This window comes from Spirulina sp. CCNP1310, from assembly GCF_034932185.1.
Classification (GTDB): domain Bacteria; phylum Cyanobacteriota; class Cyanobacteriia; order Cyanobacteriales; family Spirulinaceae; genus Spirulina.
In genome coordinates, this window is the sequence record NZ_JAYGHW010000093.1 from 1 (window position 1) to 57,310 (window position 57,310).

At 53.4% G+C, this 57,310-nt stretch carries 50 protein-coding genes, 2 tRNA genes, 1 pseudogene and 1 riboswitch; of the genes and pseudogenes, 21 read left to right on the forward strand and 32 right to left on the reverse strand.

The features are described 5' to 3' along the window. Positions 1-736 (reverse strand): hypothetical protein (locus VB712_RS16935; RefSeq protein WP_323256857.1); only part of this gene is annotated, 736 nt, incomplete at its 3' end. 249 nt (positions 737-985) lie between these two features. Between VB712_RS16935 and VB712_RS16940 the strand changes: the two genes are divergently transcribed. Then, entirely contained in the window at positions 986-1,993 is a 1,008-nt protein-coding gene (locus tag VB712_RS16940; RefSeq protein WP_323256859.1) for a hypothetical protein, read from the forward strand. 71 nt (positions 1,994-2,064) lie between these two features. Here VB712_RS16940 and VB712_RS16945 read toward each other — a convergent pair whose 3' ends face one another. Beyond that, positions 2,065-2,874 (reverse strand): response regulator, encoded by an 810-nt coding sequence (locus tag VB712_RS16945; RefSeq protein WP_323256861.1) that lies wholly within the window; start codon positions 2,872-2,874, stop codon positions 2,065-2,067. Continuing rightward, complete coding sequence (locus VB712_RS16950; RefSeq protein ID WP_323256864.1) at positions 2,832-3,407, reverse strand: DUF4388 domain-containing protein; 576 nt, start codon at positions 3,405-3,407, stop codon at positions 2,832-2,834. Before VB712_RS16950 ends, VB712_RS16945 begins: the two co-directional genes overlap by 43 nt. A 730-nt stretch (positions 3,408-4,137) precedes the next feature. Here VB712_RS16950 and bchI point away from each other — a divergent pair. The 3 genes from bchI (at position 4,138) to VB712_RS16965 (ending at position 7,442) form a co-directional block, all read left to right on the forward strand. Beyond that, entirely contained in the window at positions 4,138-5,223 is a 1,086-nt protein-coding gene (bchI, locus tag VB712_RS16955; protein WP_323256866.1) for a magnesium chelatase ATPase subunit I, read from the forward strand. Positions 5,224-5,237: 14 nt separating this feature from the next. Continuing rightward, positions 5,238-6,023 carry an ABC transporter ATP-binding protein gene (locus VB712_RS16960; protein WP_323256868.1) on the forward strand — a complete coding sequence of 262 codons (786 nt, stop codon included), beginning with the start codon at positions 5,238-5,240 and terminating at the stop codon, positions 6,021-6,023. An 84-nt stretch (positions 6,024-6,107) separates the two neighbouring features. Further along, entirely contained in the window at positions 6,108-7,442 is a 1,335-nt protein-coding gene (locus VB712_RS16965) for an MlaD family protein (RefSeq protein ID WP_323256870.1), read from the forward strand. Here VB712_RS16965 and VB712_RS16970 read toward each other — a convergent pair. From VB712_RS16970 to VB712_RS16985, 4 genes are all read right to left on the reverse strand, one after another. After that, positions 7,439-8,341, reverse strand: a complete 903-nt coding sequence (locus VB712_RS16970; protein WP_323256872.1) for a D-alanyl-D-alanine carboxypeptidase — start codon at positions 8,339-8,341, stop codon at positions 7,439-7,441. The genes VB712_RS16965 and VB712_RS16970 overlap by 4 nt on opposite strands. A gap of 168 nt (positions 8,342-8,509) precedes the next feature. Beyond that, positions 8,510-9,661 carry a citrate synthase gene (locus VB712_RS16975; RefSeq protein WP_323256874.1) on the reverse strand — a complete coding sequence of 384 codons (1,152 nt, stop codon included), beginning with the start codon at positions 9,659-9,661 and terminating at the stop codon, positions 8,510-8,512. A 207-nt stretch (positions 9,662-9,868) separates the two neighbouring features. Further along, positions 9,869-9,953: transfer RNA gene (locus VB712_RS16980), tRNA-Ser, on the reverse strand. Positions 9,954-10,048: 95 nt separating this feature from the next. Next, complete coding sequence (locus VB712_RS16985) at positions 10,049-10,960, reverse strand: TIGR04168 family protein (RefSeq protein WP_323256876.1); 912 nt, start codon at positions 10,958-10,960, stop codon at positions 10,049-10,051. 209 nt (positions 10,961-11,169) lie between these two features. On the opposite strand from VB712_RS16985, the gene VB712_RS16990 reads away from it, so the two are divergent. Continuing rightward, positions 11,170-12,132: a protochlorophyllide reductase gene (locus VB712_RS16990; protein WP_323256878.1), complete on the forward strand. Its 963-nt coding sequence runs from the start codon at positions 11,170-11,172 to the stop codon at positions 12,130-12,132. A 154-nt stretch (positions 12,133-12,286) separates the two neighbouring features. Here the strand turns inward: VB712_RS16990 and queA are convergent, their stop codons facing one another. After that, a complete protein-coding gene (gene queA / locus VB712_RS16995) occupies positions 12,287-13,384 on the reverse strand; it encodes a tRNA preQ1(34) S-adenosylmethionine ribosyltransferase-isomerase QueA (protein WP_323256880.1) in 1,098 nt (365 codons plus the stop codon). 259 nt (positions 13,385-13,643) lie between these two features. Here queA and VB712_RS17000 point away from each other — a divergent pair, with 259 nt between their 5' ends. Further along, positions 13,644-14,033, forward strand: coding sequence for a hypothetical protein (locus VB712_RS17000; RefSeq protein WP_323256882.1), 390 nt, complete (start codon positions 13,644-13,646; stop codon positions 14,031-14,033). Between the two features lie 158 nt (positions 14,034-14,191). Here the strand turns inward: VB712_RS17000 and VB712_RS17005 are convergent, their stop codons facing one another. From VB712_RS17005 to VB712_RS17025, 5 genes and pseudogenes are all read right to left on the reverse strand, one after another. Then, positions 14,192-14,458 carry a TM2 domain-containing protein gene (locus tag VB712_RS17005; RefSeq protein ID WP_323256884.1) on the reverse strand — a complete coding sequence of 89 codons (267 nt, stop codon included), beginning with the start codon at positions 14,456-14,458 and terminating at the stop codon, positions 14,192-14,194. An 89-nt stretch (positions 14,459-14,547) separates the two neighbouring features. Continuing rightward, the gene (locus VB712_RS17010) at positions 14,548-14,772 is read right to left on the reverse strand and encodes a hypothetical protein (protein ID WP_323256886.1); all 225 of its coding nucleotides are present in this window, start codon (positions 14,770-14,772) and stop codon (positions 14,548-14,550) included. A gap of 6 nt (positions 14,773-14,778) precedes the next feature. Continuing rightward, on the reverse strand, positions 14,779-15,279 hold the full coding sequence (locus VB712_RS17015) for a DUF2752 domain-containing protein (protein ID WP_323256888.1): 501 nt from the start codon (positions 15,277-15,279) through the stop codon (positions 14,779-14,781). 69 nt (positions 15,280-15,348) lie between these two features. After that, positions 15,349-15,540 (reverse strand): annotated as a pseudogene (locus VB712_RS17020) (TM2 domain-containing protein); the annotation flags it as partial. Positions 15,541-15,722: 182 nt separating this feature from the next. Then, positions 15,723-15,809: transfer RNA gene (locus VB712_RS17025), tRNA-Ser, on the reverse strand. A gap of 170 nt (positions 15,810-15,979) precedes the next feature. On the opposite strand from VB712_RS17025, the gene VB712_RS17030 reads away from it, so the two are divergent. The 3 genes from VB712_RS17030 to VB712_RS17040 all read left to right on the forward strand — a co-directional run bounded on the left by VB712_RS17030 (position 15,980) and on the right by VB712_RS17040 (position 20,376). Beyond that, positions 15,980-19,300, forward strand: coding sequence for a PAS domain S-box protein (locus VB712_RS17030; RefSeq protein ID WP_323256890.1), 3,321 nt, complete (start codon positions 15,980-15,982; stop codon positions 19,298-19,300). A 141-nt stretch (positions 19,301-19,441) separates the two neighbouring features. Then, positions 19,442-19,618, forward strand: coding sequence for a hypothetical protein (locus VB712_RS17035; RefSeq protein WP_323256892.1), 177 nt, complete (start codon positions 19,442-19,444; stop codon positions 19,616-19,618). Positions 19,619-19,668: 50 nt separating this feature from the next. Continuing rightward, positions 19,669-20,376, forward strand: a complete 708-nt coding sequence (locus VB712_RS17040) for an ABC transporter ATP-binding protein (RefSeq protein WP_323256894.1) — start codon at positions 19,669-19,671, stop codon at positions 20,374-20,376. Here VB712_RS17040 and VB712_RS17045 read toward each other — a convergent pair. Then, positions 20,373-21,575 carry an oligosaccharide flippase family protein gene (locus VB712_RS17045; protein ID WP_323256896.1) on the reverse strand — a complete coding sequence of 401 codons (1,203 nt, stop codon included), beginning with the start codon at positions 21,573-21,575 and terminating at the stop codon, positions 20,373-20,375. The genes VB712_RS17040 and VB712_RS17045 overlap by 4 nt on opposite strands. After that, entirely contained in the window at positions 21,562-22,827 is a 1,266-nt protein-coding gene (locus tag VB712_RS17050; RefSeq protein ID WP_323256898.1) for an O-antigen ligase family protein, read from the reverse strand. Before VB712_RS17050 ends, VB712_RS17045 begins: the two co-directional genes overlap by 14 nt. On the opposite strand from VB712_RS17050, the gene VB712_RS17055 reads away from it, so the two are divergent. Then, positions 22,826-23,887: a glycosyltransferase family 1 protein gene (locus VB712_RS17055; protein ID WP_323256900.1), complete on the forward strand. Its 1,062-nt coding sequence runs from the start codon at positions 22,826-22,828 to the stop codon at positions 23,885-23,887. The two genes, VB712_RS17050 and VB712_RS17055, sit on opposite strands and share 2 nt — an antisense overlap. 232 nt (positions 23,888-24,119) lie before the next feature. On the opposite strand, the gene VB712_RS17060 is transcribed toward VB712_RS17055, so the two are convergent. Then, entirely contained in the window at positions 24,120-25,382 is a 1,263-nt protein-coding gene (locus VB712_RS17060; RefSeq protein WP_323256902.1) for an S-layer homology domain-containing protein, read from the reverse strand. 605 nt (positions 25,383-25,987) lie between these two features. Here VB712_RS17060 and rpiA point away from each other — a divergent pair. Continuing rightward, positions 25,988-26,692 (forward strand): ribose-5-phosphate isomerase RpiA, encoded by a 705-nt coding sequence (gene rpiA, locus VB712_RS17065; RefSeq protein ID WP_323256904.1) that lies wholly within the window; start codon positions 25,988-25,990, stop codon positions 26,690-26,692. 128 nt (positions 26,693-26,820) lie between these two features. Here the strand turns inward: rpiA and VB712_RS17070 are convergent, their stop codons facing one another. Then, the gene (locus tag VB712_RS17070; RefSeq protein WP_323256906.1) at positions 26,821-27,648 is read right to left on the reverse strand and encodes an ABC transporter permease; all 828 of its coding nucleotides are present in this window, start codon (positions 27,646-27,648) and stop codon (positions 26,821-26,823) included. A 30-nt stretch (positions 27,649-27,678) separates the two neighbouring features. Then, a complete protein-coding gene (locus tag VB712_RS17075) occupies positions 27,679-28,548 on the reverse strand; it encodes a metal ABC transporter permease (protein ID WP_323256908.1) in 870 nt (289 codons plus the stop codon). A gap of 125 nt (positions 28,549-28,673) precedes the next feature. Here VB712_RS17075 and VB712_RS17080 point away from each other — a divergent pair, with 125 nt between their 5' ends. From VB712_RS17080 to VB712_RS17095, 4 genes are all read left to right on the forward strand, one after another. Next, complete coding sequence (locus tag VB712_RS17080; RefSeq protein ID WP_416236384.1) at positions 28,674-29,111, forward strand: heavy metal-responsive transcriptional regulator; 438 nt, start codon at positions 28,674-28,676, stop codon at positions 29,109-29,111. A 59-nt stretch (positions 29,112-29,170) separates the two neighbouring features. Continuing rightward, positions 29,171-29,407, forward strand: a complete 237-nt coding sequence (locus tag VB712_RS17085) for a thioredoxin family protein (protein ID WP_323256911.1) — start codon at positions 29,171-29,173, stop codon at positions 29,405-29,407. A gap of 7 nt (positions 29,408-29,414) precedes the next feature. After that, positions 29,415-30,413 (forward strand): permease, encoded by a 999-nt coding sequence (locus VB712_RS17090; RefSeq protein ID WP_323256913.1) that lies wholly within the window; start codon positions 29,415-29,417, stop codon positions 30,411-30,413. A gap of 77 nt (positions 30,414-30,490) precedes the next feature. Continuing rightward, positions 30,491-30,814 (forward strand): DUF5132 domain-containing protein, encoded by a 324-nt coding sequence (locus VB712_RS17095; protein ID WP_323256915.1) that lies wholly within the window; start codon positions 30,491-30,493, stop codon positions 30,812-30,814. 43 nt (positions 30,815-30,857) lie between these two features. Here the strand turns inward: VB712_RS17095 and VB712_RS17100 are convergent, their stop codons facing one another. The 4 genes from VB712_RS17100 to VB712_RS17115 all read right to left on the reverse strand — a co-directional run bounded on the left by VB712_RS17100 (position 30,858) and on the right by VB712_RS17115 (position 34,790). Then, a complete protein-coding gene (locus VB712_RS17100; protein ID WP_323256917.1) occupies positions 30,858-31,133 on the reverse strand; it encodes a hypothetical protein in 276 nt (91 codons plus the stop codon). A 100-nt stretch (positions 31,134-31,233) separates the two neighbouring features. Then, positions 31,234-33,327, reverse strand: a complete 2,094-nt coding sequence (locus tag VB712_RS17105; protein WP_323256918.1) for a heavy metal translocating P-type ATPase — start codon at positions 33,325-33,327, stop codon at positions 31,234-31,236. Further along, entirely contained in the window at positions 33,324-33,863 is a 540-nt protein-coding gene (locus tag VB712_RS17110; RefSeq protein WP_323256919.1) for a metal ABC transporter ATPase, read from the reverse strand. Before VB712_RS17110 ends, VB712_RS17105 begins: the two co-directional genes overlap by 4 nt. 144 nt (positions 33,864-34,007) lie before the next feature. Further along, entirely contained in the window at positions 34,008-34,790 is a 783-nt protein-coding gene (locus VB712_RS17115; protein ID WP_323256920.1) for a DUF3153 domain-containing protein, read from the reverse strand. A 122-nt stretch (positions 34,791-34,912) separates the two neighbouring features. Here VB712_RS17115 and VB712_RS17120 point away from each other — a divergent pair, with 122 nt between their 5' ends. Beyond that, complete coding sequence (locus tag VB712_RS17120; protein ID WP_323256922.1) at positions 34,913-35,353, forward strand: hypothetical protein; 441 nt, start codon at positions 34,913-34,915, stop codon at positions 35,351-35,353. Here VB712_RS17120 and bioD read toward each other — a convergent pair. The 3 genes from bioD to VB712_RS17135 form a co-directional block, all read right to left on the reverse strand. Continuing rightward, positions 35,350-36,033 (reverse strand): dethiobiotin synthase, encoded by a 684-nt coding sequence (gene bioD / locus VB712_RS17125; RefSeq protein ID WP_323256924.1) that lies wholly within the window; start codon positions 36,031-36,033, stop codon positions 35,350-35,352. The genes VB712_RS17120 and bioD overlap by 4 nt on opposite strands. Before the next feature lie 150 nt (positions 36,034-36,183). Beyond that, positions 36,184-37,842 (reverse strand): AarF/ABC1/UbiB kinase family protein, encoded by a 1,659-nt coding sequence (locus VB712_RS17130; RefSeq protein ID WP_323256926.1) that lies wholly within the window; start codon positions 37,840-37,842, stop codon positions 36,184-36,186. Between the two features lie 96 nt (positions 37,843-37,938). After that, positions 37,939-39,789 (reverse strand): serine/threonine-protein kinase, encoded by a 1,851-nt coding sequence (locus VB712_RS17135; RefSeq protein ID WP_323256928.1) that lies wholly within the window; start codon positions 39,787-39,789, stop codon positions 37,939-37,941. 181 nt (positions 39,790-39,970) lie between these two features. Between VB712_RS17135 and VB712_RS17140 the strand changes: the two genes are divergently transcribed. Next, positions 39,971-40,570: a peroxiredoxin gene (locus VB712_RS17140; RefSeq protein ID WP_416236385.1), complete on the forward strand. Its 600-nt coding sequence runs from the start codon at positions 39,971-39,973 to the stop codon at positions 40,568-40,570. 163 nt (positions 40,571-40,733) lie between these two features. Here VB712_RS17140 and VB712_RS17145 read toward each other — a convergent pair whose 3' ends face one another. Continuing rightward, positions 40,734-43,919, reverse strand: coding sequence for a DEAD/DEAH box helicase (locus VB712_RS17145; RefSeq protein WP_323256932.1), 3,186 nt, complete (start codon positions 43,917-43,919; stop codon positions 40,734-40,736). Positions 43,920-44,054: 135 nt separating this feature from the next. Between VB712_RS17145 and VB712_RS17150 the strand changes: the two genes are divergently transcribed. Next, positions 44,055-46,202 carry a polyribonucleotide nucleotidyltransferase gene (locus tag VB712_RS17150; protein WP_323256934.1) on the forward strand — a complete coding sequence of 716 codons (2,148 nt, stop codon included), beginning with the start codon at positions 44,055-44,057 and terminating at the stop codon, positions 46,200-46,202. Positions 46,203-46,318: 116 nt separating this feature from the next. Here VB712_RS17150 and VB712_RS17155 read toward each other — a convergent pair whose 3' ends face one another. Then, complete coding sequence (locus VB712_RS17155; RefSeq protein WP_323256936.1) at positions 46,319-46,495, reverse strand: hypothetical protein; 177 nt, start codon at positions 46,493-46,495, stop codon at positions 46,319-46,321. Between the two features lie 616 nt (positions 46,496-47,111). On the opposite strand from VB712_RS17155, the gene proB reads away from it, so the two are divergent. Further along, positions 47,112-48,230 carry a glutamate 5-kinase gene (proB, locus tag VB712_RS17160; RefSeq protein WP_323256938.1) on the forward strand — a complete coding sequence of 373 codons (1,119 nt, stop codon included), beginning with the start codon at positions 47,112-47,114 and terminating at the stop codon, positions 48,228-48,230. Between the two features lie 60 nt (positions 48,231-48,290). On the opposite strand, the gene VB712_RS17165 is transcribed toward proB, so the two are convergent. Next, positions 48,291-49,121: a helix-hairpin-helix domain-containing protein gene (locus tag VB712_RS17165; protein ID WP_323256940.1), complete on the reverse strand. Its 831-nt coding sequence runs from the start codon at positions 49,119-49,121 to the stop codon at positions 48,291-48,293. Positions 49,122-49,404: 283 nt separating this feature from the next. Beyond that, entirely contained in the window at positions 49,405-50,856 is a 1,452-nt protein-coding gene (locus VB712_RS17170) for an AAA family ATPase (protein ID WP_323256942.1), read from the reverse strand. Between the two features lie 136 nt (positions 50,857-50,992). Between VB712_RS17170 and VB712_RS17175 the strand changes: the two genes are divergently transcribed. Next, positions 50,993-51,643 carry a hypothetical protein gene (locus VB712_RS17175; protein ID WP_323256944.1) on the forward strand — a complete coding sequence of 217 codons (651 nt, stop codon included), beginning with the start codon at positions 50,993-50,995 and terminating at the stop codon, positions 51,641-51,643. Here the strand turns inward: VB712_RS17175 and VB712_RS17180 are convergent. The 3 genes from VB712_RS17180 to VB712_RS17190 all read right to left on the reverse strand — a co-directional run bounded on the left by VB712_RS17180 (position 51,591) and on the right by VB712_RS17190 (position 55,173). Beyond that, on the reverse strand, positions 51,591-52,646 hold the full coding sequence (locus VB712_RS17180; protein ID WP_323256946.1) for a tetratricopeptide repeat protein: 1,056 nt from the start codon (positions 52,644-52,646) through the stop codon (positions 51,591-51,593). The genes VB712_RS17175 and VB712_RS17180 overlap by 53 nt on opposite strands. A 157-nt stretch (positions 52,647-52,803) precedes the next feature. Next, positions 52,804-54,168: a UDP-glucose/GDP-mannose dehydrogenase family protein gene (locus VB712_RS17185; RefSeq protein WP_323256948.1), complete on the reverse strand. Its 1,365-nt coding sequence runs from the start codon at positions 54,166-54,168 to the stop codon at positions 52,804-52,806. Positions 54,169-54,234: 66 nt separating this feature from the next. Further along, positions 54,235-55,173 (reverse strand): UDP-glucuronic acid decarboxylase family protein, encoded by a 939-nt coding sequence (locus tag VB712_RS17190; RefSeq protein ID WP_323256950.1) that lies wholly within the window; start codon positions 55,171-55,173, stop codon positions 54,235-54,237. A 183-nt stretch (positions 55,174-55,356) separates the two neighbouring features. Next, a riboswitch (cyclic di-AMP (ydaO/yuaA leader) is annotated at positions 55,357-55,519 on the forward strand. Positions 55,520-55,917: 398 nt separating this feature from the next. Here VB712_RS17190 and VB712_RS17195 point away from each other — a divergent pair. Further along, positions 55,918-57,258, forward strand: coding sequence for an SLC13 family permease (locus VB712_RS17195; protein ID WP_323256953.1), 1,341 nt, complete (start codon positions 55,918-55,920; stop codon positions 57,256-57,258). Positions 57,259-57,310 lie beyond the last annotated feature (52 nt).

A 57,310-nucleotide genomic window follows, 5' to 3' on the forward strand; every position in this document is an offset into this window, starting at 1 on the left:
GGGTTTCCGGGGGGGTGGGTTGGCTGGTAATTTCTGGTGGGGTTTCCGGGGGGGTGGTGGGTAGGGGCGCAAGGGTGAGGGTGGTGGGAATGCGATCGCTCAAAGGCCCGGCATAGCTGACAATGCAGTTTTGTAGCACCTCTTCCCCACCGCTACGGCAGGCAATGCCTGCACTGCGATAGCCCACATCAAAGAGGGCTTGACGACGGGAGCGATCGCGGTTGCCATCGTCAATGATCAATTTCGCCACCAGCATTAAGGGGCTGCGAAAACCGCTGGCACTTTGGGCAAAAATCCCTTGCTCCTGGGCTAATACCACCCCGTTGGCGGCTTGGTTGACCAAACCTTGGGCGGATTGGGACAGATTGGGGGAAACTTCTAAGGGGAGGGCGGGCCGCAGGGTACGGAGAACGGCGATCGCCTCATCTAACGCCGCTAAACCCTCTTGAGTCATCACCGGATTTTCACCGGGCAAGCTCATCTCAGTAGCACTGTAGTATCCCCGCAACCCTTCAAGCCAAAGGGCATAACGGCGGGGATTGGTTCGTGCTCGGTTTAACTCTTGGAGCACTTTATATTCCAAAACAGACAGAGTGGAATTGGGGTCAAAACTTCCTGGGGCTTGGGCTAGGGTATCCGCCTCAGACTGGGCAAAGGCCGGTGCTCCGAGGGTCAGGAACCCCCAAGCAATCAAACCACTAGTAAGGGTAAAGGTACAACGACGAAGAAACAACATAGGAATTGTCAGGAATTTTCCAGTAAACAGTAACAATAACCGGAACGCCTCAAGAAACGTTCATCAACAACGTACCCAATCTTAGCGAGATCAGTGGAGGGGCGTGGGAAAACCCGAGGGTAATTCAGGTAAAATTCTGCCCCGATTCCCCCAGGGTAATCCCGCAACGGAGTTCCTCCGGCATGGGGTAAGATTGGGGGGAATTTCTCCACGTGGGCCATTGCGGCAATCCCCATAGCACTCATGTTAATGGTTGAAGAATCCAATCTCTTTTGGTTTGGCTTAGTTCTCTGGTTGGGAGGGACAGCGTTTTTCCTGAGTTTATTGGGGGGAAATAAAAACACCCCATCCTCAGCAGCAACATCGTCTGCCGCTCCACCGGATTCATCCCCCTTACCGCCGCTGGCCTTGGACTGTACCTATCGCTTTGATGAAATTTTGAGCGATCGCCTCAAACAAGCCAAGATCTTCACCTGGAACCAGTTTCAACGCAAAGGCGGTCTCACGCCCCTCCATCTTAAGCAACTGCGTCAAGGCCATTTAGACAAGCTCAGTTTTGGCGAACTGAAGCGGGTGGCCACCCTCCTCAATTGGAGTTTAGAGGAACTCTTCCAAACCTATGGGATCACATTCCCCTCCCTCGGTCAAGCCTTCCAAGAGGTGGCCAAACTCCATGAACAGGGCCAACAACTCTACAACGAAAAAGTCACGCTGGAGATGGATTTAAGCACGGCCCAAACCAGTTTGGCGATCGTCCGTCAGGATTTGGCCACCAGCCAAGAACGGGTCGAACTCCTTGAAACGGAGTTAGAGCGCCGGGAGCAGCATTGGCAAACCACCGTTGAAGATGCCAACAACCAAGTGATCCAGCTTCAGCAGCAATGCCGCCGCCTCCGGGCCGAGGTGCAACAGCAGCGGGATCAACTCACCCTCGAATTCCAACAGGAAACCTTCGCCCTACTTCAAACCCTCTTAATGAATTTCCCCACCGCCACAGTAATGGCAGAAGTGAAGCCCAATCTCCCCGCCCGCAATGTCGTCGCCTTATTTGGCCCCCTCAAATCCCTCCTAGAGCAGTGGGACTATCAACCCATTGGCGAAGCCTGGGGACAGGTGTTCTTTGACCCCCAACTACACCAAGCCGATAGCCCCGATATCCGTGAGGGGGAATTGGTCTATGTGCGGTTTGTCGGCTATCGGGATGGGGAGCAGATCCTCTGTCCCGCTAAGGTGAGCCGCAGTCTGCCCCGCGCTTAATGATGGCTTAATCCTTCAGTCGTTCCAGCATGGATGGGCGTAGGGGCGAAAAATTTTTCGCCCCTACTCGACTATGCCTTTACCCAATGTTTTTGCAGTGCTGCCAGCAGTTTCGGGGCCTGGATTGGCTTACCCATAAAATCTGTGGCCCCCACCATTTTCGCCCGCACCCGATCCACTAACCCATCATTGCTGGTGAGGATCACCACCGGCAGATTTTTAAACTGGGCAACGCGGCGAATTTGGCTACAAATTTCATAGCCATTGGCAATGGGCATCATCAGGTCTAAAAAGACAAAATCCGGTTTGTGTTGGAGGAGGGTGGGCAGGGCTTGGACGGCTTCTTGCACCCAAATCACCCGATAGCCCGCTTCCCCGAGAATTTCCTCCAAGGTGCGGCCAATTTGGGGGCTGTCATCAATGCAGATCACTACGCCCTTGGTGTCGCCGGCAGGGGAGACTGGGCATACTGGGGGGGCTGGGGCGGTGGGAGGAGCGCCGAGATCGGGGACTTCACTTAAGCCCATGGCCTGCTGCCGAACGTAGGGCAGGAGCGATCGCGTCAACGCCAGTAAATCTTTTTTGAGCAACACCGCCAAATCCCGGAGCGTCCGCTTGCCGTTAATTAACTCCGCTAACTGTTGGTAGCTCTTGGGGGGGAGGGTGGCTTGCAGTTGGTTGTGGTTTTTAACGATTGGGGCCAAGTTGGGGGAACAGAGGGCTAGGCCCGCTTGGGCCCATTGGCTCCAGAGGTTTTGGGTTTGGGTGAGCGCTCCGTCAATTTCCAGGGTCCAATTGCGGGGCAAAATGCCGGTGTCAGCGGTGGAGGGGCGCACCCCTAAGCGGGGCGCACCCCTAAGCGGGGCGTGATCCGCAGCCACTCCGTTGGGACTTCGGGATGGGGGGGGGATTGCTCAATGGCGGCCCCTAGGGCGGTGAGTTGGATCGCTTGGAGAATTTCAAATAGAACTTCTGTGACAACCCCTTCAATCATGGCCATGACGGTTTCATTGTCCGCCAGTTGCCGTTTGGCCAAGAGGGTAAGGATTTGGTAATCCCAGCATTCAAAGTGATCACCTTGGCGAATTTTTACCTCCGCCGCTGTGTTGCTGAGTTGGTTCGAGAGCAGTTGTCGTCGCCACCGCCGCAGGGGATGGCGGCCACCCGTGGCCCAAGCCAAGCGTCCGAGGGCGAGGTAAATGCTCCAGGTTTGTTTGGGGGCAATGGTGATATCGAGGCGGCCGGTGAACTGATGCTGCTCAAAGTTGATCAGCTGCGATCGCAGGCTAGCCCCAACAATCACAGCGCTGTGGGTGGTTTGGTGATTGTCCACAGATGCGGATAATGGCAGAGAACCAGGCTGCTCCATGGCAACGGATCGATGCAAGTAGGTGGTGCGGAGAGTTGTATTCACGAATCATTCTCGGTCAGATGCAATGATACTTTGAAGCCCCATGTTAATAATCCTAACGCTAAAGTTCGTAAACTTGTCAAAAAGAAAGTAACGATATGTAAACAGATTGTAATATTTTTGGGATTAAGAAGGGTTAATCCCATTGATGGGAATGGCCGCCATTTAAGGCCCCAGAGTTAGGGAAGGCAGATCCAGAATCGGGGTTAGATTTTTGGCGGACTTGGCCCATCGAGATTTGCTGCCATCGGGGATCAACCGGAGGAACAGGTTCAGCGAAATTAGCGCATTGAGAGGGTCTACCCCCTGATGAGCTTAGGTTTAACCGGGATCTTGATCCATGGGTTTCTAGGATCTGGGAGCCATTTGGTGGCTTGGATTGGGGTCAAAAATGAGCGAAAAGTTGCTGATTTTGAGAGGAGCCACTGGGCCAATTTTCACGGCATCGCTTCCCCTAAATACCGGCCATTCAGACTTAAACAATCCGTAAAATTGAGGATTGATTGCTGTAAATTAAATGGGACAAGATCCGCAAATTTTCTGATGGGAGATGGTTTTAAAAGTGAAAGTTTAAAGGATAGGTAAAGTTGAAGGTTTTTTAAGGCAAGAATTCAGTTGATTTTACCAAAGCTTTACAATTTTCCCCCTAGAGCCACTCAGGGAGGGCGACGGGGCGATCGCAATATGCCACAATGGGAGACGCTGAAAATTTGTTGAAAACCGCCCTACCCCGATGACCGTTACTCCCCAAGCCCCCCCCAAACCAGCCACCCGCCGCCTTGTTTTTCCCTTCACGGCGATTGTCGGCCAGGAAGAAATGAAGTTGGCCCTGCTGTTAAATGTCATTGACCCCAAAATTGGCGGGGTGATGATCATGGGCGATCGCGGCACCGGGAAATCCACCACGATCCGCGCCCTAGCGGATTTATTGCCAGAAATTCCCGTCGTTGAGCATGATCCCTTTAATAGCGATCCCCAAAACCCTGAATTAATGGGGGATGAAGCCCGCCACCATTACGAACAGGGGGAACCTCTCCCGACAACGACGATGAAAGTCCCCATGGTGGATCTGCCCTTGGGGGCCACGGAAGATCGCGTCTGCGGCACGATTGACATTGAAAAAGCCCTCTCCGAAGGGGTCAAGGCCTTTGAGCCGGGGCTGCTGGCTAAGGCCAATCGCGGCATCCTTTATGTGGATGAGGTGAACTTGCTCGATGATCATTTAGTGGATGTGCTCCTGGATTCCGCCGCCAGTGGTTGGAATACCGTGGAGCGAGAGGGGATTTCGATCCGCCATCCGGCTCGGTTTGTGTTGGTGGGTTCCGGGAACCCGGAGGAAGGGGAATTGCGCCCCCAACTCTTGGATCGCTTCGGGATGCACGCCGAGATTCGCACCGTTAAACAGCCGGCCCTCAGGGTGGAAATTGTCGAACAACGCTCCGCCTTTGACCAAGATCCCGCCGGTTTCTATCAACACCACATCACTGAGCAGGAGGCCCTGCAAGCAAAAATTGTCCAAGCCCAGGAGCGTTTGCCCCAGGTGAACCTGGATTATGATCTGCGGGTGGGGATTTCTGAGGTTTGTTCTGAGTTGGATGTGGATGGGCTGCGGGGGGATATTGTCACGAACCGGGCCGCAAAGGCGATCGCCGCCCTCGAAGGTCGCACCACTGTCACCCTTGATGATATTCGCCGGGTTGTCACCCTCTGCCTGCGCCATCGTCTCCGCAAAGACCCCCTGGAATCCATTGATTCCGGTTATAAAGTGGAGAAAGCCTTTAACCGTGTGTTCGGCGTAGAGGCAGAGGCAAACGGCTAAGGAGGCGATCGCCCATGGCTCCAGAGCCAATTATTCAACTGCGCAACGTCACCAAACGGTTTGGGAACAGCGTGATTCTCAATGGGGTAGATTTAGACATCTACCCCGGCGAGGCTCTGGCGATCATTGGCCCCTCCGGCACGGGGAAATCGACGATTTTACGCATTATTGCCGGACTGCTCGAACCCGATAGCGGCGAAATTTACATTAAGGGCCAGCGGCGCAAAGGATTAATCGAAGACCACCCCGACCCGATTACGATCAGCATGGTGTTTCAGCAGGCGGCCCTGTTTGACTCCCTGACGGTGGCGGAAAATGTTGGGTTTAGCCTGTTTCAACATTCACGGCTACCGGCAGCCACCATTGAGCAGTTGGTGCGGGAGCGGTTGGCGTTGGTGGGGTTGGGGGATATTGGCGATCGCTTCCCTGCCCAGCTTTCCGGGGGGATGAAAAAACGGGTCAGTTTTGCCCGCGCCATTATGATCAACCCGGAAAACCCGGCCCATAACCCAGAGGTGATCCTCTACGATGAACCCACCGCCGGCCTCGACCCCATCGCCTCAACGGTGATTGAAGACCTGGTGCGCCATCTCCAGCGGGATACCGGGAACTGTGACACCTATGTGATGGTCACGCACCAAGACAGTACGATCCGACGCACCGCTGACCGGGTGATTTTTTTATTTGGCGGCCAGGTGCAATGGGATGGGCCGGTGACGGAGATTGATCACACACCGAACCCTTTAGTGCGGCAGTTTTTCAGCGCTAGCATTGAAGGGCCGATCCCAATTATTGCTTAGGATCAAAAACCTGAAAAAATCCCTAGGGCTGATGCCATCCCTTGAAATTGGCTTAGGATTGATCTGTTGTGAGGAGATGCCCCGATGCGATCGCGAACCCTTCGAGAAGGCTCCATTGGCCTGTTTATCCTAATGGGCGTGGCCCTGTTTGGTCTATTGATCCTGTGGTTGCGCGGTGTCCGATTTAGCCGGGATAGTTACACGATCTACATCGAATTGAGCGACAGTAACGGTATGATCGTCGGCGGCGCGGTGCGCTACCGGGGCGTGAAGGTGGGGACGATTGAGGAACTCACCCCAACAACCAACGGCATTGAAGCCAGGGTGTTAATTTCCCCCGCTGATTTGCTGATGTCGAAAAATGCCCAGGTGGAGGCGAACCAATCGGGGCTGATTAGCGAAACCACCATTGATATCACCCCCTTAAGCCAGGTTCCCAACCCGGATCAACTGCCCTCCCCCTTGAGCCGCCGCTGTAACCGGGAAATGGTGATCTGTAATGGCGATCGCCTCCAAGGGGTGACAGGCATTAGCTTCAACGCCGCCATCCGCAGCACGATCCGCCTCAGTGAACGGCTCACCGACCCCGAATTTTTCGACAATATTACCGACCTCACCAGCAATGCCAGCCTTGCCGCCGCCCAAGTCGCAGCTTTGGGCGCAGAGTTAACGCGGCTCTCCCAATCGGTACGGGGGGAATTAGGGGTAGTTTCCACCACAGCCAACAGTTTTTCCACCACGGCCCAAGATCTCTCCATCGCCGCCCGCGACATTACCACCATCGCCGCCACCTCCGCTCGTCAGATCAACAGCACCGTCGCCGCCTACGAAGGCACAGCCGAAGAACTCAATGCCCTCGCGGGTAATATCAATGGGCTGATTGCGGAAAATCAAGCCAATATTGGTACAACCCTCAATAGTATTAGCTCCACCAGCAATGAATTAACGGTTTTAATTCGCAACTTCAACACCACATTAGAATCCGCAGATACCCGCGAGCTATTGGATAATTTGGAACTCCTCACCGCCAACGCCGCCGAAGCATCCAATGCTTTAAAAACCGCCGCCGATGCCTTTAACGATCCCACCACGATCTTGACGCTGCAACGGACGATGAACGCCGCCCGGGCCACCTTTGAAAACACTCAAAAAATTACCGCCGATCTCGATGAACTGACGGGAAACCCTAGCTTTCGGCGGGATATTGAGCGGTTGATTCGGGGTTTGAGTGGTTTGGTTTCTTCAACCCAAGAGTTAGAACAACAGATCGGTATTGCCCAACAGTTACAACTTGATGCTGAGGCCATTGAGGCGGCCAACGCTACCGTTGAGGTTCCCCAGGGGGATGAGCCAATTTTGCGATCGCCCTCCCCCGAAGCCCGACGACGGGCCGCCGTCCAGGTCTTTACCGAACCCTAAACCGGATTGCAACTGTACTGGCGAGCCACCTGCACCATAATGTTATCCACACCATTCACCAAGACCTGCCCTGTTTGGCCGGGATGGTTTACCACTACGCTGACAATTAATGTCCCAAATTGGGCATGATCCACATAACCCGATAGGGCGCGTACCCCATTGAGTGTGCCGGTTTTGGCGTGAACGATACCAAAGGCGGGGGTAGCGCGGAGGCGATTGGTGAGCGTACCGCTTTGGCCCGCAACGGGGAGGGAGCGTAAAAAGACATCATAGCCATAGCCCATTGCATGCATTCCCCGCAGGGTGGTGGCGATCGCCCTCGGTGTAGCGAGGTTTTGGCGGGATAACCCCGAACCATCCACCTGCCGGAAAGCCCCCCGATTTACCCCCAAGGGTTCCAAGGCATTTTGGATTGCGGCTGCCCCCCCAATACCGCGAAACAAGGTATCAGCATAGGCATTATTGCTCACCTGGTTGGTGGTATAAACCCAGCTACTGAGGTTGGTGGATTGGATGGGAGAACGGGGATCAAAAAGTTGGAGGGCGGCGGCGGTGGTGAAGAGTTTGATATTCGAGGCGGGAATAAAAAACTCATCGGCATTACGACTGTACAAAACTTCACCCGTGGCCAGGCTTTCAACGTAAACGCCCCATTTGCCATTGCGGTGGGCCGGTTGCTGCAAAATACTGTTGATGTTGTTGCTCATTTGGGCCATGCAGGCCGCAGGCATCACCGCAGTTTGGGCGGAGGGAATAGGGAGGGGCGGTTCTGGGCTGATCTGCACCGCATCAACGGCGTAGGCTTCCGGTTGAGGATTGGCGATCGCCATCGGAGCCATTCCTCCCGTCAACATCAGGCAAGTTAACGCAAAGCCACTGGCTTGTGAACGATTGAACATCGGAAAAATCTCAAGAGTGTGAAGAATTTTGTGATCATACACCACAGTTGAGACGTTAATGCTATGGGATGGTTGCAGGGGGAAGGAAAGAGGATAGAGAAGTAGAGAAGAGAGGAAAGAGTCAGGTTTAATGCTCTCCCCCACTTCCTACTTCCTACCCCTCACTCATCACTCCTCACCCCTCACCCGATCCTGAATCAAAATATAGGGCTGATTGTGGTTGCCGCTGTAGATTTGGGTGGGGCGGAAAATGCGGTTCGCGTCTAACTGTTCCCGCCAGTGGGCAAGCCAACCGGCCACACGGGCGATCGCAAAAATTGGCGTAAACAAATCCGTGGGAATCCGGAGCTTGCCATATACCAACCCTGAATAGAAATCCACATTGGCATAGATGCCCCGATGGCCGAGTTTTTCCTCCACCACTTTTTCCACTTCGAGGGCAATATCATAGAAATGGTCATGGCCCATTTGCTCAAAGAGGCGTTCGGCCAACTGCTGCAAAATCGTTGCTCGCGGGTCTTTCACCTTATAAACCCGGTGGCCAAAACCCATGATCCGCTTTTTATTGGCAATGCAATCCTCAATATAGGGGCGAACATTTTCAATCGTGCCAATTTCCGCCAACATTGTCATCACTTCCTCATTGGCTCCCCCATGGAGCGGCCCCGCCAAGGTTCCCACCGCTGAGGCCACCACCGCGTAGGGGTCGGTCATCGTCGAAGCCGTCACCATAGCGGAAAAGGTGGAGGCGTTGATCGTATGTTCCGCATGGAGGAGCAAACAGACATCAAAAACACGGGCGGCGATCGTATCGGGAACCCGCTCGGTCAACATATACAAAAAGTTGGTGGAATAATCTAGTTCATCATTGGGTTGAATCGGATCATTCCCTTTGCGCATCAATTGGAATGCCGCCACCATCGTCGGGATTTTGGCGAGCAACCGCACCACCGCTTGACGAATATATTGGGGATCATTCAGCGCCCGCCGAGAATAAAACAGCCCCAAGGCAGCGGCGGAGGTTTGGAGGGCATCCATGGGATGGCCCGACTCGGGAAAACATTTCATCATGTCCCGAATCCGGTATTTAATGCGGCGGTGATAGCGAATATCGGATTCAAAGGCGTTGAGTTCTTCCGCTGTGGGCAGATGCCCCCAAATTAATAAATACGCCGTTTCGAGAAATGTGCTTTTTTGGGCTAATTCTTCGACGGCAATGCCGCGATATTCCAAAATACCCTTCTGCCCATCAACATAACTAATGGCAGACTGGGCAGCAGGCACATTTTCTAAACCGGGGATATATTCGCAAGCGGTCATAATGTTTCCTTATCGGCGAGCACAAAGGATTCTCCAGTTAACTTACCCTATAATCGCGGCCCCGTGGTGAAGTGGAGATAAATTTTGATTGCGTTTTAATGCAATTTAATGCAATTGTGGTATGGGATACGGAATTTTATGCCGAAATGGCCTGGGATTAGACCCAGGATGGGAAGGGGGCGATGGGTACGCTGACGCGGATTGCAACGGAGAGGGTGGGATTTGAACCCACGGAAGCTTTCGCTTCACTCGATTTCAAGTCGAGCGCATTCGACCACTCTGCCACCTCTCCAAGGTTTTAATATCATATAGCAATCCTGAAGGATTCGTGAAGTCTCCTGTTCCCCTCGCCCGACCTGGGAGAGGGGCTGGGGGTGAGGGCTGTCCCTAGAGCAAGGGTTTTGCGTTTTGGATGGCGTTGTAGAGGGGTTGTTCCTGAGCGATCGCCCCTTGGGGAGTCACCCACACCAAGCGGGCGCGAGCGGATTTCCCCTCGATGAGCGTAACGAGGGAAAAACTGTGGTGGGTTTCCCCTGGGGTTTCCATCACCCGGGGTACTTGGGCGGCGTTGAGGTAGAGGGTTTCCCCTTGGGTATTGATGATGTCCCGGAGGCGATCGCGGCGATGGCGGAGGCGGTGGTGCATATGGCCAAAGGTGACGAGGGGGATCGCTTTCCCTTGGCGGCGGCCATGGGTAATGGCCAGGGTGAGATCCGGATCACCAAAATCGCCCCCAAGGGGGTTCCAATCTTTGCCACAGGTGGATTCTGGCTGATCCCCTAAGCCGTGGGGGCCATTGTGGGCGAGGAAAATTAACCGGGATTCGGTGGCGGCATCGACGGCGGCACAGAGGCGATCGCCCGATTCTGCCAAACTATGCACCCCATACCGCTGGGCATAAAACTGCTCATTAATCCATTTCGGCCCCCCCCAACTACAGGGCCGCCCCCCCACCACCGATAAGCCTAGATCCGCAAAATTCCGCACCCCATAGCCCACATGGGCCCCCCCCAACAAATCCAATTGTTGCTGTACCCGGTCTTCAAAGCGGTGATCATAGGGGGATTTTTTCCGACCCCAACTCGAAGCGGTGTACCAAGCATCATGATTTCCTAACACCGCTGCATAGGGGAGTTGGAGGCGACTAATGCAGCGCACCACCTCCACGGCTTCATTGCCAAAATCCCCTACAAACAAGACAAGATCGACCCCCAAAGCTTCGAGGGCTTGGTTATCGGTCATTGACCATTGGTGATGGATATCGCCAACAATGGCAATTTCAAGGCTGGCCCTGGGCATGGTGAGGAGCAAGTTTTCACTGACAAGATGGGGCCATTTTCCCCTAGTTTTGCCTCAGTTGCCACCATAACCTGGGGATCTGCGGGTCTTGATCTCAGCCGGATCTGGCGTGAATTCTAGACAATTTACCCTTCGTAACAATTCCGGGGGCGATCGCGCCATTGTGCCATCATGAAAAACATTGATTGTGACTTGACCCCGTGAATCCTATGGAACAGAAAACCGCCATCATCACCGGCGCATCCTCCGGCGTGGGCCTCTATGCTGCCAAAGCTTTGGCCCAACAGCCCAATTGGCACGTCGTCATGGCTTGCCGTGACCTCCAAAAAGCCGAAGCTGCTGCTCAATCCGTGGGGATACCGCGCGATCGCTACAGCCTCCTAGAAATCGATCTCGCCAACTTCCAAAGTGTCCGGGATTTTGTCAGCAAATATCGCAGCCTCAATCGGCCCCTCACCGCCCTGGTGTGCAATGCCGCCGTTTATTTCCCCCTCCTCAAGGAGCCAGAGCGCAATGCTGAGGGTTATGAATTGAGCGTTGCCACCAATCACCTCGGCCATTTCCTGCTCTGTAACTTGATGCTGGCGGATTTCAAACAATCCAACGCCACCGATAAACGCCTCGTGATCCTTGGAACCGTCACCGCCAACCCCAAAGAACTAGGCGGCAAAATTCCCATCCCCGCCCCCCCCGATTTAGGCGATCTCCAAGGCTTTAAAGACGGATTTAAATCCCCCATTGCCATGATCAACGGCAAAAAATTCAAATCCGGCAAAGCCTACAAAGACAGCAAACTCTGCAACGTCCTCACCATGCGGGAACTCCATCGCCGCTACCACGAAGCCACCGGCATCACCTTTAGTTCCCTTTACCCCGGCTGTGTCGCCGATACCCCCCTCTTCCGCAACCACTTTGCGCTCTTTCGCACCATCTTCCCCTGGTTCCAGAAGAACATCACGGGTGGCTACGTCACCCAGGAATTAGCTGGGGAAAGGGTTGCTGCCACCGTTTATGATCCCGAACTTAAGGAATCCGGGATCTACTGGAGTTGGGGCAACCGCCAAAAACCTGGCCGGCGCTCCTTTTCCCAAGAAATTTCCGACGAAGCCAGCGATACCGAAAAAGCCCAACTCCTTTGGGATCTCAGTCTCAAACTGGTGAACCTCGCCTAAAACCCCAAACATCAACCCCAAAATGGTAGGGGCGAAAAGTCTTCGCCCCTACGCCAATCTTGTTAGAAAAGGGTAGATCTCAGCTTAGATTTAGATGTTGTGGGATAACGACTGAAGTCGTTACTCCGAGCCTTGTTGTTGTTACGACGAGGGTTTAAATCATCGCATCGGGTAAGATCAGCATCGCATCCCCAAAGGAATAAAAACGATACTCTTCCGCTAAAGCCTCTTGATACAGACTCAATAACCGCTCGCGTCCCACCAAGGCACTGACCATCATCAATAAGCTTGATTTCGGCAAGTGAAAATTGGTGATCATCCCATCAATGATTTTCCATTCGTGGCCGGGATAAATAAACGTATCCAAAAATCCCTCAAAGGGTTCCGTTAAGAGTTTTTTCTTCCCGACTTTCTGCTGCTGGGCTGCTCCTTCAAGAGCACGGACGGAGGTCGTTCCCACCGCAATCACCCGCCCGCCTCGACTGCGGGTTTCTTTGATTTTGGCGACGGTTTCGGCACTGATGGTGGCCCATTCGGCGTGCATCTTGTGTTCCCGAATATCATCGGTTTCCACAGGCCGGAATGTTCCCACTCCGACGTGCAAGGTGAGGGAGGTTTGGTCAACCCCCAGAGCCGTTAGTTGGGCTAAGAGTTCCGGGGTGAAGTGCAGGCCGGCGGTAGGGGATGCCGCTGAACCTGTTTCTTTAGCATAAACAGTCTGGTATTGCTCGGGATCAGCCGTGGTTTCGGTGACATAGGGCGGAAAGGGAATATACCCCACCGCGTCTAACATTTGCTCCATGGTTTTCCCGGGGGGCAGGGTGAACTCCAAAATTCTCCCGCCTGTCGTAAAGTCCCGCTCAATGACTCTTCCCCAGAGGGAGGCATCATCGCTGCCTTCTTCTTTGGGGGTAAAGCAGACTTCAGTCCCCATTTTGAACCGTTTACCGGGTTTGACGAGGGCTAACCAGCAATTTTTCCGGACTTCTCGTAAGAGGAGGATTTCGACAGGTGCTCCCGTGGACTTACGGCCATAGAGCCGTGCAGGTAAAACTCGGGTGTTGTTCAACACCAGCAAGTCACCGGGTTTGAGCCAATCTGGCAGTTGGTGAAAATGTTGGTGTGCGTGGTGCGTGGGGGAATCGACCACAAGCAGACGCGATTGATCCCTTGGAGTTACGGGATTTTGAGCAATCCGCTCCGGAGGTAATTCGTACTGATAACTCGCGAGTATGTGATCTGTTATGGCCATTCGCTTTTATTAGTGGGGTGGTCAGTATTTTAGTGTCTATATCATCCTAATGCGGGGAGTCCCCCCCGTAAAAATACTGTCCGAAAAATTCGGATATCTGGAGATTGAACTAGAGGGGTGCCTCGGACTGATGGTTCAGAGGTTGGGTAGAGTCACCCATTATAGATCGGGGAACTCTCCCCTACACAGGGTGGGGCCGGTTGGAGACAATAGAGATAGACAAACCCCTAATGTAACGCCTGAGTGAGCCAAACGAATTATGTATTACCTCTATTTCTTCGCTAATGCCAGTTTAACCCTTCGCCTCGCTGAATTTTTGATCCAACGGCGATCGCTCTCTGTGGCTTTTGTGTCAGTGATTCATCAAATTGATGGTTGGGTCGTCCGTGTAAAACTTAATGATCCCATCTCGCCGCAGGAACATGGAGATTTCACCGCCTACATGAATGAGTTGGGGATTCCCTACACGCCGGACATTCATGTTCAGATGGCTCTGTGGAGTTTGGAGACGGGGCAGCCCCCTGTGGATGTGATGCGTCGTTATCAAGTCGCGGTGGTGTCCCACGGCGATCCAGACCGCACGGATATTGAGGCATTCCGCCGTCAGTTTACCCGTGGTTTGGGATATTGCCCTGAAACCTTAGCCTAAAGACTAGGGCCTGCATAGGGGTTTACGGACGCTGAGAGTAGCGTCCGTTTTTGCGGTTGGGGTGATGGGGATTGGGGATTTGGTAGGGGCGAAAAATTTCTGTGCCTACGGCAGGCTTACGCCAACGCCCCTACGACAGTCTTGCAGTGAGCGGATGGTTAGAACCAGCCTCGTTTGGCGAGGAGATAGTTTTTGAGGAAGTCTTCATCGGTCTGGGTGAGGTAGATGATCCCCTCCACAAGACCGATGACTCCAAAGACGGCGGCGGCAATGCCACAGGTCAAGATGCTCCCCAGTAGCATGATTAAGCCTTCGGTGGTGTAACCGAGGACGAATTTATGAACCCCAAGCGCACCAAGGAGGATTCCACAAACTCCGGCGGCGACTTTTTTGCTGTTGGCTTCGGATAGGGTAGGTTCTGGCATGATTGGTTATTTTCCGGCGTTAAGGTCTCTTGCGGGCAAGATAACAGGGGCAATGGATGGGATCGGGATTAGATTACAAGTCTTTAGATTTAGCGTCGTCGGGGACGATCGCGCCGCCTCTTGATGGCAAAGTAGACCAAGGCAAATCCCCCTTGGAGGCTGAGGATTAAACCATAGACTTTGAGCCACTCATTGACTTCTAGGGTGGAAAAGAGGCCAAAGCACCCCATGGCGAGGAGGGTGAGCAGGATTAAATAGGGGCGTTGGGTGGATTTGGAGGGGGCGATCGCCGCATCTTTCATGGCAAAGTCCAAACAGAGTTAAGGGGTGGAAAAATGGTCTAGCCATTGCTGGAGCGGAGCGTTGGCCATGGTGATGGCGAGATCTCCCGACTGGGCCAATGCCCATAATCTGGCCCCATGGTAAAGGATGACCACTAAGAACGTCAGCAGGGGAACCCGCTTTTTCCGTAACCATTGATTAAGGCCGGGATAGCGAATTTCTTGCTGGGTATAAAGCTCAATGGCGATATGGAGGGCAAAGCCAGCACAGGCGGCAAAGACGAGAGGGCCGAAAAGGTGAAAGGCGATCGCCCCTTCGAGATCCCCTTGGGCAAGAGCTAAAAAAGAGCGGGTCATGCCACAGCCGGGGCAGGGAATGCCGGTGAATTCTAAAATGGGGCAGAAGAGGGGGGAACTCCCTTGACTGTGGTTAAACCAATAGGCTCCCAAAAGGGGGGAAGTCACCAGGGATAGCCCTCCCATGCGTAAATACTTTTCCCGACGGGTGAGAGGGCGAGCATGGATGGGGGGTGTAATCATGGTGCGGCCAAATTTCATCCCAAAAATTGCCAGGAATTGCCTATGGGTTGGGGTACTACACCGATGGGGTTAGCTATCGGCTAAGTCTTGCCCCTCACTATCTTTCAAGTTGCCAGTGAGGATTTGAATAAAATCGATCAACGCCCAAATCCCACAACCGCCACAGGTCAAGAGTTGGACAATGCCAAGGGTGGTATAGCCCAGGTAAAAGCGATGAATCCCCAAATAACCCAGAAAGAAACAGAGCAAGGCAGCAGCAACTTTGGACTTAGGAGAATTACCATAGCAATAGAAGGGGGGCTAGTGATTTAAGCAACATCAGTATAGCCAAGGGTTTAGGGGCGGTGAACAAATGTCGCGAATGTTCACATTTTGTTCATGATGCACTATTTTGCAGCCCGTGAGGGGGGGGATGGCGCTCTCAAGGGAGATTGTTGGGGGTACGGAGAGGGGGGGATTCGAACCCCCGAAGAACTTGCATCCTTAACGGTTTTCGAGACCGTCGCATTCAACCACTCTGCCACCTCTCCAAGGGGCGTGGATATCCAGTTGATTATTGTAGCTTATCGTCGGGTTTAGGCGATCGCCAATTTCCACCGCCTCCCTGAATCTCGTAAACTAATAGGGTAGATAGAAATGCAATCAGGGTGCTTGCATCCCTTACCTTGTCTAGATTTTCATCTCCTTAGAGTATTTCTTCATGGCTGCTGACCTTCCCCCGAACTGCGGTTTTGTCGATATTTTGGCGCAGTCCTCAGTGGCGATCGCCATTCTGGATCGCAACCTCCACTATCTTTGGATGAGCCAACGCTGGCAACAGGATTACCGGCTCACGGGGGAACTGGGCCAACCGGATCATCTGGTTCATGGGGGATTACCGGAACATTGGCCCCAGGCCTTCGCCGCTGCCCTCGCCGGACAACCCCAACAGGGGCAGGGCGATCGCCTCATCTTCCCCAATGGTGAGACGGTTTGGCTGGAATGGCAGGCGGAACCCTGGTTACAGCCCAATGGCACCGTGGGGGGCATTATCCTCCACAGCAAAATCATCCCTGAACCCCAAGATCACGGTGTGGCCTGGGAAGAAATTGTCAATTTATCCCCGAACTTAATCTGTTTAGCGAATGCGGAAGGGTATTTTACCCACGTTAACCCCGCCTGGGAAAACCTGCTGGGGTGGAGTTGTGCCGAACTCCAAAGCATCCCCTTTATGGAATTTGTCCACCCCGACGACGTAGAGCGCACCCTCACTTTAGTCGAGAGCATCCAAACCGGGCAACCCTGCATTTCCTTTGAAAATCGCTACCGGCGCAAAGATGGCTCCTATATTTGGCTGGCCTGGACAGCGGCGATGATCAAATCCCAAGGCTATATCTATGCCCTCGCACGGGATATTAGCGATCGCAAACGCACCGAAGCCGCCCGCCAACGGATGGAATCCGCCTTACGCCGCAGTGAGCAGCGGTATCAAGCCCTCGCCGACACCGCCCCCGTGGGGATTTTTCACAGCAACCTAGAACGGCAATGTATCTATGCCAACCAACAACTGTGCATCCTCATGGGGTTAAACCTCACCGCCATTGCCGGGGCAGATTGGATGGCTTCGATTCACCCCGAAGACCACCGTCGCGTTGAACAGGAATGGCAACAGGCCCAGGCTGAACGGCAGTGCTTCCAATCGGAATATCGCTTTTTACGCCCCGATGGTTCCGTCCGTTGGGTCTATACCCAAGTGCAAAATGTTGTCGATTTGGCCACCAACCAAACCGGCAGCTATGTGGGGACTTGTACCGATGTCACCGAGCGCAAACAGGTAGAGGCACAATTGCAACGCTACAAGCAGGCGGTGGATAGTGCCAGCGATGCCATTAGCCTCACGGATGTCACGGGGCAGGTGCTCTATATGAATGAGGCCTTTAAAGCCCTTTACGAATGTCCCGATCTCGCCACCTTAGCTGTCCATGGCGGTTTGGCTGGCCTCTTTATTGATCCCACCACGATTCAAGGATTATTAACCCATGTCACCAATGGCCAGGTCTGGAGCCATGAGGTGGAGCAGCGATCGCTCCGGGGGGATTGTATTCAAGCCTCCCTCCGGGCCAATGGGATTCGTGGCGAACGGGGGGAAATCGTGGGTCTGGTGGCCATTGCCACGGATATCCGCGATCGCAAACAAGCAGAAGCCGCCCTCAAAGAAAGCGAAGCCACCAATAAAGCGATCCTCACCGCCATCCCCGATCTAATGTTTCGCCTGGATAGCCAGGGGCGGTATTTAGGCCACATCAGCACCAGTGAATTTCAAGACCTGATCCCCAATGATGCCAACCCCACAGGGCAAGATATTCGCGACTGGATGCCTGCGGACATTGCCCATCGCCATTATCACTATGGGCAGCGGGCGTTACTCACCGGAGCGATGCAAATTTATGAGCAGGAGGTGCATTTTGACAATGATCACACCCAGTACGAGGAGGTACGGGTGGTTCCCAGTGGCCCCAATGAATTGCTCTATATTGTCCGGGATATTAGCGATCGCAAGCGCATTGAAGCCTCTTTACTGGACTTTGCCAATCGCCTCCAAGCCCAAGTAGAGCGGGAGCAGTTCCTCAATCACCTCTCGGTGGAAATCCGCAGTTCCCTGGAGCAATCCCCTGAAATCTTGATTAACCGCGCCCTTGATGCGGTGCGGGATCTGTTCCAAATTGACCGCACCCATTTTGCCTGGTACATGACCGATGTGGCTGAACCCTATTGGGATGTGTTTGCTGAATCTGTGAGTGAGGGCCTAGCGGATTTTCGCGGTCATTATCCCGCGTCCCAAGTGGGGCCAATGGCGGAAATTCTCTTGCGGTTGGAGGTGATCTGTATTGATGATGCCCGCGAGATTAGTGATCCGATCTACCGCGAATTTATCCAAAGTCTGACCTATCAATCGGTGCTCGTCATTCCCCTAGAAGTGGAGCCGGGCAAAATTGGCGTGATGGTTTGTAGCCACAGTGCCACCGTGCGCCCCTGGAAAGAGGCGGAAGTGGATTTAGTTAAAGCGGTGCTCAATCAGTTGGCGATCGCCACCAATCAAGCCACCCTTTACGCCCAATCTCAAGCCCGCGCCGAAGAACTGCGCCAAACCCTCGACGAACTCAACCGCACCCAATCCCAACTGATCCAAACCGAAAAAATGTCCAGCCTTGGGCAACTGGTCGCGGGGGTCGCCCATGAAATCAATAACCCCGTCAACTTCATCTATGGCAACGTCGATCATGCTCGGGACTACATCAATGATCTCCTTGGCCTCATTGCCCTCTATCAACAGCATTATCCCGATCCCAAAATGATCATCGCTGATGAAATCGAGGCCATTGACCTGCCCTTTCTCCTCGATGATTTGCCGAAAATGCTGCAATCGATGCGTATTGGCGCAGAACGGATTAAGGAAATTGTTGCCTCACTGCGCACCTTTTCCCGGATGGATGAATCAGAAATGAAGGCTGTCGATATCCACGACGGCATTGAAAGCACATTAATGATCCTCCACAATCGCCTCAAATCTAAACCCCACTCGAAAGGGATTCAAGTCATCCGTAAGTATGGAGATTTACCCAAGGTTGAATGCTATGCCGGGCAATTGAATCAAGTCTTCATGAATATCCTCAGTAATGCCATTGATGCCTTACTGGAGGAGGAAAACCGCCAATATGAGGGGGATGATTCCATCGAAATCGAGAGTTGGATTGAAATTGAAACCCACCTCAGCATCAATGGTGAGCAGGTGGCGATCCATATTCGCGATAATGGTGCTGGCATTGATCCCGCCCATCAGGCCCGTCTCTTTGATCCCTTTTTCACCACCAAAGAAATTGGCAAGGGAACGGGCCTCGGCCTGGCCATCAGCTATCAAATTGTCACGGAAAAACATGGTGGGCAATTACTCTGTGCCTCTACGTTAGGGGAAGGCACGGAGTTCACGATCCAGATTCCCTGTCGTCAAACCCTGCAACGGATTCAACAAATGCGGGCTTGATGGCCCGGATTGAGCCAGCCTTTGCCTTAATCACCCGACGAAATCCGGTTGTTGCGTTGATCTGCGTCGGAGGGAAATTTAAAAATTTTCGCCCCTACAGCTTGGTAAACTACAACCATATTCGTTCACTCTGATTTGATCATGACCACCCACTTTATTACCGCTGAAATCGACCTGCAAGCCACGCCCCAAGCCACGCAAGCCGAAGTTGAAGCCCAACTCCAAAAATCCGGGGAACCCCTCCGTTGGGCAATTACAGCGGTGAATCCTGAAACCCAAACCGCTCATGTGGAAGCGGTGGTGACTCGTGAGGAGTGAGAAGTGAGGAGTGATTCTGTTCCCCGTTCCCTGTTCCCCCCAACCCACTCATGTATGAAACACTCCTAAAAGGCCAAGAAATTACCGTTGAGGGGATTTTGCATGACCTCAATTTTGAGATTAGGGCGGGCGATCGCCTCGGTATTGTGGGGGCTTCTGGTTCGGGCAAATCCACATTGTTAACGCTCTTCAATCGGCTGCGGGAGCCGGAACAGGGGCAATTGTGGTTTAAGGGACAGCCCTTTGATCAGGTTTCGGTGTTTGAATTGCGGCGGCAGGTGGCTCTGGTGTTGCAGGAGCCGAAGTTATTAGGGATGTCGGTGCAGGAATCCCTGGCCTATCCTTTGGTGCTGCAAAAACGGCCTAAGGGGGAAATTCAGGAAAAAGTTTTAAGCTGGTGCGATCGCCTCTCCATTCCCCTCGATTGGCTCGACCGTCAAGCCTGGCAACTTTCCCTCGGTCAGCGGCAACTGGTCACGATTGGCCGCGCCCTCATGCTTAATCCGACGCTCCTCCTCCTGGATGAACCCACCTCGGCCCTGGATGTGGGGACAGCCCACCGTTTGTTAGAAGTCTTAGCCAGTATGCCTACCCTCACTTGGGTGATGGTCAATCATCAACTGGATTGGGTGCGGCAATGTTGCGATCGCGTTTGGTATCTCCATGAGGGGCAAATCTGGTCAGATACCACGGTGGCCGCGATTAATTGGGATGTGGTGGAGCAGGAATTGAAGGCCCCCGTTGAGGATTGGGGTTAGATGGGTTTACGACTCATGATCCACCAAATTCCCGCAAAGGCGCTAATCGTCATCACCACTTCAGTAATCACGGTGGCGATCGCCGCCCCTTCCGCTCCTTCGAGGGGAATTAACCACCAATTCAACCCCACATTCAGCAGCACCGCCCCAAGGGTGAGCCGGAGATAATGCCGTTGGCGATCCAAGGCCACTAAACCTTGGGTGGCTAAATGACCCCAATAGATGGGCAATAGCGTCAGGGCTAACCACCGTAACACCTGGGTTTGGCTTTGCAGTTCCTCGCCATAGGCCAGGAGTAACAGCAGGGGAGCTAAAACCACGACAATCGCCGTAAACAGTAACCCCATCCCCCCCAAGCCGAAAAAAATCTTTCTAAACAACTTACGGAATTGATGCCCTTTGGCCAAGCTGGGAAAGGTGGCGGCCATGACAACGCTAGGCACTAAAATCGCCCCCTCAATCAAGCGATAGGCCAGGTTATACCGCCCCACCTCCGTATCGCTGGCTAATACCCCCAACATCACACTATCCACCCGAAAATAAATCATCCCCAACAGGGATACCCCCCCCAACATTAACCCTTCTTTCGCCGTCGCTTGCAGGCCGCTGAAGTTGATCGGTTGCCAGAGCAGGGGAAAAACCTTGGCCGCCATCACCCCCCAAACGCCAATCGTCACAAGGGCTGTGGAAATGAGCAAAGCGAGGGGGGCAAGCCAGAGGGGGGGTAGGGGGGTTGGGGCTAAGAGCACTAAGCTGGCGATCGCCAAGCCCTTTTGGGCAATGCTGGCAATGCCTTCGAGTTGCATTTCTTCTTTGCCCCGTTGGATGGCAAAACCAATCCGTTGGGCGGAAATGAGGACAAGGTAGCCGTACAGCATCGTCAAGACGGCTAACGAGGGGCCAAACAGCGTCAGTAGGGGCAACAGCAAGAGGCACAGGAGGGCGATCGCCCCCCGAATAATCACCGCCTGCTGCACCACTGCCCCATCGCCTCGACTCACCCATTTGGTAATCACCCAATCGAGGCCCAATTCAAGGGTTGGTTGCAAGACCATCAGGGCAAGGGAGAGGGCAAAGGAGAATTGGCCGTAAACCTCAAGGGTTACGAGGCGGGGCAACAGCAGATAGAACAGTAACCCCAAGGCCCTGCTCCCCAGTTGCCCTAATCCTTGCCACCAAAAATTCTTAAGCAGGGCCATGGGCTTGGGGATTGGTTTTGAAGTTGGCGGCGATCGCCACCATCAGGCTCATGGTCAAAATCGTGGGCAAATCATGGATAAAAAAATCAAACATTTGGGCCGTGATTACAAAACTAGAGAGTAAACCGACTCTGGGATCAAGTAAAGGGGTGCGCCACAGGGCAGACACCATTACCCCAATCCACAGCAACAATCCCGGCAACCCCAATTCAGTCAGGAGATGTAAAAAGACATTATGAGCAGTTAAACCTCGTTGAGGCATAATTTTTTCTGCCAGGGTTTGAATGCCGGTGCCGGTGATCGGATTGGCGAGAAATTGCTGCCCAGCAATCACCGCCAGTTCAGCACGGGGAATCGTAGCGAGGGCTGCTTCATCGCCGGCCATGGCGGCTTGGAGGGTGGTAATGTTCTGGGGAATTTGCTGAATATTGGCGGCAAGGCGGGGGCTTTGGTTCCAGACGAAAAAGCCCGTGGCGAGAGCGGCGGGAATGATCAGGGCCATGGCCCAAGCCTTCAACGGCACAAACCGATAGGGATAAACCATCAACACCCCACTCACCAATAACACAAAAATACCGTTACGACTTCCAGTGAGGATCAGCGTCACGATCAAGGGGGGGATGAAAAATAAGAGGCTAAAACTTGGTAAAATCCTCTCTTTGCACAGGGTACAGGTGAGCAACACGCCAAAGGCCATCAACGCCCCCAGTTGATTGGGGTTTTGGAGGAGGGATAAAGCTCGCCCATAGTAGCCAGTTCCGTTACGAATCCAGGGGAAGAAAGGCCAGTTAGGATTAAAATGCTCGCAAATGCCAAACCCTGCCAGGATCAGCAAAAACAGGAGGGTGAACCCGTAGAGCCAGGGGAGTCTTTGCTTCGGTTGATAGGCCTGGGCGAGGATCAGGAGGGCGGGGAATGTGAAAAAATAGATACTGTACTTAATGCTAAATTTAAAGGCGATTCCTCGATCCACACTAAACCAGGCACTGATCCAAAACCAAAGGTAAAGGGCCAGCAGGAGTAAGAGGGTACGGCGATGGGCCTGCCAAAGGAGGGGGAGGCGATCGCCATACAGCCCCAGGATCGCCATGGCTAACAGGGGGATGGTAAGGTTATAGGCACCCAAATCCATCCCCGGCAAGTTGACATGAACCAACAGGGCAAAGACGAAAATGCCTACCAGGAGGATGAGGGCGAAGTGATCACGGTAGCGGGTGAACCAGTCGGGAAAGGGGCGAATCACAAATTTCATGCTAGTTACAAACCTATCTTTTCTACCACAACAACCGACGGGTCTTTCTGTTTACGCCCTCAACCTGGTGCGATCGCTCCGCATATCCCCCACCAAGGTTCTCAGCAATCAACCCGTAGGCCTTCACCCCTGCTATCCCGTTCCCCCCAACCTCAGTAGTGATGGGGGCCATTGGGGGACAGTCCAGCGGTTATGGTGGTTGCAAACCGAGTTACCCCATCTCTACACCGATTTACAAGGGGATGTGTTTTTCTCTCCTGTTCCGGAAGCTCCGCTCGGGCAAAAGTTCCCCATTGTGATCACCGTTCATGATTTAATTCCCCTCCGGTTTCCAAAACTCATCTCCTTTTTACGGTTCTATTTTCGCCATTATGTGGCGCGGGTGGTAGCAGAGGCAACCCATGTGATTTGTGATTCTGAGGCAACGGCGCAGGATTTACGCAATATTTTAGGGCTATCGGTGCGCAATGTTTCAGTGATTCCGTTAGCCTATGATCATCAACATTTTTATCCCCGTCATTTGCCCAAGGAAAATTATTTCCTTTATGTGGGTCGCCATGATCATTATAAAAATTTAGGGCGGTTAATTGATGCTTTTGCCACATTGGCGGATCGGGATGTGATTTTAAAAATTGCTGGCGGTTTTGATCACCGCAACACCCCGTTATTGCAACAACAGGCTGAGGCTTTGGGGGTGGGCGATCGCGTCCAATTCCTTTCCTATGTGAGCTATCAAGATTTACCCCTGTTAATTGGGGGGGCGATCGCCCTTGTTTTTCCCAGTTTATGGGAGGGGTTTGGGTTGCCAGTATTGGAGGCGATGGCCTGCGGGACACCCGTAATTACCTCTAACTGTGCCTCTTTACCCGAAGTGGCGGGGGATGCCGCCATTTTAATTAATCCCTATAAGGTGGGGGAATTAGCCGATGCCATGGCCAATGTTTACCGCGATAGTCAATTATGGTCACATCTTCATCAAGCAGGATTAGCCCAAGCCCAACGCTTTAGTTGGCAAAAAACCGCCGATGCCACCGCTGAAATCCTCTGTCGTTACGGTTGAAAAACAGTAGGGTGGGCATCGCCACCTCTAAAAAATTCATAGGTTTATAGTAACTATTGCTACGCCTGTAGGGGCGAAAAATCTTTCGCCCTCCTAGGCATGTAGGGGCGAAAAATCTTTCGCCCTCCGCCCATCAAAGTTAAAAATGAATTGCCAATGACCACAAAAAAGCCGGATTAACGTGAAGCTAATCCGGCAGTCATCTAGGAGGATGAAAGAGAAGGGTTAAAGATTAACGCACGGGGGCGACGAAATCTTCTGAGAGGGTGAGGTTGAGGTTGGTTTCTGGTTCCACCACCAACAGATCCACACTGTTACGACCCAGGAAGTTTTGAATCAGGGTCAATACAGCCCCCGCCCCCGCACCGAGGAGCAGTTCTTCCGTCGCAATGGCGCGATCGCCTGTCACCGCTGCAATGGCCGCCGCCGCCGCTGTCCCAATCGCTGCATTGCGGAGCAGATCGCCGGTACTCGTACCCCGACGGACGGTTTCCGTTTGGGTGATGGGGTTGGAACGGGCATTAAAGGCACGGCTAGAGCCATCGGGATAGATCAACTCTTGGGCGACAAATTGGGTGGCATTGTTCCCGGAGGGACGTAATTCCCCTTTCACCTGGCTACCGGCGGGGATCAAGACTTGGCCCTCTTGGGTGGTGATGTTGGTGCGGACTGCAAACGTTACGGGTAACGTTTCATCGGGCATCATCAGGATTTTATCCCGCATATAGCTCACCGGAATCATGGTGCCAGCGGGAATGCGGTATTCCGTAGCGATGGGGGCATTACTGACTAGATAAGGGGAGTTGATGGCAGCGACGCGGCCTTCGCTGTGCATGGCTTGGTAGAGGAAAGCAGCTACTTCAGCGCGGGTAGCGTTGCGGGTGGGGTTGAGGAGGTTGACGTTGGGATAGTTGACCACCATCCGTTTTTCCGTTGCCGCTGCCACGGGGGAGCGGGCAAAGCTGGAAATGTTGCCATTGTCGGAGAAGAAGTTAAGGACTTGGTTGGTGGGGGCGTTGGGGGCGTAGTTTAAGCCGTTGGCCAGGGACACCAAAACTTGCTCACGGGGAATATTTTGCTCAGGGCGGAAGACGTTACCGGGATAGCCAGATAAGAAGCCCATTTGATAGGAGTTGCGGATTGCTCCAGCGGCCCAATGGTTAGAGGGGACATCAACAAAATTGATCCCGCTGCGGATTGCGCCTTTACTGTAGGCGGCTTGGAGCATGGAGGAGAATTGAGCGCGGGTGACGGGGGCATCGGGGCGGAATGTGCCATCAGGGAAGCCGGAGAGTACGTTTTGCATCACCAAAGCATCAATATATTGTTTGGCCCAGTGGTTGCTGGCCACATCCCGGAAGCCGTTGGTTTGAGCGACGGCGGGGGCAGGATTGACGAGGGAAGGCATGAGGGCGATGGGGGCGATCGCTGTGGCGTTCAGGCCCAGGGTCATGATTAAAGCGGTGGTGGCTTGCCAATTTTTGAGTTTCAACATAGGGAGGTCTCCTGATCAATTGCAGTGTGAGTTGAATCGTCGGTTGTTGCAGTGAGTCAGAGTATCTGCGCCATGGGGCGGTTTGTTTTGCTCTGTTGCGTTCTTTGACCGAGAAGGTTCCGAGCAAGTTTCACCACCTGGGCCAGTTAATCATCTGGCCAGGTGTTGCGGGAATCCTCCGGAATTGGGCATGAAAGGCTGGAGCCGATGTTCTGCCATCGGCGGATATCCATGATTTCAAGCTTTAATGGAAAACTATCAAGAAGCGGTTCATTGCTTCGTCTAACCGCGTTGGTGCAGTCTGGCCTAGGTATAACATAATCATTGGGAATGCTGTCGGATCTAGGGCCTGTATAAGTTGATGGATTTAATGATTGATGGGATCAATCATGACAGTAAAACTGATGCGGGGTTGGGCTTTCTGCTGCCTGTCAACCGATGCAATGTGAACCTTGGCCGTGTTGCCGCTCTAACTATGGCGCTGCCCTGGCCCGCTGCTGCGGTGTCTCTGCCCCCCATTACGGGCTAAGGTCTCCAGGCCAAACAACTCCCCACTTTCGTGGGAATATGAAACTTAGTTATTAACCCATAAGGAGCAAACACCGATGACCAGTGATCCGATTACTCTCATGAAACAAGAAGTAGGCAAAGCGGCCGCTGCACGGGTCACGTCCGGATCAGTGGTGGGACTAGGCACGGGGTCAACGACGGCCTATGCGATTCAGTTTTTGGGCGATCGCCTCGCCCAAGGGGAAATTACCAATATTGTCGGCATTCCCACCTCTTTCCAAGCAGAAGTCCTCGCCAAAAAATACGGGATTCCCCTCACAACCCTGGATGCGGTGGATAAAATCGATGTGGCCATTGATGGGGCTGATGAAGTCGATCCCCAGAAGAATTTGATTAAAGGGGGTGGGGCGGCCCATACCCGCGAGAAGATTGTAGACAGTTTGGCAGAAACGTTTATTGTTGTGGTGGATCAGGGCAAGCTGGTGGATCGCCTCGGTTCGACGTTCCTGCTGCCGGTGGAAGTGTTGCCGATGGCGATAGCTCCCGTGATGCGGGCGATTCAAGCCCTGGGGGGTGTGCCGGAATTGCGGATGGGGATTAAGAAGGCGGGGCCGGTGGTGACGGATCAGGGCAATTTGGTGATTGATGTTAAGTTTGCATCCATTGATGATCCGGCGGGTTTGGAAAAGACGCTGAATAATATTCCCGGTGTTTTGGAAAATGGCCTGTTTGTCAACTGCACCGATGTGGTGTTGGTGGGGGAAGTAATTGATGGCAAGCCCAGCGTGCGGGAATTTTAGGTAATTCCTGAGATGGGCGTAGGGGCGTTGGCGTAAGCCTGCCGGAGGCACAAAGATTTTTCGCCCCTACAGTTGGATCTCGTGCCTTGGCTCTGCCAAGGCATGACCAAAGGGCGGCTCTGCCGCCATTAATCCTGTTGCGTCGAGAATTGCCGCGCTCCCCAGAAGGAGAGGAGGGCGGCGATCGCCACCAGGATCGGGATTGAATACCAAGGAAATTCGCTCAAGGGGGCATAGGCTGCCGCTCGCAGGGCGGTGGTGGCGTAGGTGAGGGGAAGGCAGTAGACGATCACCTTGAGGATCGGGGGAAGGGTGGCGGGTTCAAAGAAGGTCGCGCCCAGGAAGGACATGGGGACAATTAGAAAGTTGTTGAAGATCCCCACACTTTCCAAAGACTGCACCGCTAACCCGGTAATCACCCCCAAGCCGGAGAACACGGCACAGTTCAGCACGACGATCAGGATAAAGAGGGGATTGAGAAAGCTCCAGATTTTCCCCGTGAAGAGGATCGCCAGGATTAACACCGAACCGGCGGTCATCATCCCCCGCAGCATCCCCGCCAGCATTTTGCCAAAATGGAGGGCGAGGGGATGGACGGGGAGCAGGAGCAGTTCCTCAAAGGTTTTGCTGTAGAGGCGATCGCCACAGATCGAAAACGTCGTTCCCCCAAAACTAATCGTCATTGAAGAAAGGGCCACCATCCCCGGCAGGATAAATTCTAGATAGTTATCCCCCATCGGCGCATCCATGGCTTGATCCAACGCCGTCCCCAACCCCAACCCAAAGGCAACAATATAAATCAGGGGGGAAACCAACCCCGTTGCCGCAATTTGCGTGAGGCGTACCCGCAGATCCAGCCATTCCCCCCAAAAGATCGTCATCGTATCGACCCAGAGGGTTTTGAGGGCTTTAGGGGATGGGGGCGTTTTGGGGGGAGCAATGGGGGCAGTCACCATAGGGTCAGGAATGTAAAGAATCGTCTAGATCTACTTTACAGTTCTTTGCAAAAATCCGGGGAACCAGCCGGTGAGTAACCCTTGGCTGGGGCTGAACAGGAAGGCAAGGCTAAAGAGGCCCGTAGCGACGAGGACGATCGCCGGCCCTGAGGGCAAATTATAAAAATAACTCACATACATCCCGCTAATGCTGGCCACAATCCCAACCCCAACCCCGACGGCCATCATGTGATGGAGGCGATGCACCAATAAATAGGCGGTGGCGGGGGGGATGATCAGCAGGGCTAAGACCAAAACCACGCCGACAGCTTTCAAACTGGCCACAATCGTCATGCCGATCAACACCATCAAGCTCAGATCCAACCCCTTCACCGGCAACCCCACCGCCTGCGCCCCCAAGGGATCAAAACTATAAAACAACAGTTCTTTGTATAAAAATGCAACGGTGGCAATCACCAACAGGGCGATGATCAAGGTGTCCCGAACATCCGTAGGGGTAACGCTTAAAATGTTGCCGAAGAGGAAATGATTGAGATCAATTTTGTTGCTTTTTTGGATCAGCGTGATCAGTGTGATCCCCAGGGCAAAGAAGGCGGAGAGGACAATGCCCATGGCGGCATCTTCTTTCAGTTGCGATCGCGCCCGGATCAAGTTAATCAACAGCGTACTGATCATCCCGGCGATAAAGGCCCCGATGAACAGATTAATGCCAAACCAAAAGGCGATCGCCAACCCTGGCAAAACAGAATGGCTCATGGCATCCCCCAACAGGGCCAATCGTTGTACTAACAAGTAACTACCAACAATCGCACAAATCACCCCAACAATCACCGCTACAAGGAGCGATCGCTGCATAAACCCATACTGAAGGGGCATTAGGAAAGGTTGCAAAACATTCATTTTCGCTTAATTCTCCACGTTTCTCATGTGTTCACTTCCCCATTACATCAAGTCATCGAAAGATAAATTAGTACCATAAACCTTGGTGTTAATTCCCAAAGATCTTAACTATGAGTGAGCCATCAATGTTGCAATTGGGGGAAGCGGCCCGTCAGTTGGGGTTGAATCCCCAAACGCTTTATTTTTATGAACGCATTGGCCTCATCCCCCCACCCCAACGCACCTCGGCGGGTTATCGCCTCTTTAGCCCCACGGATCTGGAGCGACTGGCCTTTATTGCCCGTGCGAAGACGTTGGGCTTGAGTTTGGCGGAAATTAAGGAGATTTTAGCCCTCAAACAGGGGCGATCGCTCACCTGTGCCGCCGTGTATGAGCGATTGCAGCAAAAGGTGGCGGCTCTGGAAGCCCAGATCCAACAGTTACAAGTGCTCCATGGGGAATTAGTCCCTCTACTGGCGGATTGTGAGCGAAATTTAGCCCATCCAGATCCCGCCCATCAATGCGTGGTTTTGGAAACTTCCTCCCCCACTTTTCTTCACAAAACTTCACAAAACTCCCCTTGATCCTATACCCAACTATAGGGATTACCTTGAGCCTAGACAAGTTCATAGGAGCAAGGCCCATGCTTAAGATTGAAATTCTCGGTACAGGTTGCAAAAAGTGTCAGCAATTGGAAGCCAACGCCAAGCAAGCCGTGGCAACTCTCGATCTGGCGGCGGAAGTTTTGCACATTACCGATCCGGTGGAAATTGCGATGCGGGGGGTGATGTCCACTCCTGCGTTGGTGATTAATGGGGCTGTGGTGACGACAGGCAAAGTGCTCAATGCTGATCAAATTCAACCCCTGTTGATGGCTTAGGGGAACTATGTTTGACCTGTTTTATCCCTTTGATTGGCTCTCGACGCAACTGGTGGAGGCCTTGGGCCTAGCGGTGGAATCCCCGTTGGGTTCGAGCTTGCACTTCTTTTTCTATGATGTGCCTAAGGTTTTAACGCTGTTGGTGGTGATTAGCTTTGGGATTGGTTATTTACAAAGTTTTCTCTCCCCTGAGCGGGTGCGGCATTTTCTTGAAGACAAGCGGCGATTGTCAGGGAATGTCTTGGCGGGGATGCTGGGGGCGGTTACGCCCTTTTGTTCCTGTTCGGCGGTTCCCCTCTTTATTGGCTTTTTAAAAGCCGGGGTTCCCTTGGGGGTGACGTTTTCCTATTTAATTTCCGCCCCGATGGTGGATGCGATCGCCGTTTTCCTGCTTTGGACACTCTTCGGCCTCAAAGCGACGGTTTTGTATATTCTCTTTGGGGTGGGGTTGGCGATCGCCTCTGGTTATGTGATCGGTCTGTTCAAGTTGGAAAAATGGGTCGCCCCCTTTATCCTTCAGGGTCAAGCCGCCACAGCCTCAGGGGGAACAATCCCCACTATGGCATTAACCTCCGAACAACGGTGGAAAGAAGCGCAATTTCAAGCGGTAGAGATCCTCAAATCCGTTTGGCTCTACGTCGTTGTCGGTATTGGCATCGGGGCAGCGATCCACGGCTATGCTCCCACGGAATTGATCAGTGAATGGGCAGGGCCAGATAATCCCTTCGCGGTATTAATCGCGGTGTTGATGGGGGTTCCCCTCTATACGAATATTGCCGGGGTTCTGCCCATTGCGGCGGCGTTGGTGGGGAAAGGTATGGCTTTGGGAACGGTTTTATCGTTCACGATGGCGGTGACGGCCCTTTCTTTGCCACAAATGATTATCCTGCGCCGAGTCTTGCAACCGCCTTTGTTGGCGCTGTTTATCGGCTTAACGACGGTGGGGATTATTGCGGTGGGTTATTTGTTTAATTTTGTGATCCGCGACAGCGTACCGATCACCTAATTTTTCGCTGCGAAAATGGATGTGCCATTCTCAATAAATGCCGTAAAATGAGAATAGCCGTTTCAAAGGTGCAGGTTATGAATCAAGGTCAGATCGGTTTGAGGGCCAGGGTTGAACAACTGGCGAGTAATCCTGGCCACCAAGTGGTGACTCGTGCTTTGGTGGTGGGGGTGGCTGCTGCTGTGGTTGTCCCTGTGGTGTTGCCGCTGGCGAAACCTTTCGCCAAAGCCACGATTAAGGCCGGCGTGACGCTCATCGAAAAGACAAAGATGGCCGTCGCGGAAACGATGGAGATGGTGGCGGATATTGCGGCGGAGGCCCGGGCCGAAGTGCAAACAGCCCAGGCACAAGCTGCCCCCGTTGGGGAGTCAGCCCCCAGCGGTGATGCTAACCAAAATTAGCGACCCGTCTCGGTGTTGGCCGATGCGGGAGGAGTTTTTCGTGCTAACGATGAACAGGGACAACCTGAGGGAGGGGTTGTTCCTGTTTGCTGTTTTCGGCTTGGGCAATCCAGTCGGTCAGGCGCATGGGCGTTTGCGGGCTTCGGGTTTTCTGGCTACGAACGGCGTTAGCCTGGCCCTCTGAACCCATCAACAGGGGGGTTCCTAAAATTAAAACCCCCAATCCGAGCCAAGCTAAGGGGTGATTCCCCTGGCCAGTTTCGAGAATCTCTTTAAAATGGAATGTCAGGACTGATTTATCAAGATGAATCAGAGACATGGTGTGATCCGCGATAGCGTACCTATCGGTCGTAAATATTGATCACGATCTAGTTTAACAAGCTTTGCTCCTTAACAAGAACTATTATCAATTATTTTGGTCAATCGCTCCATCGTTGCGTGAGTTGATGCTGGAGGAGGGGGCGGAGGCTGTTCATGGCGGCGAGGATGGCGGAGCCGTTATGGATGAGGGTGGCGAGGAGGGGATTGAGGCCGAAACTGGCGGCGAGGCCGAGGGCGATCAGGTTGGGGGCGACGACGAGGGTGCTGTTTTGATCGATGAGATGGCGGGTTTCGCGGGCGATCGCCATCACTTCCAAAATGTCCAACAGTTGATCATTCATCAACACCACATCCGCCGTTTCACGGGCGATATCCGTCCCCCCCGCAAAGGAAATGGAAACATCGGCATAGGCCAGGGCAACGGAATCATTGAGGCCATCCCCCACAAAGGCGACCGTATGGCCGCTGCGATGGAGATCCCGCACGACCTTCGCTTTTTGTTCCGGGAAGGCTTCGGCATAAACATGGGCGGTGGGAATGCCCAGGCGGGCGGCCACTTGATGGGCTTGGTGGGGGCGATCGCCCGTCAGTAAATACACCCCTAGGCCATAGTCCTGTTGCAATGTGGTGATCAGCGTCGCACTTTCGGGACGAAGGGGGTCACTATAGGCGATCGCCCCTAAATATTCCTCGCCCCAAGCCACATCAATCCAAGATTCTTCCCCATCGGGGGCTTGGCTTAAAGCTTCCTCAAAACCGCTATTGAGCAAAAACCGCCGACTCCCCACGAACAACCGCTTCCCCTCCACCTCCGCCTCAACCCCTAAACCCACCTGATAGTTCCAGGCTCCCCTGGGGGGGATCGTCAATCCCTGCGATCGCGCCGCTTTGACAATTGCTTCGGCAACAGGATGGGTTAACCGTTGCTCGGCTGTCGCTGCCAATTGCAGCAACCGTTCCGGCGTGCAACCTCCCTGAGGATAGAGGCCCGTCACGGCAATGGAGCCTTGGGTGAGGGTTCCGGTTTTATCGAAAACCACCGTATCCACTTCCGCCAACTGCTCCAGGGTGCGGCCACTGCGCACTAAGACCCCGTGGCGGGTGGTGTGGTTGAGGGCGCTCAAGAAGGCCGTGGGAATGGAAACGCGGATGCCGGTGACAAAATCCAGGGTTAAAATCGCCGCTGCCCGGCTCGGATCGCCCGTGGCTAACCCTACCACCACCGCCAACAATAGCGCCGGCCCAATGAGGCGATCGGCCAACTTCTCCGCATAATTTGCCATCCGCGTATCATGTACCGGCGCTTGGGAAAGGAGGGCAATACTGGCGGCGGCCCGGGTTTGATCCCCCACCCGTTCCGCCCGGAGGTAGATCTGCCCCGATCGCACCAACGTTGAGGCCCAAGCGCGATCGCCCGTCTTTTTCGCCACGGGCAAAGATTCCCCAGTTAAACTCTGTTGATCCACCCAAGCCTCCCCTTGGAGAACCGTGCCATCAACGGGGATTTGTTCCCCCGGATAGACCACCACCGTATCCCCCACGACAACGCGATCGCTCGGCACTTGCACCGGCTCCCCCGTCTCCGGCTTCACCCAAGCCCATCGCCCCAAGGCATCCATCAGGCTGAGGGTTTTGCCTTCCGTAGCGCGAGCGGTGCGATCGCGAATATCATCCCCCAAGGCATGGAGGAAAATCACCAAAGCCGGGGTTAACAGTTTGCCCTGCACACCACTGAGGGTGAGGGCCAACAGATCCAACGCATCAATACTTAGCCGTCGCTCTGTCCAAAGGCTATGCCAAGCCCGCTGGGCAATGGGCAGGGCAAGACGCACCAAAGCCAAAAATGCCAAGGGCCGCACCCAAGCCCCCTGGGGCAACCGCACCGCCGCCGCTAAGGCCACCGCCACCACAGGCATCAGTAACGATTCCTCCTCTGGGGGAGATTCGGGATGGGTGGCGGTGAGTTGGCTGAGGGCCGCCTCCAGTTGGGGGAGGAGGGGGTATTGGGGGGGATGGTGAATGATCAGCGATCGCGCTGCCCAATTGAGCCGTACTGAACCCAGTTCCGGCAGGGCTTGTAATTGGGTTTGCAGTTGTACCGCTTGGGGCTGTTGGGCTGGCCCCCAAGGGAGGCGTAAGCGACTGCGGTAGGGGGTTTGGTGGATGGGGAAATAGGGAAGGGGTGTGATCAAGCCCCGACCTCCTCGGTGGCGTTTTCGGCCCGTTGGAGAATATCCAAGAGGGCAACGCCTAAATCCAATTCGGAAACACCGAGGGGATCGTAGCGAATCACCAAGGAGGTCGCAGCAGCGTTGAGGCGTACCCCTAAAACCCGCGCTTCAGCGGTGAGGAGGCTGGTGAGGCGTTTTCCAAAGGCCTGATCCGTGAGCAGGCGGGGAATTTTGAGGCGGAGGCGGCCGGGGACATTGTGAACAATCGTGTAGTCTTCGGTGGCGACCCCGTTAGCGGTTGTTGGGTTGGGAGCGGTGGCGGCGGGAAGAGCGGGGCTATGGGCCTGTTTTTTCAATTCCGCTAACATTTGGCGAGTGAGGGCGGCGATCGCCAAGTTAGCCAGCAATCCCTGAGCGCCCCGCAATTGGAGCCGACTCGTCAGAAACAAGCCTGTCAGCACGGGTAAAATCGTGGCCACTTCGCCATAGGTTTCCAACCATTCACCAAGGCGAGCCGCCACGTTCAGGGTTGGGGAAGCGTTATCAAGGGTTTCCATGGTGGTTCAGGGGAGGGGGTGGGATTCTGCCCAGTCCTCGTTATTGAGATTAATTTTTAATTAGGTTAGCAAAAAATGGGAAATGGGGAACGGGGAATGGGGAATGGGGCGAAAAAATTTTCGCCCCTACAGGGGATCCTGCGCTTAGTCGGGGCGGAAGCGATTTTTTAAGCCGATGCCCACTACTACGAGGGCAATAATTACCACCGTCCCCAGCCCCAAACTACTGGGGAGCCAAAACACCGCTTCAATGTAGTTGAGTTGCCCCGGTTGCAGTTGCCAGAGGAGATGATTCCCCACCTGCTCGACGGGAATTTGTGGGTTAATGGCCCGCGCCCCCCAGGGGGTAGCGAGGCTAAATTCTAAATTGAGCAGGGAGTTGGTGTTGAGTAACTGTTGGCGATTCGCGTTAGCGTACCCATCGCCACTCAATCCCCCCAAACTCCGCAAATCCACCTCTAACCGGAGGCGATCGCGCTCCAACAGCAGTAAATTACTCTGGGTCAAGCCCAAACTGGCGGAAAGTTCGACAATCTCCTCCCCTTGGGCCGCTGCTCGCTGTTCGGGGGTTTGCTCCGTGGGGTTGAAAAATTGATTAAATTTGCGGTTGAGTTCCGCCCCATTGCTAAAGGGAATTGTCAGCGTCAGGCGGCGATCTGAAACCCGCTCGACTTTCCCCTGGAGGGATTTGGCCCGCTGTTCGAGGGTTTTGAGCCAGGTTTTCACTTCCCCCTGACTAAAACTGGTGAGTTGTTCCCCTAGCTCAATTTCTTGGCTAATATAGCCGGCAAACTGCCCCTGAAACGTCACGCCCACATCGTAGCGGACACAGCCCGACAGCAACAGAGCGCAAAGCAGGAGGAAGCCTAAATAATGGAGGCGCGAGCTTACCCACCGCCGCAACTGTCGCCCAACGTTTTTGCCCATCATCCCCCACTGCTCCATCACGAAAAATCTCTATCTTATTAAATCAAGACCGGGGCGATTACCACCAAGGAAAGGGTTCACCTTTTAGGATAGGGAGGTTTGTTTTGATTACAAACTTTCTTATGGCTCCACAACTGATCGGATTGTTAATCGGTGGTTTACTCCCTGCCTTAGCCTATGGCATTTCTGGCCTGTTGGCGAAGGTCAGCACGAATATGGGGATGTCTGTCGGGGGGCATTTGATTTGTATTGGCGTGATGGTGAGCTTCGTGGGGGTGGTGATGCAGGGGATTTTGCCGGGGCCGTTGCCGTCGGGAGGGGCGATCGCCTCTTCCTCCATTTATGGACTGTTTTGGGGTGTAGGTACTGGCGGCGTTGCCCTAGGGCTGATCCGCTATCAAGCTCCCCTCTCCAAACTCGCCCCCCTCTACAACATGAATACGCTGATCACCGTCGTTCTCGCCCTCTTGGTTTTTGCTGAATGGCAGAATGTGGACGCGGTGAAATTGGGGATCGGCGCGTTATTGGTGGTGATTGGGGGGGTTTTGGTTTCCCTCGCTTAGGGAAAAAGGCGTTCTAGATCCAACTGAGCCGCCACTTGGGCTAAGGTGGCGAGATTGCGGCGATCCGCGTGATCTAAATAGGGCAATGTCCCCAAAACCGGCGTTTGGGTGAGGGATTCCAATAGATCTACCGGAGTCCAGTCTGCCAACTGTTGCGGCGTAACCGGCTGAACGCAACTGAGGACTAACCCCCGGACGGGCAATTTCAGGGAACGGGCTAGGGCAATATTGGCCACGGTTTGGGCGATCGCCCCCAACTGCACCGGCACAACTAGCACCGTTTCCCAGCCCCACATCGCCGCCACATCCCCCACCGTTAGCTCCAACGTCACCGGAGAACCCAAGCCCCCCACTCCCTCAATTAACACCATCGGGTAATCCTGTGCCAGTTGCTGATAAGCCTGCCAAACCACCGCCAGATCCACCGTTTTTCCCTCCTGCACCGCCGCCAACGGGGGGGCAATGGGGGCCGAAAACTGCAACGGCACAAGGGTTTCGGGAGCTTGGGGCAATGTGAACAATTCCCGGTAATGCTCCCCATCCCCCGGCCCCGACTGCATCAACTTCATCAATCCCAAGGTTTGGGGGTCACGGTAGCGATGCCAATAGGCGACTAATGCTGTGGTGAGGACGGTTTTGCCTACGTCGGTATTGGTGCCGGTGATGATCAGGGGAGGCATGGTTTTGGGGGGATGGGGAACGGTCAACAGAGAACAGGCTGGAAAATCAAAAATCCATCCCCCCCTTTTTAAGGGGGGTTAGGGGGGATCCATTTCCCCCCTTTTTAAGGGGGGTTAGGGGGGATCGAGTTTGGGCTTAGGGGCGATCGCCTATTTCATTTGGCCGCCGGAACGCCAAATGCTGATAATTAAGCCAAAACCCAATAGCGTTGCTGCCGAAAATAGAATAGCACTGATGATCGATAATTGTGGCAAGGGGGTATTGCGGGCAATCAAAGCCGCGCCGATCAACAGCGAACCCACGACGATACTGTAGGCAAGGCGATTGGCAGAATTTTCAATCCCTTGGCGAATTGACCCCAAATCACGGATTTTTAAATTCCATTGCAACGTTTCCGAACTAACCCGATCAAGGATGACCTCCATCTGACGGGGGGTTTGCAACCCTAGGGATTTCACATCTAAGGCCATCCGCAACAATGTTGGCAACGGGTCATCTCCCAAAAGTTGCCGACTGAATAAATCCGTCATCAGCGGCTTAAATTCATCCAGTAAATTCACCTCCGGATAAAATCCCCGTGCTACCCCTTCTAGGTTCGCCAAACTCTTGGCGTAGAGGCCCATGTTGCCCGGTAAGCGAATTTTATTGCGCCGCGCCACCTGCAAAATCTCATAAAACGCCTCACTGAAATTAATATTCGAGAGGCTAATGTCGTAATACTTCCGCAACATCCGATCAAAATCCACCTCTAGCTTGGCAAGATCGACAGGATAGGGGGATTCTGAAAGTTCAACGGTCAACTGGCTACAGCGTTTGGCATCAATATGGACGATCGCCAGCAACAATTCAACCAAAATATACTGGGTGCGGGGGTCGAGGCGGCCAATCATGCCGCAGTCGATCAGGGCAACGCGATCGCTCTGCAAATAGAAAATATTGCCAGGGTGGGGATCCGCATGGAAAAAGCCATCAATAAACATTTGCTGGAAAAAGGCCCGAAATAAGAGCGTGGCAATTTGTTGCCGTCGCCGCAACTCTCCCCCCGTATTGCTATCGAGGGGTACAATTTCCGCCTCTAGAATTGGGCCGCCTTCGAGCCATTCCATCACCAATAGCTTTTCACTGGTGAGGTTTTGGTAAATAGCGGGAATCACCAATTGGCGGGTATCAAACCAGCGGCTTTTGGATAAATTGCGCCGCAGTTGCTCTGTAAATGCCGCCTCTTTGCGAAAATCTAACTCCGCTTTCAGCGCCGAAGTAAATTCATCAGCTAACGAAATAATGTCGTAATCCTGACCAAAATCCGTCGCCGCCACCAACTCCGCCACGCCTTTAATTAACACCGTATCCTGGCGGACGATCTTTTCAATGCCCGGACGTTGCACCTTCATGGCCACCTCTTGGCCGTTGTGGAGCGTGGCGCGGTAAATTTGGGCGATGGAGCCAGCGGCGATCGGCGTAGTATTAATCGTGCTAAAGACTGCATCGATGGGCTGATGCAGTTCTTGGCGCAGGAGCGTTTCAATTTCACTCCAGGGGACGGTGGGGACTTTCGCTTGTAAAGCGGTGAGGGCTTCGATGTAGCGGGGGGGCATGACATCGGGGCGAGTGCTGAGGATTTGTCCCAACTTGACATACACCGGCCCCAGTTCCACGAGAATATTGCGCAACACCTCCGGCGGGGGAATTTGGGGTTCCGCTTTTGTGCCGCCGGTTAAGAGACCGCGCATATAGTCCCAGCCATTGCCCAGGACGATTTCTAAAATTTCCCGTTGGCGGGATGTATTTTGGGTGAGGGCCAGAACCATAAATTTTTCAAACAGCCGGAAGGGGTTAAGGGACGGGAATCGATCCCGACTTGCCTCTGTTTTAGCGCGTTTTGGACTCCCCTTGAGTCCTTTTCCCTAACGACGGGCGGTGATCAATTCCCGATAGATTTGGGCTTTTTCTTGGTATTCGTGGATTTTGCCTTGGGCGATCGCCCCCGCTCGCGTATTGGGGGGGATTTCTTCCAGGAGGGCGATCGCCCCCTTAAACTGTTGGCCCATGGCTAAATCATAGGCAGATTGTAACTGCACCATTGCCCGCACATCCTGCTTGGCTTGATATTCCTGCAATTTCGGCTCTACCTGTTTACCCACTTGGGTATGGGGGGAAATTTGATAAAGGAAGGCCAAGGCGCGGGTAAAGTCCCGTTCTTGGGCGGAACGGAAGGCTTGGGCCATCAACCGTCGCGCCTCATCTTCCGCACGGGGTCGGGCCGCTTCTACTAAGGGATGGACTTTTTGCCGCCAGTAGTAGATATCTGGCAATTGGGCCGCCGTATTTAGCACCGTTTGCCATTGACGCGCCCCGAGGGCGGTTTCTGTGGCTTTCATCAACTGGGTGGCCTTCTCCCATTCCCCTTGCCACTGTTGAATCGCCGCTTGGGATTGCTCATAGCGAACGCTATCGCGGGGAATGGAGCGGGCGAGGGCGATCGCCTCCGTCAGTTGTCCCCGTTGGATCGCCTGCTGGGCTGCCTGCCAAGCCTCCTCACCGGGGTCGGTATTCGTGGCACTGATCAGGGCATAATAACCCAGGGCAATGGCAAACACATTGAGCACACCAATCACGATCCCCATCCGCATCAGCAGTTGCAATGTAGAGACGGGGGCTTCTTGGGTCAAACGCGGTAACTCAGCGATTGTCGTGGTATGGGCAATCACCCCCGGTTTTTCGATCTCCAGGGGCTGATCCGGGAGTGGATCGGGATTGAGGTTGCTATTTTCCAGCGGGGTTGCAGGTTTTGGGGTCTTGGGCAAAGGAACGAGGGCATTCACCGAGATGCCTTGCCAGCGCTCATTGAGGGCGTGATGGGCGAGCGATCGCAATGGCTCTAAATCCTTCAAAACCTCGGTGGTTGTCGCATAGCGGTCTTGGGGATGATATTCCACCAACCGGGTTAAAATAGCCGCCAACGGCTCCACATAGGCGGGCGGCGGGCTGGCTTCAGTCCAGGGCTGCCATTGAATTTTCTGGGTTTTCGGGTGGTGGCGCAGATGGCTCACCTCTAACCCGGTGAGTAATTCAAGGGCGATAATGCCCACGCTGTAGAGGTCACTACTGGGATAAACCTTACCCCGCAGTTGCTCGGCGGCCCCATAGCCGGAAGGGCTGACAGCGCCGGGATAGCTGGGAAACGTGGTAAATTTCGAGGGATGGCTCGATGGGGTTTGCAGCAGTTGCGCTGCGCCAAAATCCAGCAGCACCAACTTGCCATCTTTGCTACGCCGCATGATGTTATTGGGTTTTAAATCCCCATGGACAATGCCGTGGCGATGGACAAATTCGAGGATCAGCAGTAAATCCCAGAGGAAATAAACCACCTGAGCCGACCGCTCTAGGGCATCATTGTGGCGAATGATCGCCAACTCTTGGGTAAAAGCAGACCCAGCAATATATTCCTGCACCAGGAAAAAGCCTTGATTTTCCTCAAAACAGTTGAGAAATTGGGGAATCTGGGGGTGAACACCGAGGCGTTTGAGAAATTCTGCCTCATTGAGAAATAGCCGCCGACTGGTTTTCACCAAGTGGGGATAGGTGTTGTGGGAGAGGTAATATTTAACGGCACATTGAGCACGAGTCGGGTCAAGGGTATCTTGGGCTAGATAGATTTGCCCGAAGGCCCCGGAACTCAGCACCTGAATAATTTTGTATCGGTGGTGCAAGAGTTGTCCGCAGGTGGGATAGTTGACAGTGGTGGGGTTCAACAAGGCTCTTGACAAAGAACAACAATTGCTTTCTTCTTTCGGGGCAAAATAATCTTGTCCGGACGGTTCAAGGGGAGGCGATCGCCCTCAGCGCACCCATGGCCCCTGAGTTGTCACCATCGATGCAATTTGATTCAATAAAGCAAGACCCTGGGGGCAAACCCCGATTTTGAGAGGAGCGAGTATAGAGATGGAAGGATGCCTGCGTGTTGGCCAACCGGCCCCGGACTTCACCGCCACGGCTGTTTTTGAGCAAGATTTTAAAACAGTGAAGTTGTCGGACTATCGCGGTAAATATGTGGTGCTGTTTTTCTATCCCCTCGATTTTACGTTTGTTTGCCCCACGGAAGTCACGGCTTTTAGCGATCGCGCCGATGAATTTAAAGCCTTGAGCACGGAACTGTTTGGCATTTCCGTCGATAGTGAGTTTGCCCATTTGGCCTGGATTCAAACCGATCGCAAGGAGGGCGGCGTGGGGGATATTGCCTATCCCCTCATTTCTGATCTAAAAAAGGAAATTAGCACCGCCTATAATGTGCTTGATCCTGAGGCGGGGGTGGCCCTGCGGGGGCTATTCATCATCGACAAAGATGGCATCATCCAACACGCCACGATTAATAATCTTTCCTTTGGCCGCAGTATTGACGAAACGCTGCGCACGCTCAAGGCGGTTCAGCACGTCCAAGCCCATCCCGCTGAGGTTTGTCCGGTGGGTTGGCAGGAGGGGGATAAAACGATGATTTCCGATCCGAAAAAATCTAAGGTTTATTTTTCCGCTGTTTAGAGGGGGAGGGCGCAAGCGTTGCGCCCCTACGGGTTTACTCGTGCCATGGCTCTGCCATGGCATGATTGACGGCGGCTCTGCCGCCTGTGGAGGCAGAGCCTCCAGGGAGACGTTCCTTGGCGGAGCCAAGGAACGAGGGAACGAGGGGAACGAGGGAAATCGGTTAAATTTCACCGTCGGCATCCATGATGCTTTGACTATCGAGCATCAACAAATTGCGTAACTGTTCCGTGTCTAAGGTGGTGAGCCACTGCTCCCCCGCATCAACGGTTTGCTCCGCCAATTGCTTTTTACTTTCGATAATGTCATCAATCCGTTCCTCCAATGTACCCGTACAAACGAACTTATGTACCTGGACATTGCGCCGCTGACCGATGCGGAAAGCGCGGTCAGTGGCTTGGTTCTCCACCGCCGGATTCCACCAGCGATCGACGTGAAACACATGGTTAGCGCGGGTCAGGTTTAAGCCTGTGCCGCCGGCCTTGAGGGAAAGGAGGAAAATTTGTGGGCCGTCGGGATCGTTTTGGAACCGATCAATCATTTCCTGCCGTTGGTTGCGAGTGGTGGAGCCATAGAGGAACATCACCTCCGTTTCTAGTTTGTGGCTGAGATAGGGTTGCAGGAGTTTGCCCCATTCGGCAAACTGGGTGAAGATCAAGGCGCGATCGCCCTCGGCAATCACCTCCTCTAGCATTTCCTGCAACCGCAATAATTTCCCCGACCGTTTCCCCGATCGCAATTCCGGTTCACTGAGGTATTGGGCGGGATGGTTGCACACCTGTTTTAAACGGGTGAGGAGCGTCAGGATCAGCCCGTGGCGTTGGATGCCTTTGGCAGCTTCGATATCCAGGAGGGATTTCTCCACCAACTGCTGATAGAGGCGGGCCTGTTCGGCGGAAAGGCCACAGTAGACCGTCATTTCCTGCTTTTCGGGGAGGTCTTGGATGATCGTTTTATCGGTTTTGAGGCGGCGGAGGATGAAGGGCTGAACGAGGGAGCGGAGGGTTTGCAAAGAGTTGCGATCGCCATATTTTTCAATGGGGACGGCAAAACGCTTTTGGAAAAAGGGCTGATCCCCCAAAAATTTGGGGTTGAGAAAGTCGAGAATTGACCAGAGTTCCGTGAGGCGGTTTTCCACGGGTGTACCCGTGAGGGCGACGCGAAACCCGGCATTGAGTTGGCGCACAGCTTGGGATTGTTTGGCCTGGGCATTTTTGACGTTTTGGGCCTCATCCAATACTACACCGCCCCATTCCACCTGTTCCAAGGTTTTCACATCCCGATAGACCAGGGAATAACTGGTTAACACTAAATCCTGCTTTTGGGCCATCACCACAAAGGGTTTCCCCTTTTTGCGCTTCTCGCCGTGGTGAACCCACACGTTTAACCCTGGGGCAAATTTATGCACCTCCCGCTCCCAATTACTCAGGATTGAGGTGGGACAAACAACGAGGGTAGGCTGATCGATCAGATCATTTTCCTTGAGGTGGAGGACAAAGGCGATCAGTTGCAGCGTTTTCCCCAACCCCATGTCATCGGCCAAACAGGCCCCTAAACTCCATTGCTCTAAAAACGCCAACCAACTGGCCCCCCGCAATTGGTAGGGCCGCAGCGTGCCGGTAAATCCGGCGGGGATGGGGATGGAGGCGATCGCCTTATTTTCCACCAAGGCCGCAATTAAATCCTTCAGTTGCCCCTTGGCGGTAAAGTTCACCACCGGCAATTTCCCTAACAACTGGGGGCCGCCGGTACTAAACCGCAGGGCATCCTCCACCGTGAGGGCCATTTCCTCCTGATCATCCCCCTTGAGCATCGTCAGGGCCGATCGCACATCCGCCGGTTGTAGTGCCAACCATTCGCCGTTCACTTCCACCAGGGGCGATCGCTGCTCTAACAACTGCTCAAATTCCGGCAGCGTAATCGTTTGCGCCCCGATAGCCAGTTCTAATGTATAAATTAACGGCGTTTTCAAGCCTAGCCGTTCGTTGCGCTTCGCCCGCACTTGGGCGGTAATATTCAGCCCCAAGCGCTTTTCCCCCGCCCCAGGAGCCAAACCGGGGGGCAACAACACCGTAAACCCGGCATCCTCCAACTGCTGCACCCGCGATCGCACCAATTCGTAAGCTTCAATGGCGTTGAGCTTACAACCCGTGGGCTTGGGATCATCCAAGCTGGCGCGGATCGGTTCATAGAGCCGGGCCGCCAAGCCCAGACCCCGCAACAGTGTTTCCTGGGGATAGTCGAGCAATTGATCTTGAATGGGCAATTGATCGACGGGATTCTGCCAGATCGTTTCCGCATCAATCACACAATCGGGGCTATGGCTGGCGCTGAGGGTGTAGTTCAGCTTCCATTTCGGTTCCCCCAACTGCTTGCCCCAGGCGATTTCCCCCGGTGAGGGGGGAATTAAGGCCAAACAGAGGCGGAATTCATTGAGGTTGAGATTTTCCGTTGCCGGGGTGATGATTGCCTCTTGGACGGGCGATCGCCAAGTATTCAACATCGTTTCCAAGCGGCGCAAACTATCCCCACTGGCGGCCACCGTCGCCGTCGGCTGGGTCAACGCCACCACCCAGGGCTGGGAAAGGGCTTCCTTAGGGAGGGGAACGGTTAAATCCCCATGGGAGCGAATATGGGCATCCACCAACTGACTGAGAAAGTTGAGGATCAGGGTTTGGGGATCGTGCCAGAAGTCATGGCGGCGGGGTTTAGCCTTAGGGGGTTCCCCTTCAGCATAGGTGCGGCAGAGGCCCGGCATCTGATGGGCAAACGTGGTTAAACGGTCTTGGTCGAGGGCGCTGTCTAACAGGGGATGCCATTCTGCCAAATTGCCCCGCAACCCCGGCAACACCTTGCCCCGCGCCACCAGATCCAAACTCCAGCGGTACACATGGGACCAAAACTGCAACGCATCCCCTAGGGCCGCCTTGCGGACTTGGAGGGAATTGAGGGGCAGATGACGCAACAGTTGGGCCGTATCGAGGGGGGTGAGTTGCAGCCCATCCACCCGCCACCACCGCAGCGGCAGCTTGCCAATATCGGCAATTTCCTCCTCATCGCCGGAGAGCACAGGTAAACATTCCCCCCCCTCGGTTTCGCTGCGGGAGCCATGGTTTCGCGTCGGCAGGGCGATGATCTCTGTGGCGGGGGTGGGGGTGATTGCAGGGGGCCAGAAAAAGCGCGATCGCAGGTATTGGGCTAAATCCTCCCACCCCATGGCCGCCGGATGGAGCGGCACCGCATCGGAGGGGGCATCGTAATCCGGGAGCGCCAGCCGCCAAGTCTCTCCCCACAGGAAAAAATAACTCCCTGTCGTCTTGTAAATCCAACTCCCATGTAAAATCGCCATCGCTACGGTTACTCGTCGTGAAAAGAGAATCGAAAACTGCCCTGCTCTTGCTCGGTGTTGTCTCAGGACAAGACTAAAATGCTACGATTGTCCTGAGAAGAAGAATATAGAAGTAAGAAAGGACAAGCACAGAAGATGCAAGAATTTAACAAGTCAATATCCTTTAGTGGACCGGATATTCGGCTTCATGCGGGTCTCCTTGCGCCGCAGGCTGGCGGCTCAGTGTTGATTCAATCCGGAGAAACCGCCGTTTTAGTCACCGCTACACGCTCCACGGGCCGCGAGGGTATTGATTTTCTCCCGCTGTTGGTTGACTACGAAGAACGGCTCTACGCAGGGGGTCGGATTCCAGGGGGGTTTTTGCGCCGGGAAGGGCGGCCACCGGATAAGGTGACGTTAACCTGCCGTTTAATTGACCGTCCCCTGCGCCCCTTGTTTCCGCAATGGCTCCGGGATGATATCCAAGTGGTAGCCACAACACTATCGATGGATGAGCAAGTCCCCCCCGATGTTCTGGCGGTGACTGGCGCATCAATTGCCGTTCTCCTCGCTCAGATTCCTTTCTGTGGCCCCATGGCGGCGGTGCGCGTTGGGTTGGTTGGGGATGATTTTATCATTAACCCGACTTATAAAGAAATTCAAGACGGGGATCTCGATCTGGTGGTGGCGGGAACGCCTGACGGGGTGGTGATGGTGGAAGCCGGAGCCAACCAATTGCCGGAGCAGGACATTATCGAAGCCATTGAGTTTGGCTATGAGGCGGTGCAGGAATTGATCGCCGCCCAACAGGAACTGATGGCGGAGTTGGGGCTGACATTGGTTCAAGCTGAACCCCCCGCAGAGGATGAGACTCTGGCGAAGTTTGTCGCAGAATGTGCCACCGCTGGCATTGAGGAAATTCTGAAGCAATTCAGTCTCTCCAAACCGGAGCGGGATGTGCTCCTGGATGAACTGAAGGATCAGCAGGTGATGGGGGCGATCGCCGCTCTCCCCGAAACCGACCCGATTCGCCAAGCCATCGAAGCCGATGGCAAGGCCGTGGGCAAAATCTTTAAGTCCCTCACTAAAGCCCTGATGCGCCAACAAATTGTCCGGGATGGCCTGCGGGTGGATGGGCGCAAGCTCGATGAGGTGCGGCCCATTTCCTGCCAGGTGGGGATTCTGCCCAATCGCGTCCATGGTTCGGGGCTGTTCCAACGGGGTTTAACTCAGGTGCTTTCCTTGGCCACATTGGGAACCCCCAATGATGCCCAGGAAATGGATGATCTCCACCCGGAAACCCAAAAACGCTACATCCACCATTACAATTTCCCCCCCTATTCTGTGGGGGAAACGCGGCCGATGCGATCGCCCGGTCGTCGGGAAATTGGCCATGGTGCTTTAGCGGAGCGGGCTTTAGTTCCCGTTCTGCCCTCCCAGGAGGAATTCCCCTATGTGTTACGCATCGTCTCTGAGGTGCTCTCCTCCAACGGCTCCACCTCTATGGGTTCCGTCTGTGGCTCCACCCTCGCCCTCATGGATGCCGGGGTGCCAATTCGCAAACCCGTCAGCGGCACAGCCATGGGTTTAATTAAGGAAGGGAATGAAGTGCGTGTGCTTACGGATATCCAAGGCATTGAGGATTTCCTCGGGGATATGGATTTCAAGGTAGCAGGAACCGATAGCGGGATCACTGCCCTGCAAATGGACATGAAGATCACCGGGTTGCCCTTAGAGGTGATTTCCCAGGCGATCGCCCAAGCCAAAGAGGGGCGGATGCACATCCTCGAAAAAATGCTGGCGGTGATCGACAAACCTCGCTCAGAACTCTCCCCCTACGCGCCGCGCCTCCTCTCGATCCGCATCGACCCCGATATGATCGGTTTGGTGATTGGCCCCGGCGGCAAAAATATCAAGGGCATCACTGAGCAAAGTGGGGCCAAAATTGATATTGAAGATTCCGGGAAGGTGACGATCTACTGTAATGATCCCGAAGGGGCAGCCCTGGCAAAACGGATCATCGAAGGCATGACCCGCAAGCTCAGTGAAGGCGAAGTCTATTTCGGCAAAGTGACGCGGATTATCCAAATCGGGGCCTTTGTGGAAATTCTCCCTGGTAAAGAAGGGATGATCCACATTTCCCAACTGGCGGATTATCGCGTTGGTAAGGTGGAAGATGAGGTGGCTGTGGGCGATGAAGTGGTGGTCAAAGTGCGGGAAATTGATTCCCGGGGCCGCATCAACCTCACCCGTTTAGGGATTCACCCCGACGAAGCCGCCGCTGCCCGTGCTAACGCTCAATAAACGCAATCCTGTAAGCGTTTGTGGTGAGGACTAAAGTCCTCACTGCAAAATTGCGGAAAAAACTGCTCTAACGTTAGGGCAGTTTTTTAATGTTTAACCTTTGGATCATGATGGGTTTAGGCGGGAGCAGATTCTGCGGTGCTGTGTTGCTTCCGGCCGAGGATTTGGATCGCAAAAGCCGTTTTCGGGGGGAGGGTTGGCTCTGGATTGGGTTCGAGCAACACTAAAAACTGAATCCCTGCTGGATTCTCGTAAATACCGACACAATCAGAAATCCGTTGAATATTATGCATGGCTCTGAATATTGGCAGTGAAGGAGGAAAATTTTAAACGGTCTTGAGGAAATAAACATTATGCTTTGCTTAGTTCCAAGGTTATCCTCTGACGACACTGAGTGGGGGATATTTTAAGATTTCCGAAATATTTTCATCGCAGTGAATTGAAGAAAGTATCCCAAATTACTTTTTCCTCTGTCTGCTGTTTTGGAAAGTTTTTGAAACTAAAGGTTTGTGAATAACATAGGTGAAAATGATAAAAACAAGCCATAATTTGCCGAAAAATGATTTGTTATCCCTTCGTAAGCATTGGTCAATCATTTAGTTTACAAATATTAATAAAAAGAGGCCAAACAATATTACGGAATGCAAAGAGAAGATACAAAATGAAACCAAGCTTCATTTTTCTGTAGAATTACCTTGCTCATGATCTTGATCCCCAGCCCTATCCTATCGGTTTCATCCCGCAACGGATTTGTTTATTCCCCTAGGGGAGTTCCTGCCAAAACTGCTGCTGGACGGGGTTAATCCTGATCATGATGCTGGTTTTATGGCAGTTGACCTGTCATTTTCAGGGGTCTTTCCGGGCCTAAAGTCTTTAAAATGGGTCAGAACGCGATTTTTGCATTGGTCTATGGCCCAAACCCTTGTGATTAAGATTGGTACTTCCAGCCTCACCCATCCGGAGACGGGGCAATTGGCGATCGCCACCCTGGGGGCGTTGGTGGAAACCCTCACCTCCCTGCGCCGGGCTGGTCATCGCGTTGTCTTGGTTTCCTCGGGGGCGGTGGGGGTGGGGGCCAGTCGCCTCAAACTCACGGAACGACCCCGGACAATGCCCCGGAAGCAGGCGGTGGCTGCTGTGGGCCAGGGGCGGTTAATGCGGGTCTATGACGATTTGTTTACCAGTTTAAATCAGGCGATCGCCCAAATTCTGCTCACTCGGCGGGATCTGGTGGATCGCACCGCCTATGTCAATGCCTACAACACATTCCAAGCCCTGTTTGAATTGGAGGTGATCCCCATCGTCAATGAAAACGATACGGTGGCGGTGGAGGAATTGCGGTTTGGCGATAATGATACGCTCTCGGCTTTGGTGGCCAGCTTGATCGAAGCGGATTGGCTCTGCCTGCTCACCGATGTGGATCGCCTCTATTCCGCCGATCCCCGCCAGGATCCCACCGCCCAACCCATTAGCCATGTGAGCGTTGCCGAGTTGGCTGCGTTGGAAATTGAGGGGGGCGATCGCGGCTCCCAATGGGGTACTGGGGGGATGGTGACGAAAATTGCTGCTGCCCGCATTGCCAGCAGTGCGGGGGTAAAAATGGCGATTTTGCGAGGTCAACAGCCCCAAAATATTCTCAACCTCCTCAACGGCGAAAGCATCGGCACACAGTTTGAAGCCCAACCCCGGCCGGACAATGCCCGCAAGCGGTGGATTGCCCACGGCTTGATCCCCCGTGGGCGGCTCTATTTGGATGGGGGGGCGATTCGGGCATTATGCCATCAGGGGCGATCGCTCCTCCCAGCGGGCATCGTCAAAACCGAGGGAGACTTCCAAACCTCCGAAGCCGTGATCCTCTGCACCAGTGACGGCGTAGAAATAGCCCGGGGCATTGTCAACTACAACAGCCATGAAATCAGCCAAATTCAAGGGCATCACTCCGACGCAATCCCCACAATCCTCGGCTACAGCGGCGCAGAAACAATTATCCATCGCGATAATTTAGTCCTCACCGGCAATCATCCCTAAAGGTTCGTCTGGCCCTCGATCATCGCCATGGGAGCATCACCCCCATCGCCCTCTAGCAAATTATCCAACGGTAAAATATAAAGCAAAATCATACTTGTTCATCGTGTTTTGGGTAATGCCAGCAATTTCTATCAATTCCTGAAGATCAGTGAAAGGGCCTTGATTGTTACGTCTGGCAATAATCGCCTGAGCTTTTTGTTTCCCCAAACCCTTGACACGGCAGAGATCGGTGATAGTGGCAGTATTGAGGTTAATTTTTGGCAAAGCCTGGGCCGGCGGAGAAATGGGGCGAGGTGAGGGAGGGACTGGGGGAGGTGTTGGGCGGGATTGAAGCAACGTCATCATCTCTTGTTGCCATACCGTTTGCTGTCTTTCCATCGCCTCAATTTTGGCTATTAACTTCTGCTCTAGGCTCTCAATCATCGGTTGAGGCGATGAAATTTGCGCGATCAAATTGCGATCTAGATGCTCAAGAATGGCCGTGAGATCATCAGGGGTTAATGAAGTTAAGCGGGTAGAAATAACAGGCTCAGGATCTAGCGAGTAATCGGGTTGGGGTGAGGTCTGTGGATCAAGCCTTACAGAATCTCGAAATAACTTCATTTGTTCTAAAATTGCCCCTTCATTCTCCTCCTCCAAAATAATCGCCTGAATCATTTCCCCCTTCGCCAAATCTAATTCTCTGGCCCGCACCGCTGCATAATAGCCAAAATGATCACTCACCACCTGATAACTTTGCCAATCCAATGGTCTTAAAATTAACGGATTAATCGTGCCTTGACTTTGCAAAATGGCCTGGGCTGCCCGTTCGAGATCAGCAACAGAAAAATTTGAGCGAGGAACCGTACTGTGAATTTTGCGAACCGCCACTAACTTTGTTTGTAAACGCATAAAAACTTTCTCTAAAAAGAATGATCATCCGCCAAGATGGTGCGTCAACCCTTCAGATATTCTGATATGGAATTCGCTTAATCAGATCGTGAAAAGTTTTAGGTGGTGTAGGGGCGAAAAATTTTTGTCCCTCCGGCAGGCTTACGCCAATGCCCCTACGCAGATCAACAAGACAAACAGATTTTATTCATCGATCTGACATACCCTCCTGGATAGTCCTAGGGTGCGTTAGGGGAAATCTATTATGACATCAATAGCTTAAATTTCCCTGACGCACCCTCCACTACGGCGCGATTTTTGCCAACACTTCAAGGGCTAAATCTTGAAACTCCTGTGCCGAAGCACAACTGGGATTAAAATCTACCACAGAACGCGGGTCGGGAACCTCTCGCCCGTCGATAATCCGTACCTGCTCTGCACATTTTGCTAAAAATTCCCGTTCATAAATAATGCTCTCCATCATTTTTAACCCATAGCGATCCGTCACCGCCTGCATCCGCTTGGGTAAAGTGGATTGCACAAAGCGGGCATTAGTAGAAATCTTGTTTGCCAAGACCCCTAAAAGCTGGATCGGCGTGCGGTTAATATTGCGGCGAAAATTATTGACATCCTTAACCAAGGTTTGCACATTCTTTAAACCCTGATTGGCAAAGGGTTTTAAGTCAGAAGGGATAATCAAATAATCGGCGGCAATCAAGGCGTAACGAGCGAATAAATTTAACGAAGGTGGCGTGTCAATCAAAACGATATCGTAATCATGCTCAACATCGTGCAACTTTTGGCTCAAAATAAACCGCGCATTTTCTTGACTGTTTAATTCATTTTCAGCCCGCATTAAATCAATGTGTGCCGGAACCACATCAATGGGCGGCGTACAAAAACTATGGGCGGTTTGAGCCACCGCTTTGATCGGATACATTTCCTCAGAGCTTAAAACCTGTTGAATATTATTCTCACTCAGGGTTTTACTGAGGGCATCTTCCTCATCATCAAACTGGACTAAACCCACGGCAAAAGTGGTATTCGCCTGACTATCGAGGTCAATCACCAGCACTCGCTTGCCCTGTTTACTGAGGGCGGCGGCGAGGTTAACAACGGTGGTGGTTTTACCAACACCGCCTTTATTGTGGTAGATCGCAATGGTACGCATGGTTTTTGGGGGTAAAGAAAAAGTGGAAAGCTCTGGAATTAAGCATGGGGGATCCCCTGGGGGAGATGTGGAGATAGGGAGAGGAGGAGGGGGCGATGGGGATACTTTCGTAGAGCGCATCCCCTGCAATGATTGGATCTCATCCCGGCCAATAATGGTACGGATCATGCCAATTTGAGCATGGACACTGGCACCACGACATTCAAAAATACAGTGAATTTTCTGATTAATGCGGCTATAAATTTTAAAAAGTTTGCCATTGGTTAAAACACCATAGGGAATCCATAATTCGGTTAAATAATATTCCAATTTTTTAACAAATGGCCCGAGGTGGTGATGGGGACTTTTTGCTTCAATCACTAACCCAGAGGCAATATCTGCGCGACGATCCATTTGATAATGCCGCGCGGCAAACACTAAAAAATCAAGGCGAATTTTGCCTAGCTCTACCTCTTGATACCAGGTGCCTGGTTCATAGCCGAGATGGGGCAGCAGATACTGAACAATGAATTTGCTTTCAACTTCCGTTTCGTTGCGACATTGTTCGGGATTGAAAAAAACGGGTAGACCCCCACGATAAGCCATGACATTGACTGAAGAATTCTAGAATGACCAAAACGGCAATATTCAATCCGCGCTGTTGTCGGAATGATTGCACATTTCTGGTCTATTATACCCGTTGAGACATCCCTGTTGGTTTTTTATTGCGTATTTTTGACCTATGGCGCGTTTGGTGAATTTGTCGATTGTGATTATTGCTGGGGCGGCGGAAATGGCTGTGGCGGAGGAGATCGCCCGCGTCATTGCCCTCGATCGCCTCAATGTGGGGATTACCCCCATCGCCCCCCCGACCCCAGAGCCAGGGGTGATCTACTGTCCCCTAACGCTGGATTTACCGGATACCTTTCCCGCTATTTATCGCCATTGCCGCGATCGCCTCGGCCAACGGGCTTGGGTTGCCGCCGAATTGAACTACCCCACGGGAGAGGGGGATTTGTGGTTGCCGGTGATTTGGACGGCCAAGGGGCCGCTCTACGGGGAAGCCATCACATCCGAACCCAGCCCGAGCCAACCCTTTCACCTCAAGGATCAACAGCGGCAACCCCTCTACGCCTTGGCCTATCAACTCCTACGCCATTACGAGGCGATCCCTTCGCTATATCTGCTCAAATTTGCCCTAGGGGCCGAAGATATTCAATTTGATCACCTCCTGCCCTTTCCCAATCACGCCGCCCTTGCTTCTGTGGGGGTACAAACCCCCGATTTGCTCACCTGCCATTGGCTTTGTTTGACTGGGCAACCGCTGCGGGATGTGGTGATTAGCGGCGGGGTGGGGGGAAGCGATAGAGCACCTGCCCCAGTTCATTCCTGAGGATTGTGACTAAATCGGGGTCTTCGAGGGTTTGGGCGACGGCGATCGCATTTTCATACAGCCCCCGCGCCTCTGCCCCCCGGCCCAAGAGGAAATGATACTGAGCATAGAGATGGAGGCCGCGCAATTCCAAGCGGGGATTTTCCGTTGCCCTGGCCAAATTAATCCAATCATCCAGGGCTTGGAACGCATTCGTCCAGCGGCGCATTACACCGCAGGAATAGGCCAATCCTTCCAAAGCGCGGAACTGGTTGCGGATATCCCCCTCCCTTTCCGCATACCAACGGGCAAGGCGATATTCTGCCACTGCTTGGGGATGACGGTCTAAAGCTTTGTAGGCATCCCCCATATTGTTGAGCGTGTAGGCATGGCCGCCAATATGTTGATGGCGACGGCGCAACACCCAAGCCGCCTCATAGATGGGAATCGCGCCGCTATAGTCCCCCTGACTGGCTAAGGCCAAGCCCAAATTACTCAAACTCAACCCCTCCCCCGCCTCACTGCCGATGCGGCGGGCAATCTCTACCGCTTGGCGGAATGTGGCCTCAGCATTGCGGGGATCGCTGCGGTTGAGCAACATTGTGCCGATGTTATTCAAGGCGTAAACCTGCCGTTGTTCATGGCCCAAATCCCTGGCGGCCGCCAAGCTTTGGCGAAAAGCATAGTCGGCTTCTTGGAAATAGCCCAGTTGGAGATAGGTAATCCCGAGATATTCTTGAACCACGCCCATCGCCTCGGTATCCCGTAGGGCCTGGTAACGCTCCAACGCGCCCCGCCACAGTTGGATCGCCTTGGCGAGATCCCCCTCTGTTTTGGCCGCTTGCCCCATTTGAAAAAGGCGGTGTGCCTCTTGGTGGGCGGGGGTGATCGGTTCCTGAATCGGGGGGATGGCCAGTTGATCATTGAGGCGATCGACCCCTTGGGCGAGGCTAGGGAAAGCCGTTAGGCTGAGGAGGAGAACAGCCCAAACGGGGGAAGAGCGCAACCAGTGGGGATGAGGCATGATCATCGGTGGGGTGAGACGGAAGCCGGTTGGCGAATAGATGGGCGGGGGAGCGTTGGCGTAAGCCCTGGGGGAGGCACAAAGATTTTGGCCCCTGGGGGAGGGCGAAAGATTTTGGCCCTGGGGGAGGGCGAAAGATTTTTCGCCCCTACTGGGATTAATGACCCACGCCTACATAGCGGAAGCCCGCAGCTTCGGCGGCTTGGCGATCGAGGAAGTTGCGACCATCGATGATTACCGGCGTACTCATCAGGCTGGCCAGTTTGCCATAGTCGATCTGGGCGAACTGTTGCCAGTCTGTCACCAAAACGAGGGCATCACAGCCATCCGCCAATCGCTCCACATCGGTTTCCACCAATACGCCGGTCAACCCTTGACCAATGCCGGTTTGGGAAACGATGGGATCAAAGGCTTTGACCTTTGCGCCTAAACGGTTGAGTTGTTCGATCAGATCCAACGAGGGGGCATCGCGCATATCGTCGGTGTCGGGTTTGAACGTTAAGCCGAGGAGGCCGATCACTTTGCCCTTGAGAATTTTTAACTCGTGTTGGAGTTTTTCGAGGGTGATCAGCCGTTGGCGTTTGTTGACGGTGACGGCGGATTTCAGGAGTTCGGCATCGTAGCCGTAATCGTCGGCGGTGTGGATCAGGGCAGAGACATCCTTCGGAAAGCAGGAGCCGCCCCAGCCTAAACCGGCTTGGAGGAATTTCGTGCCAATGCGGGAATCGAGGCCGATGCCTTTGGCGACTTGGGTCACATCTGCACCGACGCGATCGCAAATATTGGCAATTTCGTTAATAAAGCTAATTTTCGTCGCCAGGAACGAGTTAGCGGCGTATTTGATCATTTCCGCCGAATTTAAATCCGTGGCCACGACGGGAACCGGGGGCAGGTCGGGTTCAGCGGCAAAGGTGCGGTCTACCAAGGGTTGATAGAGTTGTTTCATTTGGGCGATCGCCTGCTCACTGTTGCTCCCCAAGACAATGCGATCGGGGTTGAACGTGTCATAGACCGCCGAACCTTCCCGCAGAAATTCCGGATTACTCACCACATCGAATTTAGCGGTAATTTCCCCACTGCCCCCTTCTACCTTTTGCCGCTCTGCCACCCCATCAAGGACAATCATCCGTACCCAATCCCCCGAACCAATAGGCACGGTAGACTTGTTGACAATCACCTTGTAGCCGTCCTTCAGGTGTTGACCAATGCCCTTGGCCACCGCTTCCACATAGCGGGTATCACTATCCCCCGTAGGCAAGGCCGGCGTACCCACCGCAATAAAGAGAATATCGCCATGCTCTACGCCATAGCCCAGATCAGCGGTAAACTCCAAGGTTCCGGCTTCCATGCAGGACTTCATCAATTCCGATAGCCCCGGCTCATAGATGGGGGACTGCCCACTGCGCATCAACTTGACTTTTTCTTCGTTGTTATCGACACAAATCACATGGTGGCCAATGTGAGAGAGGCAGACCCCTGTCACTAAGCCGACGTATCCAGTCCCAATTACACAAACTTGCATAGTACTTCTGGGTTGAGTGGTGTTCTAAATAGGGTGGGGGCGATCGCAAACCGCCTCAGGGCAGAACTAAGCTGAAACCAATTGGAGGCGATCGCGAAAATAGTCAATGGTTTTCGTTAAGCCATCATCCAAAGCAACCGTCGGTTCCCAGCCTAACCAATTTTTAGCACGGGTAATATCCGGCTGCCGCTGTTTGGGATCATCTTGGGGCAGGGGTTCAAACTTCAGTTGCGCATCGGGGTTGATCCGTTGCTGAATTTTCTGGGCTAATTCAAGGATGGTATATTCCCCCGGATTGCCAATATTCACGGGTTCATGGTGATCACTGGCCATCAGCCGCAAAAACCCCTCCACCAGATCCGACACATAGCAAAAACTCCGCGTCTGGGAGCCATCACCATAGATCGTCAAAGGCGTACCCCGCAGGGCTTGGACAATAAAATTACTCACCACCCGGCCATCATTGGGCAGCATTCGCGGGCCATAGGTGTTAAAAATGCGCACCACCCGCACCTCTAAACCATGCTGACGGTGGTAATCGTAGGTGAGGGTTTCGGCAATCCTTTTGCCCTCGTCATAGCAGGAGCGAATGCCGGTACAGTTGACATTGCCCCAATAACTTTCAGGTTGGGGATGGACATCGGGGTCGCCATAGACCTCAGAGGTAGAGGCGAGGAAGAACCGCGCTTTCACCCGTTTGGCCAACCCCAGCATATTGATCGTCCCCAAGACATTGGTTTTCACGGTTTTAATCGGGTTCGATTGGTAATGAACCGGAGAAGCCGGGCAAGCCAGATGATAGACCTGATCGACTTCGAGGCGAATCGGTTCGGTGATGTCGTGGCGGATCAGTTCAAAATTGGGATGATTGAACCAATGCAGAATATTTTGCTTGTTGCCGGTGTAGAAGTTATCCAAGCAGAGGACTTCATGGCCCTGCTCCATCAGGCGATCAATCAGGTGCGAGCCTAAAAACCCAGCACCCCCCGTGACAAGGATTCGCATCATTATGCTTGACCATAGTTTTTAGCCTTCACTCTAACAAAATTTGGCGGAATTCCCCCACCTCATCAACAGGGGGGATGGGGATCTCGGCTTGGGGGGCGATCGCCCCCGTTAGCGGTGAAGCAGCGAAAAATTTGTGCTATCATCCCTAGCATTAAGCAAGTCAGCCTAGTTTATCGTTGTCCTGAACCCCTGTTCATGGTGGCGATAAAGCGGAGGAACCAAACCCTGGGGCGTAAGCTCAGAAAGACTCAAGGGGAGATCAAAAATCCCTTGAAGGCTCTCAGCGGGACATCTCTCAGTCCTAGCCCGTCAGCTAACTTCGTCGGCATTGAGAGGAGACTGACAAACAGCATTTTTTCCAAAATGGTGGTTTTGTTTCAGTGTCCTTGGCTCGTACTGATATGACTTGCCCTTGTACCCGCCACGACTCTGGAGTTTGTGATATGGCCATCTCAACTTAAACCACTGGGTTCTTACCGCTATGCCCTCGATCATTGGGAACAGTCATGGTTCGGATTGCAGACTTGAGTCTGCTGCCTCGACAGCGTGACTGCAATCAATGTTGTCGATCAAAGCTGTAATCCCCCTTAAACCCTGAACCCATTGCCCTGATTAACTCTCTGGTGTGGGGTGGATCCCTGAGCGATCGCCTCCCCCCTTGGCTCAGAGTTGCCAGGGCCATTTTCTCTATGGTTTTAATCAATCCTTTTATCGCACCTTCGCTCGAAGGTGTTACTGGCAATGGATTATAGTGCTGCTTGGATTGCTGGGGGGACGTTCGTCATCGTGATGCTGGCGATCCTTTCGGAAAAATTACATCTGACCATCGCTGCTTTTCTGGGGGCGATGGTGTTGATCTTTGCCCATGTTCTGACCTTATCAGAAGCGATTGATTACATTAGCCGCAGTCATGCCACATTAGCACTGTTTTTTGGCGTAATGGTGCTGATTCGGGCCTTTGAGCCGACGCAAATTTTTGCCTATTTAGCGGGGCAAATGGTGAAAATTTCCCAAGGCAGCGGCAAGATGTTGCTGTTGGGAATTGTCGCCATTACCACACCTATTTGTGCGGTCTTGCCCAACGCCACAACGGTGATGCTCTTGGCTCCCCTGATCCCGCCCTTAGCTCAGGATATTGGCGTGGATTTTGTGCCGTTATTGATTTTGATGGTGTTGGTGGCCAATAGTGCGGGGTTATTAACCTTAGTGGGGGATCCAGCGACATTCATTGTTGGGCAGGGTATTAATATGACGTTTGCCGACTACATGAAGCAATTGAGCTTAGGGGGAGTGTTGGCGATCGCCGTGATCGTTGCCCTATTGCCCATCTTATTTCCGAAAATTTGGCGCATGAAGTTTGAAGGGTACGATCGCCTCAAACTTCCCGAAATTAATCATCCCCGTGTCCTTGCCGTCGGCAGTGGCATCATCGTTCTGGTTTTAGTCCTGTTTGTGATTGGTGAATCCTTACCCTTTCCCATTCAACCGGCGGCCGTTGCCCTCTTGGGGGCAGTTCTAGCCCTACTCCTGGCCCACCACAGCAAAATCGATACGGTCAACAACATTCTCAAGGATGTGGACTGGAGTACATTGATTTTCTTCATGTCAATTTTTGTCCTGATTGGCAGTTTGGAAAAAACCGGCGTAGTTCAACAACTATCCCACCTCCTCGCCTGGGTGTTGGGACAGAATATTTTGCTAGGTTGCGGGGTTTTGATGGTGTTAGTAGCGGCATTCTCCAGTGTCATCCCCAATATTCCCCTCGTGGTGGCCATGGTTCCCCTCCTGAAGGAATACCTCTTGACAATCAATCTTATTGAACCGGCCATGGCCAGTCCTGACTTTACGGGTCAATTGCCGCCGATAGTGTTGCCCCTGTTTTACGCGATGATGTTTGGGGCTACCCTGGGGGGCAATGCTACCCTTGTCGGAGCTTCAGCCAATATTGTCGCGGCGGGGGTGGCGGAATTACATGGCACAAAAATTTCCTTTGCGCGTTTTCTATCCTATGGAATGCCGGTGGCCGTTGCCCAGGTGGGGGTTAGCTTTTTGTTTGTGATTGTCGCCTTTTTTGTGTTTTAGGGTTTGCCATGGATGGATACCACGGGTTAAGATAGTAGACTGTGTTTTTGTC

What these genes read in the sequence shown, in the direction of transcription:
- VB712_RS16940 (WP_323256859.1), top strand. Translation starts at nt 986, where the DNA reads ATGGTTGAAGAATCCAATCTCTTTTGGTTTGGCTTAGTTCTCTGGTTG.
- bchI (WP_323256866.1), top strand. Translation starts at nt 4,138, where the DNA reads ATGACCGTTACTCCCCAAGCCCCCCCCAAACCAGCCACCCGCCGCCTT.
- VB712_RS16960 (WP_323256868.1), top strand. Translation starts at nt 5,238, where the DNA reads ATGGCTCCAGAGCCAATTATTCAACTGCGCAACGTCACCAAACGGTTT.
- VB712_RS16965 (WP_323256870.1), top strand. Translation starts at nt 6,108, where the DNA reads ATGCGATCGCGAACCCTTCGAGAAGGCTCCATTGGCCTGTTTATCCTA.
- VB712_RS16970 (WP_323256872.1), bottom strand. Translation starts at nt 8,341, where the DNA reads ATGTTCAATCGTTCACAAGCCAGTGGCTTTGCGTTAACTTGCCTGATG.
- VB712_RS16975 (WP_323256874.1), bottom strand. Translation starts at nt 9,661, where the DNA reads ATGACCGCTTGCGAATATATCCCCGGTTTAGAAAATGTGCCTGCTGCC.
- VB712_RS16985 (WP_323256876.1), bottom strand. Translation starts at nt 10,960, where the DNA reads ATGCCCAGGGCCAGCCTTGAAATTGCCATTGTTGGCGATATCCATCAC.
- VB712_RS16990 (WP_323256878.1), top strand. Translation starts at nt 11,170, where the DNA reads ATGGAACAGAAAACCGCCATCATCACCGGCGCATCCTCCGGCGTGGGC.
- queA (WP_323256880.1), bottom strand. Translation starts at nt 13,384, where the DNA reads ATGGCCATAACAGATCACATACTCGCGAGTTATCAGTACGAATTACCT.
- VB712_RS17000 (WP_323256882.1), top strand. Translation starts at nt 13,644, where the DNA reads ATGTATTACCTCTATTTCTTCGCTAATGCCAGTTTAACCCTTCGCCTC.
- VB712_RS17005 (WP_323256884.1), bottom strand. Translation starts at nt 14,458, where the DNA reads ATGCCAGAACCTACCCTATCCGAAGCCAACAGCAAAAAAGTCGCCGCC.
- VB712_RS17015 (WP_323256888.1), bottom strand. Translation starts at nt 15,279, where the DNA reads ATGATTACACCCCCCATCCATGCTCGCCCTCTCACCCGTCGGGAAAAG.
- VB712_RS17030 (WP_323256890.1), top strand. Translation starts at nt 15,980, where the DNA reads ATGGCTGCTGACCTTCCCCCGAACTGCGGTTTTGTCGATATTTTGGCG.
- VB712_RS17035 (WP_323256892.1), top strand. Translation starts at nt 19,442, where the DNA reads ATGACCACCCACTTTATTACCGCTGAAATCGACCTGCAAGCCACGCCC.
- VB712_RS17040 (WP_323256894.1), top strand. Translation starts at nt 19,669, where the DNA reads ATGTATGAAACACTCCTAAAAGGCCAAGAAATTACCGTTGAGGGGATT.
- VB712_RS17045 (WP_323256896.1), bottom strand. Translation starts at nt 21,575, where the DNA reads ATGGCCCTGCTTAAGAATTTTTGGTGGCAAGGATTAGGGCAACTGGGG.
- VB712_RS17055 (WP_323256900.1), top strand. Translation starts at nt 22,826, where the DNA reads ATGCTAGTTACAAACCTATCTTTTCTACCACAACAACCGACGGGTCTT.
- VB712_RS17050 (WP_323256898.1), bottom strand. Translation starts at nt 22,827, where the DNA reads ATGAAATTTGTGATTCGCCCCTTTCCCGACTGGTTCACCCGCTACCGT.
- VB712_RS17060 (WP_323256902.1), bottom strand. Translation starts at nt 25,382, where the DNA reads ATGTTGAAACTCAAAAATTGGCAAGCCACCACCGCTTTAATCATGACC.
- rpiA (WP_323256904.1), top strand. Translation starts at nt 25,988, where the DNA reads ATGACCAGTGATCCGATTACTCTCATGAAACAAGAAGTAGGCAAAGCG.
- VB712_RS17070 (WP_323256906.1), bottom strand. Translation starts at nt 27,648, where the DNA reads ATGGTGACTGCCCCCATTGCTCCCCCCAAAACGCCCCCATCCCCTAAA.
- VB712_RS17075 (WP_323256908.1), bottom strand. Translation starts at nt 28,548, where the DNA reads ATGAATGTTTTGCAACCTTTCCTAATGCCCCTTCAGTATGGGTTTATG.
- VB712_RS17080 (WP_416236384.1), top strand. Translation starts at nt 28,674, where the DNA reads ATGTTGCAATTGGGGGAAGCGGCCCGTCAGTTGGGGTTGAATCCCCAA.
- VB712_RS17085 (WP_323256911.1), top strand. Translation starts at nt 29,171, where the DNA reads ATGCTTAAGATTGAAATTCTCGGTACAGGTTGCAAAAAGTGTCAGCAA.
- VB712_RS17090 (WP_323256913.1), top strand. Translation starts at nt 29,415, where the DNA reads ATGTTTGACCTGTTTTATCCCTTTGATTGGCTCTCGACGCAACTGGTG.
- VB712_RS17095 (WP_323256915.1), top strand. Translation starts at nt 30,491, where the DNA reads ATGAATCAAGGTCAGATCGGTTTGAGGGCCAGGGTTGAACAACTGGCG.
- VB712_RS17100 (WP_323256917.1), bottom strand. Translation starts at nt 31,133, where the DNA reads ATGTCTCTGATTCATCTTGATAAATCAGTCCTGACATTCCATTTTAAA.
- VB712_RS17110 (WP_323256919.1), bottom strand. Translation starts at nt 33,863, where the DNA reads ATGGAAACCCTTGATAACGCTTCCCCAACCCTGAACGTGGCGGCTCGC.
- VB712_RS17115 (WP_323256920.1), bottom strand. Translation starts at nt 34,790, where the DNA reads ATGGGCAAAAACGTTGGGCGACAGTTGCGGCGGTGGGTAAGCTCGCGC.
- VB712_RS17120 (WP_323256922.1), top strand. Translation starts at nt 34,913, where the DNA reads ATGGCTCCACAACTGATCGGATTGTTAATCGGTGGTTTACTCCCTGCC.
- bioD (WP_323256924.1), bottom strand. Translation starts at nt 36,033, where the DNA reads ATGCCTCCCCTGATCATCACCGGCACCAATACCGACGTAGGCAAAACC.
- VB712_RS17130 (WP_323256926.1), bottom strand. Translation starts at nt 37,842, where the DNA reads ATGGTTCTGGCCCTCACCCAAAATACATCCCGCCAACGGGAAATTTTA.
- VB712_RS17145 (WP_323256932.1), bottom strand. Translation starts at nt 43,919, where the DNA reads ATGGCGATTTTACATGGGAGTTGGATTTACAAGACGACAGGGAGTTAT.
- VB712_RS17150 (WP_323256934.1), top strand. Translation starts at nt 44,055, where the DNA reads ATGCAAGAATTTAACAAGTCAATATCCTTTAGTGGACCGGATATTCGG.
- VB712_RS17155 (WP_323256936.1), bottom strand. Translation starts at nt 46,495, where the DNA reads ATGCATAATATTCAACGGATTTCTGATTGTGTCGGTATTTACGAGAAT.
- proB (WP_323256938.1), top strand. Translation starts at nt 47,112, where the DNA reads ATGGCCCAAACCCTTGTGATTAAGATTGGTACTTCCAGCCTCACCCAT.
- VB712_RS17165 (WP_323256940.1), bottom strand. Translation starts at nt 49,121, where the DNA reads ATGCGTTTACAAACAAAGTTAGTGGCGGTTCGCAAAATTCACAGTACG.
- VB712_RS17170 (WP_323256942.1), bottom strand. Translation starts at nt 50,856, where the DNA reads ATGGCTTATCGTGGGGGTCTACCCGTTTTTTTCAATCCCGAACAATGT.
- VB712_RS17175 (WP_323256944.1), top strand. Translation starts at nt 50,993, where the DNA reads ATGGCGCGTTTGGTGAATTTGTCGATTGTGATTATTGCTGGGGCGGCG.
- VB712_RS17180 (WP_323256946.1), bottom strand. Translation starts at nt 52,646, where the DNA reads ATGCCTCATCCCCACTGGTTGCGCTCTTCCCCCGTTTGGGCTGTTCTC.
- VB712_RS17185 (WP_323256948.1), bottom strand. Translation starts at nt 54,168, where the DNA reads ATGCAAGTTTGTGTAATTGGGACTGGATACGTCGGCTTAGTGACAGGG.
- VB712_RS17190 (WP_323256950.1), bottom strand. Translation starts at nt 55,173, where the DNA reads ATGCGAATCCTTGTCACGGGGGGTGCTGGGTTTTTAGGCTCGCACCTG.
- VB712_RS17195 (WP_323256953.1), top strand. Translation starts at nt 55,918, where the DNA reads ATGGATTATAGTGCTGCTTGGATTGCTGGGGGGACGTTCGTCATCGTG.